Here is a 52638-nt window from a genome sequence, read left to right as displayed (position 1 = left end):
GCTTAATGTCGACCGCGAAGATGACACTGCTCCCGGCAAACGATGTCCCATCGCCAAGAAAGACCTTGCAGAACGACATGCGATTAGATGACGGTCTGGGTCGTTTGCGGCAAGAATCATCGTAGAGAGGAGTATTTACTGGCTTCGGTCATGTCGTGCCGTGTCGGGTCGCGACACGCTGCCAATCCTTCAGACGCTCGAAGATGAGCTCGCTGCGGTTGCGCCGCTTGTCGTATTTCACGGCTTTCTTGCTAGACTACCGTCCGGGGATACGGACACTTGTCCCCCTGATGGATTTTGTTAACCAATTAGCATCATGGCCTCTGTCAGCTAGAAGCCAGCCCGCTTTCGGCAGGCTGCCCAGCAGAGCCGCAGCGCCGGTATAATCGCTGACTCGGCCGACCGATATGTAAGACCCGGTCCGCTGCCCTTTGGCATCGGCAACAGCGTGCAGTTTGGTGTTTATGCCGCCCTCTCTCAGGGAAACACATCCCCAAACTGTTTCCTGATCCTCGAACTGCGTCCGATCTGGCGGCCGCGCCACACTTTTTGGCCCGCAGGCCGCAAGCCATGCGATGCGCCTTCAGATAGCTGTGTTCAGTCCCGGCATCTGGTTGATCGGGGTTGGGATTACTCTGTCTGGCTCGGATGTCCGGATCTTGCAGATGTATTTGTAGGGCGTGAGCCCTCCGAGGGTCTTGAGCCCGTGGGCGAAATTGTAGGCTGCCATGACGACCGCCAGGAGTGTGCGGAGCTGGTCGTGTTCGTCGTAATGGAAGCGTTTGACGGTCGCGTCCTTGATCGGGCGACGCGTCCGCTCGATCTGCCCATTCGTCCATGGGTGGTTTGGCTTGGTGAGGCGATTTTCGATCCCGGTGGCCTCGCGGATCATGTCAAAGCGCATGGGCCTGGAATAGATGCTGTTCCGGTTCCGAGGCTGCTCAGCGACCTGAATGCCCCTCGCCATCGGGCTTGAGCCGATGGCGCCGCAATGGCTCATCGCTGCAGGCACCGATGCAACGCCGAGCGCGTCGGATGTGGGATCGTCGGTGGCAGGGCATAGAGGCAGTCATCCAACGGCAGCGGCCAGTGCCGACGAAAAGCGACGACGGGCGCTTCCCCGGCCTCGGTCAGACTCGTCGATCGCGGTTCCTTTGGCCCGGTCTTGAGATCCTCGACCGTCTTACGCTTTCGCCACCGTCTTCTGACTGATGCCCATCTCCCGGCTCAGCGTCGCGGGCGAAGCTTGCGATCATTCGGGCCGGGCCCTCGGACCGATGGCGGGCCGGCCCTCATTATCGCGGCTCTGACGGCGCGCGTAGTCGTGGCGCTTCCATGGCGAACCTGGCCCACAATGCTTCCTTCCATTCCAGCGAAAGGATCGCACCATGAAACCTGGGATCAAACACTTAGTCGGCCTCCCAGCCATAGCTGCCGGGGCCCGACAGCGCGGTGCGTGCCGCCATGATGTCCTGCGGACGCAGATGAAGGGCTTGCGCAAAGCTCAGGATGCGATCATCGTCCTCCACCAGAAAATCCAGCAGGAACAGGGCTACCTCGGGTCGGGTGGCGATGTCGCGCAGGTCTTTGGGACGCAATCCGGCCTGGTCCATGAAGCGGGCCAGATCCTGCGGACGGTCGACCAGTTCGATCAGCACCCGTGTCGAAAGGTCGGCGGCCTGAGGGACGGAATACGCCATGTCTCTTGTCTTTTCCCGATTTCGTGAAGGCATGCTGCCCGGAAACTCTTTGTTAAGCATTTTAGACGAGATTGAAATGAAGATGTCAGGATTCTCTGGATAGATCGATGACAGCACGTATCATGGTTGCAGATGGGGTTTCGACGGTGCGGATCACGCTCAAGGTCCGGTTGGCTGCCGTGCGCTATGACGTGGTGGCGGTGGGGTCGGCCGCGCAGCTGATGTCGCAGCTGGACGCGGTCATCCCCGACCTGATTATCCTGGGCAGCGGGTTTCCCGACGGCTCGGCACTTGACGTCTGCGCGAGGCTGGCACGCGACCGACGCCTGTCAGAGGTTCCGGTGCTGATGCTGACGCGCTCGGACCAGCGCCTCGCCGCGCTGCAGGCTGGCGCGACCGCAACGCTGGAGCCCGATGTCGACGATCAGATGCTGATGGCGCGCATCCGCAACATCCTACGCCAATCCGACGCCTCTCAGGAGACGCAGATGGGCATGGCCGAGGCGCAGGCCGGGTTCGATCACGGCGACCGGCCCTTGATCGTGCTGATCGCGGACAATCCAGCCCGCGCGCAGCGGTGGCGGCAGATGCTGTCCGAACGGATGGCCTGCCGCTTTGCCATCCGCGACCCGGATGAGGCGCTTGGCGCCGCCTCGGCGGGGCGGACGGCCGATCTCTACCTGATCGCGGCGGATATCCGCGAACCGGGCGATGGGCTGCGGCTGCTGTCAGAGCTTCGTTCTCGGCCGGGGTCGCGCGATGCGGGCTTTGTCATGGCGATCGGTCCGGACCGGGCCGACCTGACGGCCATCGCCCTTGATCTGGGGGCGGGCGACGTGATGCCCGACAGCCTGGCCACGCCCTCGGCTGCGCAAGCCGCGGCCATGTCGCTGCAGATGCTGCTGTCGCGCAAGTCGCGCAGCGATCAGCGCCGCGCCGAGGTTCAGCGCCATATGCTGTGGGCGATGACCGATCCGCTGACCGGGCTGTACAACCGCCGCTATGCCCTGCCAAAGCTGGCCGAGATCGCCCGCGAGGCCGCCATGACCGATCGTGGATTTGCGGTTCTTGCCATCGACCTGGACCATTTCAAGGCGGTCAACGACAGCCACGGCCACACCGCCGGAGACGCCGTCCTGGCCGAGGTGGCCCACCGCCTGCGCGACGCCGTCGGCCCCGAGGGACTGGCCGCGCGCATGGGCGGTGAGGAATTTCTGGCCGTCGTGCCCGATTGCACCCCGACCCGCGCCGCGGATCTGGCCGAAACCCTGCGCCTGGCGGTGCAGGCACGCCCGATCGCCCTGCCCGGTCTGTCCGGTGGGGGCACCGTGGGGGTCACCGCGTCGGTGGGCATGGCTTTGGTGGTCCCGGTTCAGGACGTCTGGCCCGAACAGATGGCGCGCATCGCGCTGGAGCGGGCCGACCGCGCGTTGCTGGCCGCCAAGGCCGGGGGGCGCAATCGCGTCGTCTGCGCACAGCCCGAACGTGCGGCATAGGCGGCCCTTTCCAGCGGTCCCGCATGCGCCTAGAGTTGCGGGATACGCTGCCCGCAAAGGACCACGCCCATGACCCCTGCCACCCGGCACGACCCCGATCTGCCCGCCGAACGGCCCACCGGTCAGGCGATGCTGCGCGGCGCGCGCGGACGCTGCCCGGCCTGTGGCGAGGGGCGGCTGTTCACCCGCTATCTGAAGGTCGCGGATGATTGCCCGGATTGTCACCAGGCGCTGCACCATCAGCGGGCCGATGACGGGCCGGCCTATCTGACGATCCTGATCGTGTCGCATCTGGGTGCGCCGATCCTGCTGGCCTCGTTCATCGCGTGGCGGCCCAGTGCGATGACCATGATCCTGTCCTTCGGGCTGGGTGCCATTGTCCTGTCGCTGGCCATGCTGCCGGTGATCAAAGGGGGCATGGTCGGCCTGCAATGGGCCCGCCGGATGCACGGCTTCGGGGACGAAGGCGCGCACGCATGAGCGATGCCATCCGCGATGCCGCGACGGTATTGGTCCTGCGTCGCGATGCGGCAGGACCGTCGGTCCTGATGGGGATGCGGGGGGCGTCGGCGGCGTTCATGCCGTCGAAATACGTCTTTCCCGGCGGTGCGGTCGATGCGGCGGATGCCGATGTCGCGCTGGCGCGCCCCCTGGCGTCGCGCTGTCACGACCGCCTGATGGATGAGGGCGGCCCCACGCCCGACACCATCGCCGCCGCCGCCCTGCGCGAACTGGCCGAAGAGACCGGCCTGCTGATCGGCCGGCCCGGCGGTCCGCCCTGCCCCTGGCCGGGACACGCCGCGGCGGGGCTGACCCCCGACGCCGCGCCGCTGGTCTATCTGTTCCGGGCAATCACCCCGCCGGGACGACCCCGCCGGTTCGACGCGCATTTCTTTGTCGCCGATGCAGCCAGCATCGCGGGCGATCCCGACGATTTCAGTGCCGCCTGCGACGAGTTGTCCCATCTGCATTGGGTGCCCCTGGCCCAGGCCCGCGCGCTGGACCTGCCCTTCATCACCGAGGTTGTCCTGGCCGAACTGTCGGACCTGGTCCGCGATCTGCCGCCCGATCAGCCCCTGCCCACGCCCGCGACGGTGCCGTTCTTTGACAATCGCGGGCCTGCGCCGGTCTTTCGCCAGATCGCCTGACGCGGCCTAGCGCCCGGTAAAGACCGCCGGGCGTTTCTGCAGGAAGGCCGCGACCCCTTCGGCGAAATCGGCGCTGCGCCCGGCCTGACCCTGCAGCCGCGCCTCCAGCGCCAGCTGCGCGGTCATGTCATTCCCCGATGAGGCCGCCAGCGCCTCGCGGATCGCCAGAAAGGCGCCGGTCGGGCCCTTGGCCAATGCCTGCGCCCGGGCGGCGACGCCTGCGGCAAAGGCATCGTCCGGCAGCGCCTGCCAGATCAGCCCCCAGTCCGCCGCCTGCGCGGCGCTGACCGGCTCGGCGAACAGCATCATTCCCATGGCGCGCGCGGTCCCCACGGCGCGGGGCACGATCCAAGTGCCGCCCGCATCGGGGATCAAACCGATCCGGGTGAAGGCCTGGATAAAGCTTGCGCCCTCAGAGGCGATCACCACATCGGCGGCCAGTGCCAGGTTCGCGCCCGCCCCTGCCGCGACGCCATTCACGGCGGCGATCACCGGCACCGGACAGCGCGTGACGGCGGCCAGCATCGGCTCGTATTCGTCGCGCAGCGTGCGCTCCAGATCCAGCGCCGCGCCGGCATCGGTCAGATCCTGGCCCGAACAGAAGGCCCGGCCCGCGCCGGTCATCACCACGGCCCGCACGCTGGCATCCAGCGTGGTCAGGGCCTGCGTGATCTCGGCGCGCATGAGGCTGTTCAGTGCGTTCATCACCGCGGGACGGTTCAGGGTCAGCGTGGCGACCCCGTCATTGACCGCGAATAGGATGGTCTGGAAACTCATGCAATCCTCCCTTTTTCCGGGGATCATGCAGGAAAACACAGCTGGCGAAAGCGCGACCCCGCGTCAGGAGCGCATGATCTCGTCCAGGCGCTTGCGTTCGGCGGCGTCCAGGGCCCGGACCTCGGGCGCGGGGCGGTTGCGCCCGCGCAGAAAGCCCCAGGCCGTCAGCGCCGCGATCAGCGCCATCAGCGGGGCGGCGAACCACAGGATCAGGTTGGCGCCGGTCTGACGCGGCTCGAACAGGACGAACTCTCCGAAACGGTCGGCGACGGCGTCGATCACCTGATCGTTGCTGTCGCCCTCGACCAACCGCTCGCGCACATACAGGCGCAGATCGCGGCTGATGGGCGCGTTGGATTCGTCGATATTCTCGCCCTGACAGACCGGACAGCGCAGCTTTTGCGAGATCTCTCGCGCACGCGACTCCAGCGCGGCATCGGGCAACACCTCATCGGGCTGGACGGCCAGCGCGGGCGTCAGCGACAGGGCCAGGATCAGGATCAGGGCCAGGATCAGGGCCGCGCGCGATGCAACGCCCCTCATTCCGCAGGCACCGGGTCGCGCCGCGCCGGTCTGGCAGCACCCGCCGCCACGCGATAGCGCCGGTCGGTCAGGCTGATCAGCCCGCCAAGCGCCATCAGGATCGACCCGCCCCAGATCCAGTTGGCGAAAGGTTTGACATAGGTGCGCACCGCCCAGCCCCCGCCGGGCTGTTCGTCGCCCAGGACGACATAGAGGTCGCGCCAGAAGCCATAGTCGATCGCGGCCTCGGTCGTGGGCATGCCCTGCACGGGATAGACGCGCTTTTCCGGGCGCAGGGTGGCAACGGGGCGGCCATCGCGGCTGGCCTCGATCACCGCCTGCTGGGCGTAGAAATTCGGCCCGTCGGCCCGCACCACGTCGCGCAGCACCAGATCATAGCTGCCGACGCGGAAGGGCTGGTCGATCTCGGCCACGCGGACATCCTCGACCTGCCAGGCCTGGATCAGGGCCACGGCGATGAAGGTGATGCCCAGGCCCGCATGGGCCACCGCCTTGCCCCAATCGGCGCGCGGCAGGCGCAGCAGGCGCGCGGCGCCCGAATTTCCGGTCCGCTGCCACAGATCGGCCAGCGCGCCGAACACCAGCCACGACCCCAGTCCGGCTCCGATCACCGCCAGCGCCGAATGGCCGGTCGAGACGGCAAAGACCAGCGTCATGATCGCGCCCGTCAGGATCAGCGGGCCGCGCAGCGGTCGGAGGCTGCGCGCCATGCTGCCACGTTTCCACGGCATGATCGACCCGATGGGCAGCGCCAGCGCCAGCACCACCATGAACGGCGTGAAGGCCTGGTTAAAGAAGGGTGGGCCCACGGACAGCACCCGGCCCCAGACCATCTCCGCGATCAGCGGCCACATCGTGCCGATGAACACGACGAAGCAGGACACCGCCAGCAGCGCGTTGTTCAGCACCAGCGCCCCCTCGCGGGAGACGGGGGAAAAGACACCCTTGGCGATCATCGTGGGCGCCCGCACCGCGTAGAGAGTCAGCGCCCCGCCGGTAAAGAAGACCAGAATGCCCAGAATGAAGATGCCGCGTTCGGGGTCGTTGGCAAAGCTATGGACCGAGGTGATGAGGCCCGAGCGCACGATGAACGTCCCGATCAGCGAAAAGCCGAAGGCCATGATCGCCAGAAGGATCGTCCAGCTTTTCAGCGCCTCGCGTTTTTCGACGACGATAGCCGAGTGCAGCAGCGCCGCGGCCAGTAGCCAGGGCATGAAGCTGGCGTTTTCGACCGGGTCCCAGAACCAGAAGCCGCCCCAGCCCAGCTCGTAATAGGCCCACCAAGAGCCGAGCGCGATGCCGATGGTCAGGAACACCCAGGCCGCCAGGGTCCAGGGACGCACCCACCGCGCCCAGGCCGCGTCCACGCGGCCCTCGATCAGGGCGGCGACGGCAAAGCTGAACGCCATCGAGAGGCCGACATAGCCGAGGTACAGAAACGGCGGGTGAAACGCCAGGCCCGGGTCCTGCAGCAACGGGTTAAGGTCGCGCCCGTCAAAGGGCGGATTTCCCATGCGCCAGAAGGGGTTGGAGGTGAAGATGATGAAGGCGTAGAAGGCCACCGTGACCGAGGCCTGCACCCCCAGAACCCGCGCCCGCAGGCTGGGCGGCAGGTTGCCGCCGAACAGCGCCGCGGCCGCGCCGAACAGCGCCAGGATCAGCACCCAGAGCAGCATCGAGCCCTCATGGTTGCCCCAGACACCGCTGATCTTGTAGATCAGCGGCTTGGCGGTGTGAGAGTTCTCATAGACCAGCCGGACCGAGAAATCGGACGTGACAAAGGCCACGGTCAACGCGGCAAAGCTGATGGCCATCAGCACCAGTTGCGCCAGGGCTGCGGGGCGGGCGCTGTCCATCCAGCCGTGCCAGCCCTTGGCCGCGCCGATCATCGGCACCGTCATCTGATAGATCCCGACCATGAAGGCCAGGATCAGGGCGAAATGGCCTAGTTCAGCGATCATTTGCGGGCATCCTCTGTTGCCCACAGCATAGAGTCGGGACGAAGGCGGGAAAAGCCCCCCCTTCGTCCCGATCCATCAGTTTCCCGTGCAGGGCTGCGGCCTATTCGCGCAGCGACGCCAGCCAGTCGCGCAGCGCGGCGTTATCGGCAAAGTCGTCATCGGGCCGCGCGACTGGGGCGGCCACCGGCGCGGGGGTAGTGCCGGGGACGATGGTGGTCTCCTCGGTCACGCGGGCGGGCCAGACGCGGTGGCGGAAATGATGCGCCTCGCGGGCGCCGAAATAGAACCCCACGATGGCCCCCAGCAGCCACCACAGCGGCTCGGGGACGCGCTGCAGCCCGTCCATGCGCAGGGCAAAGCCCACCGGCTCTGCCATCGCATAGACGAACAGACCCATCGTCCCCAGGGCCAGCAGCGGCCGTGGCAGCCGGTTCAGGGCGTTCACAAAGCCGTCGAACCAGCCCTGGCGCGGCACCATGAACTCCTGCCCGTGCTGGCCGATGGCGCGGGCATAGGCCTCCTCGTCCAGCTCCATCCGGCGGGTGGCGTTCTGGGTGAAGACCTCGGCCATGCCGGTCGCGGCGCTGCCAAGCGCGGTGATGGAGGGCGCAACCCCCAGAAAGCGGTCGATCAGGCCCATTTCGACGTCCTCGTGCGGTGTTCGGCATCGGTCAGGTGATAGCGGGGGGCGATGAACTCCTCGGCGCGGGTGATCCAGCCGCCCTTGCCGCCCGATTTCGCGCGGGCGAACTTGCGGCTGGCGGGACGCTGATCGGCCAGCGCGTAATAGTAGTTGCGTCGCGCAATGCCATAGGCATCCGCCAGATGCTGCGGCGCGGCCTGAGCGGCATCCGTCACGGCGGCGATAGTGCGCGGACCCACGACGCCGTCATCGGTGGCGCGAAACCCCATGCGCGTCACCAGCCGCTGCAGGATCTTGACCGCATTGGCGCCCGCATTGACATACATGTCAAAGACGCTGGCCTGCAACGGGCCGGGCAGTTCAGCCAGGCGCGGCTTGCGGAAGTAATGCTCGACAAAAATCTGCTCGGCCTGGGCGCGGGTCAGGTCGCGGACGTCGGCGGCGTCGACGCGTCCGTCGCGGTTCAGGTCCATCCCCAGGGCGCGCATCGTGCCGATGGTCACGCCGTAATTCGTGGCCCCGCCCGGATCGTCCGGGTCGTTCACATAGCCGCCCTCGCGGGCGACGATCTCTCGGGCAATCTGTTCGACGCTTGGCATGGCATCCCCCTTTTCGTCGCGCGACCGGGGTCCGGCCGCATCGGGGGATGCTGGGGCGGGCGGGTTAACCTGTCGTTAACCCTGCGCGCGTTGCGTCAGGTGCCGGGCTCCTGATAGACGCCGGTGGCCTTGAGCGTCTCGACCACCTCGCGCGGCATGTAGGTCTCGTCGTGCTTGGCCAGGATCTCGCGCGCCTCGAAGCGGCCGTCGCGATACCAGCCCTTGGCGATGGTGCCCTGCCCCTCGCTGAACAGATCCGGGCGCGGAGAGCCGCCGACATAGGCCACGGGTATCTCGACCGCGCCATCGGTGATGACGAAGTCAAAGGCCACGCCCGTGCCGTTCACGATCGAGCCCTCCTTGACCAGCCCGCCCAGCTGAAAGAACTCATCGGGTTCCGGCGCCGCTTCGCTGACCTGGCTGGGCGAGCGATAGAGGTTGATCCCGTCGCTCATGGCGTAACCGATCAGCCCGGTGGCCACCGTCAACGTCACGGCGGCGGCCGCGATGATCTGGATGCGGCGCTGTTTCTTGAGGGATTTCATGCCGGCCATGGGGTTCTCCTGTCAGGCGGTCTGGAACGCTATCGCGCGGCGCAGGAACTGCGTGGCCTTGCCGCCGACCCGGACCGGATCGCCGGTGGTCAGATACTTCGTCTCGGTGCCGCTGCCCAGGAATTCGGGGCGGCGCGTCAGGTAGTCGGCCAAGCTCTCGGCGACCAGCCCCGCTTGGCTGAACACCTTGACCTGGGGGCCCAGGGCGCGCTGGAACGCGTCCTCCATCAGCGGATAATGGGTGCAGCCCAGCACCGCGGCCTCGGGGTGGGGCATGCGCCGCTTGAGGGCCTCGACATGGCTGGTGACCAGCGCCTCGGCCAGCTGCTCGTCGCCCATCTCGATGGCGTCGACGACACCCGCGCAGGGCTGGGCCTCGACATCGACGCCCACGGCGCGGAAGGCCAGCTCGCGCTGAAATGCCCGGCTGGCGACGGTCGCGGGGGTGGCGAACAGGGCCACGTTGTTCACGGCCACGCGGCGGGGCGGCGAATTGTCGCCCCAGTTCCGCTCGGTCAGCGCCTCGATCATCGGCACAAAGACGCCCAGGACCCGCTTGTCCGCAGGCAGCCAGGTCTCCTGCATGCGCTTCAAGGCGGCGGCGCTGGCGGTGTTGCAAGCCAAAATCACCAGATCGCAGCCCTCGGCCCACAGCCGCTCGACGCCCTGGCAGGTCAGATCAAAGATGTCGTCGGCGGTGCGTACGCCATAAGGCGCATGCGCATTGTCGCCCAGATAGACCAGCGGCAGGTCGGGCAGACGCGCGGCAATGGCGCGGTGGACGGTCAGACCGCCCAGTCCCGAATCAAACACCCCTACCGCCATGGTCAGACCTCCCGCTCCGCGTGGCGCCCTTCATAAGGGGCCAGGCGGGATTTGGAAATGATCCAGATCATTCAGCGGCTTCACGGATGGGTGCGTGACCGGCGCGCAGCTGGGCCCACAGCTCGGCCCGACGCTCGGCCGCCTGATCGGCCGCCTTGTCCTTAACCGGGCCATAGCCGCGCACGCCCAGGGGCAGCTCGGCCAGCTCGATCGCGACCGGCATCATCGCGTCGGTGACGGTCGCAAACAGCTGCGCCATGTCGGCCTCGTATTCCCGGATCATCGCCCGTTCGCGGCGGCGTTCGGCGCTGTAGCCAAAGGGGTCCAGCGGCGTTCCCCGCAGCCCCTTCATCGCGGCCAGCACCCGGAACGCGCGCAGCATCCAGGGGCCGAACTCGCGTTTGCGGGGACGGCCGTTGGCGTCCGTGCCGGTCAGCATCGGCGGCGCCAGATGCAGCGACAGGCGGACATCGCCCTCCCACCGGGCGGCGACCTGTTCGGCGGTGGTCAGATGCAGTCGCGCGACTTCGTATTCATCTTTATACGCCAACAGCTTGTAATAGCTTCTTGCGACGCTGTCGCGCAGGGCCGCGGGCGCCGCATCGACCAGCTTGCGATAGCGTTTGGCCAGCCGCCGGCCCTGATAGCCGACCAGCCGGTCGGCCCGATAGGCCACCGGATCGACCGGCAGCGCGGTGACCTCTGCCGGCTTGCGGACCTGATCGGGAAAGGCCACGGCCCACCGGCCGATCTGGAAGGCGCGCTGGTTCGCCTCGACGTGGGCGCCGTTCAGGCGGATCGCCTCCATGATCGCCTCAAGCGACAGCGGGATCAGCCCCTGCTGCCAGCACCCCCCCAGAACCAGCATGTTCGAATAGATCGAATCCCCCAGCAGCCGCAGCGCCAGATCATTCGCGTCCAGAAACGCCACGCGGTCGCCCAACCGCGCCTGCAGCGACAAGCGCAGCCGGTCGGACGGCACCTGGAAATCGCGAAAGCGGGTGAAATCGCCGGTGATGATCTCGTGGTCGTTCACCACGGCCCCGGTGCGGCCCTGCGTCATCAGGCCCACGGTCTTGGCCCCCGCCGTCACGACCAGATCGCCGCCGATGACGCAATCGGCCTCGCCTACGGCCACGCGGATGGCGCTGATGTCCTGGGGCCGTTCGGCCAAGCGCAGGTGGATGTGCACCGCGCCCCCCTTCTGGGCCAGACCCGCCATCTCCATCATGCCCGCGCCCTTGCCGTCCATATGCGCGGCCTGCGCCAGCACCGCGCCGATGGTCACGACGCCCGTGCCGCCGACCCCCGTGATGACGATGTTATGCGTTCCGTTGATCACCGGCAGCGCGGGCAGCGGCAGGTCGGGCAGATCGAACGCTTCGGCCTTGGGCTTGCGCAGCTTGCCGCCCTTGACCGAGACGAAGCTGGGGCAGAAGCCGTTCACGCAGCTGAAATCCTTGTTGCAGCTGGACTGGTCGATCTGGCGCTTGCGGCCCAGTTCCGTGTCCAGCGGCACGATCGACACGCAGTTCGACTGGACCGAACAGTCGCCGCAGCCCTCGCAGACCTCGGGGTTGATCCAGATGCGGCGGTCGGGGTCGGGGAACTGACCCTTCTTGCGCCGCCGCCGCTTCTCGGCCGCGCAGGTCTGCACATACAGGATCGCGCTGACGCCCGGCACCGTCTCCAGATCGCGCTGGACGGTCATCATCGCGGCCCGCTCCTCGAACCGCAGGCCCTTGGGGAACTGGGCCTGATCGACGTCCTCCTTTTCGTCGTGCACCACGACGACGGTACCAACGCCCATGGCGACCAGCTCGCGGGCGATCTGCGGGGCGGTCAGGCCGCCCTCGTTCGGCTGCCCGCCGGTCATCGCGACAGCGTCGTTATAGAGGATCTTGTAGGTGATGTTCGTGCCCGCAGCCAGTGCGGCCCGGATCGCCAGCAACCCAGAATGATTATAGGTTCCGTCGCCAAGGTTTTGAAAGACATGATTTCTGGTGCTGAACGGCGCCTCGCCAATCCAGTTGGCACCCTCTCCGCCCATATGGGTGACGCCCTCGGTCTCGCGGCCCATCCACTGCACCATGTAATGGCAGCCGATCCCGGCATAGGCGCGGCTGCCCTCAGGCAGCCTGGTCGAGCTGTTATGCGGACAGCCCGAACAGAACCACGGCGTGCGGGTCGCAATCTCGGGGGCGTTGTCGTTGCGGCGCACTGCGTTCAGACGATCCAGCCCGGCGCGCAGACGCTCGGTCCCGCGCCCTTCCTCGATCAGGATGCCGCCGATCTTCTGCGCGATCATCACCGGGTCAAGGGCATAGCGGACGGGGAAAAGCTCCTCTCCGGTGCGGTCATGCTTCCAGCCATGAACGCGGCGGCCGTGGCGGTTGTCAAAGATCGCCTCCTTCAACTGGACCTCGATCAGCTTGCGCTTTTCCTCGACGCAGATGATCAGCTCCAGATTCTCGGACCACTCCTGAATCGACTTCATGTCCATCGGCCAGGTCTGCCCGACCTTGTAGGTGGTCAGACCCAAACGCTCGACCTCGGCCTCGTCGATGCCCAGCAGGGACAGCGCATGGACCAGGTCCAGCCAGTTCTTGCCCGCCGCGACAAAGCCGATCCGCGCCCCCGTCTTGCCCCAGACCTTGCGGTCGATGCGGTTCGCGCGGCTGAACGCCTCGGCCGCCCACCGCTTGTGGTCGATCATCCTCGCCTCCTGCGCGACGGGCGTGTCGCCAAGACGGATGTTCAGCCCGCCCTCGGGCAGCACCCGGTCAGGCGTGACAAACTGAAGTCGGAACGGATCGCCGTCGACGACCGATGTCGCCTCGACCGTGTCCTTCATCGTCTTCAGACCGGTCCACACCCCCGCATAGCGTGACAGCGCAAAGCCATACAGGCCGTAATCCAGGATCTCCTGCACCCCGGCAGGCGACAGCACGGGGATATAGGCGTCGATCATCGCCCAGTCCGACTGATGCAGCACGGTCGAGCTTTCGCCCGTGTGATCGTCGCCCATCGCCATCACGACGCCGCCGTGGCGCGACGATCCGGCCATGTTGCCGTGCCGCATCACGTCGCCCGACCGGTCGACGCCCGGGCCCTTGCCATACCACAGCGCAAAGACGCCGTCATGGCGCCCCTCGCCGCGCAGCTCGGCCTGCTGGCTGCCCCAGATGGCGGTGGCGGCCAGATCCTCGTTCAGGCCGGGCTGGAACAGCACCTGCGCCGCGGCCAGCCGCTTGGCCTCGCGGGTCATCTGCAGATCGACGCTGCCCAAAGGCGATCCGCGATAGCCGGTGACAAGCCCCGCCGTATCCAGTCCCGCCGCTTTGTCGCGTGCCGATTGCATCAGCATCAGCCGCACCAATGCCTGCGTCCCGTTCAACAGCACGTGTTTCTTCGACAGATCGAACCGATCCGCCAATGAGAATTCTTGCTTGCTCATCACCCTCTCCTCCCATGCCCAAAGGCCTCCGCGGGTATTATAGGTCAGAATTACTGACCGACGAAGCGGAAATTCTTTCCTTGGCGTGACCTTGCCGGAATCGCAGGGGCAGGTTAGGTCTGCAAAAAGCGCATGGCTGTTATGACAGGATTGTAACCGGGATGGACTGGGACAAGCTCAGAATCTTTCACGCGGTGGCCGATGCCGGCAGCCTGACGCATGCGGGCGACACCCTGCATCTGTCGCAATCGGCCGTCAGCCGCCAGATCCGGGCGCTGGAGGAGGCGCTTGGGACGACGCTGTTCCATCGCCACGCCCGCGGCCTGATTCTGACCGAGCAGGGCGAATTGCTGTTCGAAGCGACGTCCTCCATGTCGCGCAAGCTGGACGGCGCCTCGGCCCGCATCCGCGACAGCGAGGAAAACGTCTTTGGCGAACTGAAGGTCACCGCCACCGTCGGTTTCGGCACGCTGTGGCTGGCCCCGCGCCTGGTCAAGCTGTACGAGAAATTCCCCGACCTGCGCATCGACCTGCTGCTGGAGGAGCGCGTCCTGGACCTGCCCATGCGCGAGGCCGACGTCGCCATCCGCATGAAGGAGCCCAGCCAGTCCGACCTGATCCGTCGGCGGCTGCTGAACATCCGCATGCGCCTCTATGCCAGCCCCGACTATATCGCGGCGCGCGGCAACCCGGCGACACTGGCCGAATTGTCCAACCACCGCCTGATCTGCCAGAAACCCGACCAGCCCCAGGTCGCCGCAGGCGCACGTCTGGTGCAGGAACTGATGGCACAGAATGTCGGATCGACGCTGACGGTGAACAACTATTTCGGCGTGCTGCAGGCGGTTCTGGCCAATCTGGGCATCGGCGTCCTGCCGGATTACCTGACGGCGGACCACCCGTCGCTGGTCCGCGTCTTTCCCGACGTCGAATCGGGCGAAGTGCCGGTGTTCCTGGCCTATCCTGAGGAACTGCGCCAGACCCGGCGGGTCGCGGTGTTCCGCGATTTCGTCTTGGACGAGATCCAGGCCTATCGCCGCCATCAAAGCGAGGCCGGACAGGCCTGACCTGCCCAAGACAAAGGCATTTCGCGACGCCGATTCGGCAAAATACAGCCTATGCGTGTAGCCATTACGCCACTGCATGGCCGCTATGCTGCATCTGCAGCCCCAAATGTCTTGAAGCGTTCACACTCTGCACATAGATCGGGCGAAGAAGGCGATGTTGAGCGTAATCGCTTATCACCTTCTACCTCCCTGTTGGACTTGAGCCGGGCCTCGTGCCCGGCTTTTTTTTGTCCCGGGCCCTGTCGCTGCGGCCTTTCCATGCGCGTCGCCAGCGCCTAAAAGGCGCGTGATTTCATGCGCAGGAAGGCTTGATCATGCTCGAACCCCAGGTCACCCCCGAACTGATCGCCGCGCACGGGCTCAAGCCCGACGAATACCAGCGCATCCTGGAGATCATCGGCCGCGAACCGACCTTCACCGAACTGGGCATCTTCAGCGCCATGTGGAACGAGCATTGCTCGTACAAGTCGTCCAAGAAATGGCTGCGCACCCTGCCCACCGAAGGCCCGCAGGTCATCTGCGGCCCCGGAGAGAACGCGGGCGTGGTCGATATCGGCGACGGCCAGGCCGTGGTCTTCAAGATGGAAAGCCACAACCACCCCAGCTATATCGAACCCCATCAAGGCGCCGCGACCGGCGTGGGCGGCATCCTGCGCGACGTGTTCACCATGGGCGCGCGCCCCATCGCCGCGATGGACGCGCTGTCCTTTGGCCGCACGGATCACCCCAAGACGCCGCATCTGGTCAAGGGCGTGGTCGAGGGCATCGGCGCCTATGGCAACGCCTTCGGCGTGCCCAATGTGGGCGGAGAGGTCCGTTTCCACCCCAGCTATGACGGCAACTGCCTGGTCAACGCCTTTGCGGCGGGTCTGGCCGATGCCGACAAGATCTTCTATTCCGCAGCCTCGGGCGTGGGGATGCCGGTCGTCTATCTGGGCGCCAAGACCGGGCGGGACGGCGTCGGCGGCGCCACCATGGCCAGCGCGGAATTCGACGACACGATCGAGGACAAGCGTCCCACAGTCCAGGTCGGCGATCCCTTCACCGAGAAATGCCTGCTGGAGGCCTGCCTGGAACTGATGGCCTCGGGCAGCGTCATCTCGATCCAGGACATGGGGGCTGCGGGCCTGACCTGTTCGGCGGTCGAGATGGGCGACAAGGGCGGTCTGGGGATCAAGCTGATCCTGGACCACGTGCCGCAGCGCGAAACCAACATGACCGCCTATGAGATGATGCTGTCGGAATCGCAGGAGCGGATGCTGATGGTGCTGAAGCCCGACATGGAATCCGTGGCCCGCGCGATCTTTGCGAAATGGGACCTGGATTTCGCCATCGTGGGCGAGACGATCCCCGAGGACCGGTTCCTGATCCTGCACGGCAACGCGGTCATGGCCGACCTGCCGCTGTCCAAGCTGTCCTCCAGCGCGCCGGAATACGACCGCCCCTGGGTCGCGACCCCGCCGGCCGCCCCTGCCCCGGCCCTGCCCGCCATTGCCCCCATCGCGGCCCTGCGCGCGTTGATCGGCAGCCCGAACCACGCTTACAAGGCCTGGGTCTGGGAGCAGTATGACACGCAGGTCGGCGCCGACACGATCCGCCGTCCCGGCATGGGCGCGGGCGTGGTCCGCGTGCACGGCACCCGCAAGGCGCTGGCCTTCACCAGCGACGTGAACCCCCGCTATGTCAAGGCGAACCCGGTTCAGGGCGGTCGTCAGGCCGTGGCCGAGGCCTGGCGCAACCTGACCGCCGTCGGCGCCCTGCCCCTGGCCACCACCGACAACCTGAACTTTGGCAACCCGGAAAAGCCCGAGATCATGGGCCAGCTGGTCGGTGCCATCCAAGGCATCGGAGAGGCCTGCCGCGCGCTGGATTTCCCCATCGTGTCGGGCAACGTGTCGCTGTACAACGAGACCGATGGCAAAGGCATCCTGCCCACCCCCACCATCGGCGGTGTCGGTCTGATCGCGGATCTGGACGACATCATCGCGGGCCTGCCGGCCGAGGGCGACCTGGCGTTGGTCATCGGCACCACGCAGGGCCATCTGGAGCAATCCGCACTGGCCTTCGACGCATTCGGCATCGAGGCGGGCGACGCGCCGCATGTCGATCTGGACGCCGAACGCAAGCATGGCGAATTCCTTCGCGCGCAGCGGGCGCATCTGTCCTCGGCCACCGACCTGTCGGATGGCGGACTGGCCCTGGCCGCCTTCGAGATGGCCGAGGCCGCGGGCCTGGGCGTCACGCTGGACAGCGCCGACATCGCCCAGCTGTTCGGAGAGGATCAGGCCCGCTATCTGGTCGCCTGCACCCCCGATGCGGCCGCGGCGCTGACCAAGGCCGCGCAGGCGGCGGGCGTGCCCATCGCCACCGTCGGCCGCTTTGGCGGCACGGCGGTCGATCTGGGCGGCGACAGCGCGCCCCTGACTGACCTGTCCACCCTATACCGGACGGCCTTTGCCGCGGCGATCAGGGGCGACATGCCCGACCACGCATGATCCGCGCCCCGCGCGGCTTTGCGGCGCTGATCACCGCCGCCGGGCGCGGCACGCGCGCGGGTGGCGGCACGCCGAAACAGTGGCGCGACCTGGCCGGGCAGCCGGTTCTGGACCGCACCCTAGCGGCCTTTGCCGGGTTCGACCGCGTGGTTCTGGTCGTGCATCCCGATGACATGGGCCAGGCCATCGACCGCTATGCCGGGGCCGTCACCATCGTTGCGGGCGCGCAGACCCGCGCCGCCAGCGTGCGCGCGGGCCTTGAGGCGCTGGAGGGTCAGGTCAGCCACGTCCTGATCCATGACGGCGCGCGCCCGCTGGTCCCCGATGCGGTGATCCGGGGGGTGATCGACGCACTGCAGGCGGGCGCGGATGCCGCGGCCCCCGCCTTGCCCGTCTCAGACGCGCTGTGGCGCGGCGCGGGGGGTCGCGTGACCGCCACCGCCCCACGCGACGGGCTGTTCCGGGCGCAGACGCCGCAGGGCTTTGCCCTGACCAGGATCCTTGCCGCGCATCGCCATCACCCGTCCGATGCCGCCGATGACGTGGAACTGGCCCTCAGCTCCGGGATGGAGGTTGCGATCACCCCCGGTTCCGAGGACAATCTGAAGATAACCTTCCCCGCCGATTTCGCGCGGGCCGAACGCAGTCTGGGGACCGACATGGATATCCGCCTTGGCAATGGCTATGACGTGCACGCCTTTGGGCCGGGCGACCATGTGACGCTGTGCGGCATCCGCGTGCCGCATGATGCGGGCCTGCTGGGCCATTCGGATGCCGATGTGGGCATGCACGCCCTGACCGACGCGATCTATGGCGCGCTGGCGCAGGGCGATATCGGGCGGCATTTCCCGCCCTCGGACCCGCAATGGAAGGGCGCGGACAGCGCGATTTTTCTGGCCCATGCGGCAAGCCTTGCCCGCGACAAGGGCTTCCGCATCGGCAATGCCGACGTCACCCTGATCTGCGAGGCGCCCAAGATCGGCCCCCACGCCCTGGACATGGCCCATCGCCTGGCCGAGATCATGGGCCTGGACGCCGCCCGCATCAGCGTCAAGGCCACGACCAGCGAACGTTTGGGCTTCACCGGGCGGCGCGAGGGCATCGCCGCCATCGCCACCGCTACCCTGATCAAGGAATGACCATGGACCGCCTGCTGGCCACCTGGTTCTATTCGGGCCTGCTGCGCCCCGCCCCCGGCACCTGGGGCTCGGCGGTCGCGGTCGCCATGGGGCTGATCATGCACCGCATCGGGCATTTCCCGCTGCTGGCGCTGGCCACGGGGCTGGTGATCCTGCTGGGGTTCTGGGTCGTGCCGCGATACACCGCCGGCATGGACGACCCCGACCGCAGCGAGATCGTCATCGACGAGGTCGCGGGCCAGTGGCTGGCGCTGATGGCGCCCTCCTTCGGGTTCTGGCATGCCGGTCTGCCCGCCGACAGCTTTCCCTGGCCGGGCTGGGTCGCGGCGTTCCTGTTCTTTCGCCTGTTCGATATCTGGAAGCCGTGGCTGGTCGGCCGGGCCGACCGTCGCCATGACGCGGCGGGGGTGATGCTGGACGATCTGTGGGCCGGGATCTTTGCCGCGATCGCCACGATGGCCGCCGCAGCCTTGGCGCATGGGGTGCTGATGTGACCGCCGCGGCAGAGGTACTGGCCGCCGCCCGCGCCCGCGGCATCCGCATCGCCACCGCCGAGAGTTGCACCGGCGGGCTGATCGCCGGCGCCCTGACCGAGGTGCCGGGCTCCTCCGACGCCTTCGACCGGGGCTTTGTGACCTATTCCAACGCGGCCAAGGTGCAGATGCTGGATATCCGCCCCGACACGCTGGAGGCGCATGGCGCGGTCAGCGAACAGATCGCCGCCCAGATGGCCGAGGGCGCGCTGCGCCATTCCGAGGCGGGCATTGCCGTATCGGTGACCGGCATCGCCGGGCCGGGCGGGTCGGAACACAAGCCCGAAGGCCGTGTCTGCTTTGGCATCAGCCAGCCCTTTGGCACGCGCACCCAGACCGTCGAATTCGGGGCGATCGGTCGCCACCGGGTGCGCGCCGCGACTGTGGAGCACGCCCTGCAACTGCTGGCGGACGCGCTGCGCGCCTAGCCGCGCAGGATCGCGGCCAGCCCCGCCACATCCGCATCGGGCGTATCCCAGGCACAGACCAGCCGCACGGGCACCGGGTCCAGACCTTCGGCGGATTTGTCGGGCCACAGATAATACAGCGCGCCCGCCGCCTGCGCGCGATCATGCGCCGCCTTGGGGATCGCGGCAAAGACGGCGTTCGACTGGACCGCCTGCAACAGCTGTCCGCCGCCCTCGGTCACGGCCTGCGCCAGCACCTGCGCCTTGGCATTGGCGCGCGCGGCCAGATCCAGCCACAGCCCATCCGTCGCAAGCGCCAGCATCTGCGCGGACAGATAGCGGTTCTTGGACAGCACATGGCCCGACTGCTTGCGGCGATAGTCAAAACCCTCAGCGCGGGCGGGGTCGAAAAACACCATCGCCTCGGCCCCCATCGCGCCGTTCTTGGTCCCGCCCAGGCACAGCGCGTCCACGCCCGCCCGCCAGGTCAGATCCGCCGCCGAACAGCCCAAGGTCGCCACCGCATTGGCAAACCGCGCGCCGTCCAGATGCAGCGGCAGGCCCGCGTCATGCGCCACCCGCGCCAGGTCCGCGACCTCATCGGGGGTATAGACGGTGCCCCATTCCGTGGCGTTGGTGATCGAGACCAGCGCGTTCAGACCGCCGTTAAGCCCCACGCCCGCGCCGACATGGACGGCCTGCGCCAGGGTGTCGGGGGTCAGCTTGCCGCCCTGCCCCGGCAGGGTGATCAGCTTGGCGCCATGGGAAAAGAACTCGGGCGCACCGCATTCGCTGGTCTCGATATGGGCGTCCTGATGGCAGTAGATGCGCCCCCAGGACGGCGCCAGCTGCGCGCAGACCAGCGCATTGGCCGCCGTGCCCGTGGCCACGAACCGCACCACGGCGTCGGGCGCCTCCAGCAGATCGCGGATCGCGGCCTCGGCGCGGGCGGTCACCGGGTCGGCGCCATAGCCCATCACCGCGCCGGAGTTGGCCTCTGACAGGGCGGCCAGAACGGCGGGATGGGCGGAATAGGCGTTGTCCGATGCAAAATTCACGACAGATCCTCGATGATGTGGTCTTCCCAATCGTCCTCGGTCACGGTCAGCTCGCTGATGGTCCAGCCGCGGACGCTGACCCCCGCCTGATGGACGGTCTCGGTCGAGCCCGAGATCAGGTGGTGCCAATCGTAAAGCGGCCGCCCCTCGTGGCGCAGCCGATAGGCGCAGGTCGCGGGCAGCCACCAGGCGACCTCGTTGATCTTGGCGGGGGTCAGCACGACGCAATCGGGTACATAGTCATGGCGGTTGTGATAGCTGCTGCAGCGGCAGGCATCGCCGTCCAGCAGCTTGCAGGCGACGCGGGTAAAGGCCAGCTCGTTCGTGTCCTCGAACTCGATCTTGTTCAGGCAGCACTTGCCGCAGCCGTCGCACAGCGCCTCCCACTCGTCGCGGGCCAGCTGAGGCAAAGGCAGCTCCCAGAACCGATCGCGCATCAGCGGCCCGACAGCAGGCGGCGCGCATCGGCGCCATCCTGCTCCATCTGCGCGATCAGCGCGGGCAGCCCGTCGAACCGCGCCTCATCGCGCAGGAAATCGACCAGCGCCACGGACAGGTGCTGACCGTACAGATCGCCAGAATAATCGAACAGGTTGACCTCCAGATTGGGCGTGTTGACCCCGAACATCGGACGCACCCCAAGGGATGCGACCCCTTGGCACGGCCCCCGGTCCGGCCCGGTCAGGATGTCGACCAGCACCGCATAGACCCCAAGCCGCGGCAGGTGCTGCCCGTCCATCGCCATGTTGGCGGTGGGCCAGCCCAGCTCGCGGCCCCGCTTTTCGCCGTGGATCACCTCGCCCTCGATGCGGTGCCAATGGCCCAGCATCCGCTGCGCGCCATGCGTGTCGCCCTGCGCCAGCGCCGCCCGGATCGCGGTCGAGCTGTATTCCCCCTCATCCGCGCCGACCAGCGGCACGATGGTCACGCCGAAGCCCAGGGCCTGGCCCAGTTCGGTCAGGGTCTGCGCGGTCCCGGCGCGGTTCTGGCCAAAGCAGAAATCGGCGCCGACGGTGACATGGGCGATGCCCAGACCCTCGGCCAGGACCTCGCGGGCAAAGGCCTCGGGCGTCAGCCCCGCCAGCACCGGGCCAAAGGGCAGCTCATAAAGCTGCTGCACGCCAAGACGCGCCAGGCGGTTCGCCCGCGCCTCGGAATTCATCAGCCGAAAGGGCGGCGCATCGAGGGCGAAATATTCGCGCGGATGCGGCTCAAAGGTCAGGATGCCCAAGGGCGCGTCGCAGGCCGCCCGGGCCGTCTCGATGACCGCCCGATGCCCTTTGTGGACGCCGTCGAAATTCCCCATGGCCACCGAGGCGCCACGCGCATCAGTCGGCAATCCGGTCCAGTCGCGATGGATCTGCACTGCGCCCCCAACGGGACGCGCCGGGCGCCCCTTCAGTCGAACTTGCGGCTTGGGGCCAGCACGACCGCCTCGCCTTTCAGAACGACCGTATCGCCGACGAGGCACCGGGTTGCAAGCGTGACCCGCCGTTTCGCGTGGTCGATATCCTGAACCGTGACCTCGGCGCGGACCCTGTCGCCGGGGCGCACGGGGGCCATGAACTTCAGCGTCTGACCCAGATAGACCGTGCCGTGGCCGGGCAGCTGTTCGCCGATCACGGCGGAAATCAGCCCGGCGGTCAGCATCCCATGGGCGATGCGTCCTTCAAAGATGGTGTCTTGGGCATAGGCCTCGTCCAGATGCACCGGATTGCGGTCGGTCGAGACCTCGGCGAACAGCTCGATATCGCGGTCGGTGACCTGTTTGTGCAGATGGCGGGTCATGCCGATCTCCAGATCCTCGATGACGATCGTGCCGCGCGCGAAATTGTCCAGCATGTCGGAGCCCATCCGTCCTACCGTTCCCTGTTCCATTGCTGCATAGCAGCATGGCATCGCCATGGCAATATTATTTCAACATTCCGCGATAAGATGATCTTTTATTCCGCCTCCCGAAAACGAAAAACACCCGCAGGCGGACCTGCGGGCGTGGGTTTCCGGCGATGCGCTGGCGTTCAGCGCAGGCGCCCGATGGCATAGGTCGGCACGCGCCCTTCGGCCATCAGCCAGTTGGACAGCGCCGGGGCCTCGGGGTTTTCGACATCCGCGCCGAACAGATCCGCCGCAAGGCCGCCTGTGACGAAGATGCTGTCGATGCCCTGCGCCTCGGCCCCGGCGATGTCGGTCGCGATCCCGTCGCCGACGGCCAGATAGCGGGCGTCCGGGCCCAGGCCCATCAGCGCCCGCGCACGGTCATAGATCGGCGCATGGGGCTTGCCGAAATACAGCGTCCGGCCGCCAAGCGTCTCATAGAACTGCGCCAGCGCGCCCGCGCAATAGATGCGGGTGTCGCCCATATCTACGACGATGTCCGGGTTCGCGCACAGCATGGTCAGGCCGCGCGCAATCGCGTCCTGAAACCGGTCACGGTAATCCTCAGGCGTCTCGTTGATCTCGTCGAAGGGACCGGAGGCGACGATGCCCTCGGCCTCGGCCAGATCGACGCGGGTGACGGGGTCGGCACCCTGATGAGCCTGGGGGATATCGGCAAAAAAGCCCAGATCCTTGTCCAGCCCGATATGCCACACGCGCCGCCCGACCACGCCCGCGAACATCGCATCCTGCGCGGCATCGCCCGAACTGACGACCAGATCCCAAGCATCGCGGGGCACGCCCATGCGGTCCAGCTGCGCCACGACATACTGGTTCGGCCGGGGCGCGTTGGTCATCAGGCAGACCTTGCCGCCCTGCGCCCGAAACGCCTGCAGCGCGGCAACGGCGGCGGTATAGGGCTGCCGGCCATTGTGCAGACAGCCCCACAGGTCGCAGAACAGCGCGTCATAGCTGGCCGAAACCTCGGCCAGCGAAGCGATGATGCGGGTCATCAGACGGCCAGGACCGGGATGATCTGCTTTTTGCGGCTCATGACGCCGGGCAGGACCACGGTGTCGCCGGTGACGGTCACGCCAAAGCTGCGCTCGGCCACGGACTTGACAAAGTCGTTGGGCACCAGAAGCGTCGCCTGCTCATTCAGGATGTCGACGATGAACAGCAGCACCTGATCGGCACCGTCGGCGGCGGCGACGCCGGGCATGGCGGCCATCAGCGCATCCTTGCGGTCCAGCAGGACCTGCGGCGCGGTCGTCTCAAGGACCGAGACGCGCAGCTGCTTGCCGCCCAGCTCGTATTCCTTGCTGTCCATGGTCAGCAGGGCCGCGTCGCTGAAGGCGCTGACATCGGATTTGGCGGCGAACATCTCGGCGGCAAAATCGGCGATGGTCACGCCCAGATCGGCGGCCAGCTTTTCGGCCACGGCGCGGTCATGCGGGGTCGTGGTCGGGCTGCGGAATTCCAGCGTGTCGGACAGGATGCAGGTCAGCATCGCGCCCTTGATGCCCTCGGGGGCGCGGGCGATGTCCTCGCCCATCAGGTCGTGCATGATGGTGGCGGTGCAGGCCAGCGGGCGGATGGTGATGTTGATCGGCGCGCGGGTCTTGATGCCGCCGGCCAGCAGGTGGTGGTCGATGATCTCGATCACCTCGGCCTGGTCCAGGCTGGCGGGCAGCTCGGCCGGGTTGTTGGTGTCGACGATGACGCAGCGGTCGTCGGCGGTCACGTCGGTGATGATGCGCGGCTTGGTCAGGCTCCAGCGGTCCAGCATCCACAGCGCCTCGGTGTTCGGCTCGCCCTGCAGGACGGCCTCGGCGGGGGTCTGGCGGATCTCGTTCAGATACCACGCCCAGATGATGGGAGAGCCGGTGGAATCCGTGTCCGGAGAGGTATGGCCGAAGACCTTGATCATGATGCGCCTCGAATGCTGCAATGGATGGGGCCTTATAGGCAGGCGGCCCGGCGTTGTCCACGTTCGGCATATCGGGGCGGGATGCGAAAAGGGGCGCCCCGCAGGACGCCCCCCCCTAGCCATGGCGATGGACCTGGATCAGGCCGCGCGGCTCATCAGCACGTCGCCCACGCGCTTTTGCGCACCGCCCTCGTCCAGGCCACCGACGGCGGCCACTTCGCGGGTCAGACGGTCCAGCGCGGCCTCATAGAGCTGACGCTCGGAATAGGACTGCTCGCGCTGGTCGTCGCAGCGGTGCAGGTCACGCACGACCTCGGCGATGGACAGCAGGTCGCCCGAATGGATCTTCTGTTCGTATTCCTGGGCCCGGCGCGACCACATCGCACGCTTGACGCGGGCCTTGCCCTTCAGCGTCTCCAGCGCGCGGTCGATCAGGTCGGGGGTGGACAGGCTGCGCATGCCGATCTCGCTGGCGCGGGCGGTGGGCACGCGCAGGGTCATCTTGTCCTTGTCGAAGGAGATCACGAACATCTCCAGCCGCAGTCCCGCGACCTCCTGTTCGTCGATCGAGACGATGCGACCGACGCCATGCGCCGGATAGACGACAAAATCATCGGGACGGAATTCGTTCTTCTTGGCTTTCGACATCTGGTTTCCTCTGACATGCGCCCGAAAGACGGACACAAAGGGCCGCAGGGGGGCCAGGCCACCCTCGGTCCATTTTCGATCATGTATGTCTGTTCCCGCCAGGCAGATGGCGAAAACGCGGCAGTCTGGGGCGCGTCAGGGCGGGCAAACGACCCGCAGCGGGACGCGCGACATAGCAGACTATAACACAAAAATGACACGGAAAAAAGCGATGGCTTTCCTCCGTGCATTTTTCCCGTCGGGCCGCCATATCAAGGGTTTGGCGCGTCAGGGACCGTCAGGCCGTCCGAATCAGTCGCCCGCCCCCGGCGCCTCCGAGAAATACTTGTCCAGCTTGTCCGGCTGACCGTCCATCTCAGTCGCGGTGGGCAGCGGGTCCTTCTTGCGGGTGATCACCGGCCACAGTTCCGAATACTTGCGGTTGAACTCGACCCAGGTCTCCATCGCGGGTTCGGTATCCGGGCGGATCGCGTCGGCGGGGCATTCCGGCTCGCAGACGCCGCAATCGATGCATTCGTCGGGATGGATGACCAGCGTGTTCTCACCCTCGTAGAAGCAGTCCACGGGGCACACCTCGACGCAATCGGTATATTTGCACATGATGCAGTTGTCAGTCACGACATAGGTCATCTGGGCGCTCTTGTCTGGGCTTGTCGACCTGTCACCTAGACAGTTCGGCCGGATCAATCAACCCGTCGCGATCTTCGTGATACAACAGCTGCGCCTCTGGTGCCGGGCCGCGGCGGTCCGTGAATTCCCGCACATGCAGCACCCGGACCTGACGGTTGGCCGAGACGGTCAGCACATCACCGACCCTGACCGCCCGCCCCGGCTTGCGGCAGGGCTGACCGTTCACGCGGATGCCGCCCGCCTCGACGCGGGCGGCAGCCAGGCCGCGGGTCTTGAAGATCCGCGCGTAAAACAGCCACTTGTCCAGCCGCAGCCCTTCGGCAGCGTCGGTCAACTCAGCTCTTGTCCTTCAGCTGCGCCAAGATCGCGAAGGGGCTGTCGGGATCGGCCTTCTTTTCGGGGCGCGACGAGAACGTCTTGGGGCCCTGATGGGCGGGCTTGCCGCCGGGCTTCTTGGGTCCACCGAACTTGCCGCCGGGCTTGCCCTGACGGTCGCGACGCTCTCCCTGCGGCGCATCGCCACGCGGGCGGTCGCCGGCGGGTGCCGCGCCATCACGGGTCTGACCCTCACGCGGGGCGTCACGGCGCGGGCCACGACGCTCGCCCTGGGGGCGGTCGCCTTGCGGACGCTCGCCCTGGGGGCGACGGTTACCGCGCGGCTTGGGCGCCCATTTGAAGGTGTAATAGACCTCGACCTCGGGGGCTGCGACCTCCTCGGGCTGCGCGGCCTCGTCGGGCTGCGCGACGGCCTCAGGCTCGGCCACCGGCTCTGCCGCACGCTTTTCGGCCTGCTCGGCCTCCCATTTCGCGCGGGTCTCGGCGGCCAGCACCGATTCCTCTTCGGTCAGGGGCGCGTCCGAGGGCTCGCCCTCGGGGGCCGGGACCACCGCGACCGGCTCGGAGGTCTTGACCTTGGGACGCTCGGCCCGCTCGGCCGAATAACCCAGGCCCTGCATCAGCCCCGAGAACTGCTCCAGCGTCATGCCGGTGATCGACAGCATGTCGGGATTGGCCTCAAAGCCGCCGCGCGTGTCCTGCGCGCGCAGCAGATCGGCCAGCCGCTCCAGCATGTCGATGCGGATCGCGCGGTCTCCGGCCGGGCGATAGCCCGACAGCGCATAGACCTGATCGGGCACGACCGGCAGATGCGGGATGGTGACCAGACCCGGCGGCGGGCTTTCGGGGAATTCCGACAGACCCTCGTGCAGCGACCACAGCACCAGACGCAGGCGCGTCGGCGCGGGTTTCAGCAGCGCGGGCAGGAAGATGGTGAACTGACCAAACCGCACGCCATGCTTGCGCAGTGCGCCACGTGCCTCCTGGTCCAGCTCCTTGACCTCGGAGGCGATGCCGTCACGCGACAGGATGCCAAGCGACTCGACCATGCGGAACGCGAAACCGCGTGCCAGACCGGTCAGCGCCTCGTCCTTCTGCAGCGTCAGCAGCGGCTCATACAGGGCGGCAATCTTGCGGTCGATGAAGTGCTGGGCGCGACGGCGGACCTTGTCGGCGATCTCGGTGCCGGCCTCCTCGTCGACGAACACCTCGACGCCGGGATGCAGCGCGTCAGGCCCCTTGACCAGCTTGCCCACCGCTTGGCTGCCCCACATCAGGCCGCCCTGCTCGGTATAGTCCATCTCGGTGTCGGGCGCGTTGTAAAAGCGGTCGGCGCGCAGATGGAATTCGGGTTTCAGCGCGTCATAGCTGGCGCGCGACAGCATCCGCGCCTCGTCCGCCGATGCGGTCTGGTCGGGGCGAAAGCGGAAGCCCTCCAGACGGCCGGCGAATTCGCCCTCGACCGTCACTTCGCCCTTGTCGTTCACTTCGGCCACGAGGCTCTCCTTCTGCTTGAGCCGGCGCAGCAGCACGGATGTGCGCCGGTCCACAAATCGTTGGGTCAGGGCCGCGTGCAGCGCGTCCGACAGGCGGTCTTCTACAGCGCGCGTCTCTCCGCGCCAATGCTTTTCGTCCGCCACCCAGCCCGTTCTTTGCGCGACATAGGTCCAGGTGCGGATATAGGCCAGCCGCTTGGAGATCGCGTCGATATCCCCCGCCGTCCGGTCGATGCGTTCTATGGCCCCCGCCAGCCAGTCCGCCGGGATGTGCCCATCCTGCAGGAAACCGAAGATCCGCGCCAGCAACGTCGCATGCTCCATCGCGGAAATGCCCCGGAAATCAGGCACCCGGCACACGTCCCACAGCAGGCGGACATCCTTGCCGCCCTGCACGCGGTCCTTGATCTCGGGCAGATCGCGCAGGATCTTCAGCGTCGCCACGTCATCCGCCTCGCGTCCGCGGATCAGCAATTCCTGGCCCGGGGCGGCCTCCAGGCTTTCGACCAGGCGGTCCATGCTGCCGAATTCCAGCCGACCGTTGCGCCAGACCAACCGGCTGATCGGCTGAAAGCGGTGGTTCTCCAGCGCGTCGATCAGGCCGGGGTCCAGCGGCTCGGCCTCTCCGGTGACGCCGAAGGTGCCGGATTCGGTGTGCCGCCCGGCCCGGCCCGCGATCTGGCCCATCTCATGCGGGAACAGCGAGCGGACGCGCTTACCGTCGAACTTGTGCGTGGCGCTGAAGGCCACATGCTTGATGTCCAGGTTCAGGCCCATGCCGATGGCGTCGGTGGCGACCAGATAGTCGACCTCGCCGTTCTGATACATCTCGACCTGGGCGTTGCGGGTGCGGGGCGACAGGGCGCCCATCACGACCGCGCAGCCGCCCTTCTGGCGCCGGATCAGCTCGGCCATGGCATAGACATCATCGACGCTGAAGCCCACGATGGCGCTGCGCGCAGGCATGCGCGACAGCTTTTTCGACCCCGCCCAGGTCAGGGTCGAGAACCGCTCGCGCCGCTCGAACTGGGTTTCGGGGACCAGAGCCGCGATGGCCGGGCGCATGGTGCCGCTGCCCAGAAACAGCGTCTCCAGCGTGCCGCGCATATGCAGCAGGCGGTCGGTGAAGACGTGGCCCCGCTGCGGATCGGCACAGAGCTGGATCTCGTCGATGGCGACGAAATCGGTGGCGATGTCGGGCATCGCCTCGGTGGTGGCGACCCAGTACTGGACGCGGTCGGGGATGATCCGCTCCTCTCCGGTGACCAGCGCCACGACAGAGGGGCCGCGTGCGGCGACGATCCGGTCATAGACCTCGCGCGCCAGCAGGCGCAGCGGCAGGCCGATGACGCCCGATCGGTGGTTCAGCATCCGCTGGATGGCAGTGTGGGTCTTGCCGGTATTGGTCGGCCCCAGAATGGCGGTGATCCGCCCGCGCGTGCTCATGGTCATGCCCTAGATATCGGTGCCGGTGCGCCTGCGTTCCAGACGGGCCTGCCCGTCGATCGCCTCTTGCTGGTGGGGGTGGATGGCCAGGCTGGCGCGATAGGCGGCCAGGGCGCGGTCATCCTCGCCCATCTCCTCCAGCATCGCGCCCAGTTGCGTCAGCGCCGCGAAATGGCGCGGCTCCAGCGCCAGCGTGCGGCGGATGTCCTCCAGCGCGGGGCCGAACTGTCCGTCCATCGCATAGGCCGCCGCCCGCGCCTGAAAGCCTGCCGCGAAATCGGGTGCGTGGTCGGTCAGCGCGGTCAGATGCCCGATGGCACCCGCCAGATCGCCCTGGTCCAGCGCGGTCTCTCCGCGGCGCAGCAGCAGGTCCATCGCCGGGGACCCCGACCGCGACCATTCGCGCAGGATGTCGCTTTCGGCGATGCGCCAGCCCTCGCCCTCGGGGTTGGCCAGGCGGGCGAAGGCGTCGTCCAGCCCCTGCCCTGCCGCGTGGCCCGGCATGACGCTTGCCAAAACGAGGAAAATCGTCAGAAGGTTGTGACGCAATGCCGTGACGGCAGAGTGGAAAATCAGGCGGATCGCGTTCATAGGGATGGTGTAACCCGGCCCGCCGGTCGGGCGCCAGACAAAGCGCATCAGGAGACGTGAAATGAGCGAAGTCGTGACCAAGGCCGTCGAGAAGCTGAGCGAGAAGATCGACAGCTTCGACAGCACCGCCAAATTCGTGATCAAGGACGAAGGCGCAATCATGATCGACGAATCCGGCGTGCGCGCCGGCGACGACGAGGCCGAAGTGACCCTGACCGCCAGCCGCGAGACCTTCGAGGGCATCATGAACGGCGACGTGAACCCCGCCACCGCCTTCATGATGGGCAAGCTGAAGATCGACGGCAACATGGGCGTGGCCATGCAGCTGGGTCAGAAACTGTCCTGAGCCGCATGCAGGAGGCCCCGTTCCATCAGCTGCCCGACGACCGGTCGCAGCCGGCCCGCGCCTTTTGGGCGCGGGCGGATGACGGGGTCCGCCTGCGCGTCGCGCATTGGTCGGCCGACGGCGGGCGCGGCAGCGTGCTGCTGTTCCCCGGCCGCACCGAATACATCGAGAAATACGCCCCCGTCGCCCATCGCCTGATGGCCGAGGGCTATGACGTGCTGTGCATCGACTGGCGCGGCCAGGGCCTGTCGGACCGGCTGCAGCCCAATCCGCGTCCCGGCCATATCCGCGAGTTTTCGGACTATCAGCGCGACGTGGTCGAGATGCTGGTCGCCGCCCGCGATCTGGACCTGCCCCGCCCCTGGCACCTGCTGGCCCATTCGATGGGTGGCTGCATCGGGCTAGCCGCACTGGAAGGCGGCCTGCCGGTCCAGAGCGCGGTGTTCTCGGCGCCGATGTGGGGTATCAACCTGCGCCGGGTGCAGCAGGGGTTGGCCATCGGCATCGCCTATCTGGCCGGACGCGTGGGGCGCGGCGGGTTCACCGCCCCCGGCAGCGGAGGCGCGGCCACGACCTATCCGCTGGACGAGAGCTTCAACGCCAACCTGCTGACGTGCAACGGTGACGAATGGGCGCGCCTGGTACGCGAGGCCGTGGCCTGGCCCGACCTGACCATCGGCGGCGCGACCTTCGACTGGGTCAGCCGCGCGCTGAACGAATGCGCGCGCCTGTCGCGCATCCCCTCGCCTGAGGTGCCGATGCTGGTGTCGCTCGGGTCCGAGGAAAGGGTCGTCTCGCCGCAGGCCATCCGCGACCGCGCCGCGCGCTGGCCGCAATCGGAACTGCTGGAGATCCCCGGAGCCCGCCACGAGATCCTGATGGAGACCGACCCCCTGAGGGAGCGGTTCTACGAGGCGATGCTGGCGCGTTTCGACGCCAGCTGACCGTCACGCGGCGTCGGTCTTGCGATCCGATGGCGTCGCGATGCTGGGCATGCGCAGGCGAATGCGCTTGAGCCGGCGCGGATCGGCATCGACCACCTCGAATTCGGCGCCCGACGGATGGGCGATCACCTCGCCGCGCAGCGGCACGCGCCCCGCCAGCATGAAGATCAACCCACCTAGCGTGTCGACATCCTCATCATCCTCGCCGGCCAGACGCAGGCCAGTCTCGGCCTCGACGGCATCGACGGGGGCGCGGGCCTGGACCAGCCATTGGCCGGTCTTTTCATGGACCCACAGGCCGCCCTCATCCTCGTCATGCTCGTCCTCGATCTCACCAATGACCTGCTCGATCAGGTCCTCGATGGTAACCAGCCCATCGACGCCGCCATATTCGTCGATGACCAGCGCCATGTGGATGCGCTTGGTCTGCATCTGCTGCAGCAGCACCCCGATGGGCATGGAGGGCGGCACATAGAGCAACGGACGCAGCATCGGGCGCAGCGTGAACTTGCCGCCCGCGCCGAAACCGTGCTTCAGCGCCAGATCCTTGAGGTGGATCAGCCCAAGCGGGCTGTCCAGCGTGCCGCGAAACACCGGCATGCGCGAAAATCCGTGTTCGCGGAACATCTCGACCAGATCCTCCAGCGACAGGTTCACCGGCGCGGCCACGATCTCGACCTTGGGGATGGCCACGTCATCGACGCGCATCCGGCGCAGGTTGCCCAGGCCGGGGGTGCCGACGACATGGCGGTCCTGACCGTCCTCGTCCGATCCTGCCTCCGACCCCGTCAGGGCCGACAGCACGCGACCGAAAAAGCCCTTTCCGTTGCCAGCCTCGCGGCCCTCTCCTCCGCCACCGTCCACGGCGATCGCGGGGGTCTCCTCGACATGAAGATCAGGGGCCGTGGCGGGTAATCGGCTGTCGGAATTCATCGGTCTTTCTCCTGGTAGGGGTCGGGAATGCCAAGGGCGGACAGGACGGTACGCTCGACCGCCTCCATCCGTTCGGCATCGGGATCGGTCTGGTGGTCATAGCCCAGCAGATGCAGCGTCGCGTGCACCAGCAGGTGCTGGACATGGTGATCCATCGGCTTGCCCTGGGCGCGGGCCTCGGCCAGGCAGGTGTCATAGGCTATGGCGATGTCGCCCAGCTCTTCCTCGTCGGGCAGCTCGGGCATGGCGCCGGGGGCGTGGGGCAGATGCTCGACCGACGGCCAGGACAGCACGTTGGTCGCGCGCGGCTTGCCCCGGAAATCGGCGTTCAGCGCGGCGATGCGCGCATCGTCGCAGCCCATGACGACGACCTCTCCGGTCAGGTCGTGATGGTTCAGCGCGGCCTGGACGGCGCGGGCCGCCAGGTCCTCAAGACCGGCGGCCTGCCATCGGTCATCCTCGATGACGCAATCGACGGTAATCTCGTCAGGCATCGTTTCTGAACGCGCGGCGCGGGACATACTGGCCGCGCGGCTCCTCTGTTTCACCGCGGGCAAGGGCGGCATTGTCCTCGATCTCATACGCCTTGATGATGCGCGCGACAAGCGGGTGGCGCACGACGTCATCGGCCGTGAAATAGCTGAAGCTGATGCCCTTGACGTCCTTGAGGATCTTTTCCGCGTCCATCAGCCCCGACATCATACCGCGCGGCAGGTCGATCTGGGTGCGGTCGCCGGTTATGACCATGCGCGAGCCTTCGCCAAGGCGGGTCAGGAACATCTTCATCTGCATGCTGGTGGCGTTCTGCGCCTCGTCCAGCACGACGAAGGCGCGGCTCAGCGTGCGTCCGCGCATGAAGGCCAGCGGCGCGATCTCGATGCGCTTTTCCTCCATCAGCTTCTGCATCTGCTTGCCGGGCAGGAAATCGTTCAGCGCATCATACAGCGGCTGCATGTAGGGATCGACCTTCTCCTTCATGTCGCCGGGCAAAAAGCCCAACCGCTCGCCCGCCTCGACCGCGGGGCGCGACAGGATGATCTTGTCGACATGCCCGCCGATCAGCATGGTCACGCCCACCGCCACCGCCAGATAGGTCTTGCCCGTGCCCGCAGGCCCGATGCCAAAGGCCAGCTCGTTCTGGAACAGCGCGCGGACATAGGCCTTTTGCGCGTCGGTGCGCGGCTCGACCGATTTCTTGCGGGTGCGCAGCTCGTAATTGCCCTGGGCGAACATCTCCAGCTGTTCGGCGGGGGTGACGTCGGCGGCGGGCTCGACCCCCATGCGCAGGGCAGCCTCGACCTCGTCGGGACCGACGGGGCGGTGCTGTTCTAGCCGCGCGTAAAGACCTTGCAGCAGGGTCGCGGCCTCGGCCTGGGCCTCGGGGCCGCCAACCACGGCGATCTGGTTGCCACGGCGCAGGATATGAACGCCAAGCGCCTCCTCGATCCGGGCCAGATGGCGGTCGTTGGGACCGCACAGGTCGATCAGCAACCGGTTGTCGGGAAATTCCAGCAGGGTTTCGGCCGAAGGTGCGGTGACGGGTGGCGTCGGGGTCAGGCCCAAATGTCTCTCCTGGTCAGAGGGGTATGATCATGGTGGCAAGCGCGTCGGATTCGCACAAGTTGATGTTGGTCAGCTTTCGGGCGGAACTGCCCCTGTTTGTGGCAGAACGACGGCACCGGCGCAAAGGTTGCATCACGACGCGGCATCCGTGCCCCCTTGCACGGGCGCCCTGCCCAGAAAAGCGGCCAAGGCGGGCGCGCGATCCATGTCGCGGACCAGCCCGTCATGCGCGATCCGCCCCTGCGCCAGCAGCGCCACGCGGTCGCCGATGATGCGGCAGCTGTCCATGTCATGGGTGATGGTGATGGCGGTGGCCCCGGTCTCGGTCACGATGCCGCGGATCAGCGCGTCGATGGCCCGCGCGCGGATCGGGTCCAGCCCCGTGGTGGGCTCGTCGAAGAAAATCACCGCCGGATCATCGGCGATGGCGCGGGCCAGGCCCACGCGTTTCGCCATGCCGCCCGACAGCTGGGCGGGCATCAGGTCGGAAACCTCGGGGCCCAGGCCCACGCGCGCCAGCTTGTCCAGCGCGATGGCGCGGGCGCGGCGGTCGTCCATCCGCTGGCGCAGCCGGAACGCCACGTTCTGCCAGACCGACAGGCTGTCGAACAGCGCGGCGCCCTGAAACAGCATGCCGAACTGCGCCATGAAGCGGCGCCGGTCCAGCGGTGCGCCCTGCCACAGCACCTGGCCCGCATCGGGCGCCTCCAGCCCCAGGATGCAGCGCAGCAGCACCGATTTGCCGGTGCCCGACTGGCCGATGACGCACAGGCTCTCTCCCTGAGCGACGCTGAGGTCGATGCCGTCCAGGACGGGCTTGTCGCCAAAGGACTTGGTCAGGCCGCGCAGCGTGATCATTCGAAGAACAACCCCGTCAGCACGAAATTGGCCGCCAGGATCCCCACGGCGGCGGCGACGACCGCATTGGTTACCGCACGGCCCACGCCCGCCGCGCCACGCCCCGCGCGCATCCCGAACCAGCAGCCCGAGAGCGTCACCACCAACCCGAAGACCGCGCCCTTGATCAGCCCCGAGGTCACGTCCCAGGGTTCAAGATAGGCCCAGCTGTTGGCAATGTAGCTGGCCGAGTTGAACCCGAGCGAGGTCGTCCCCACCAGCCAGCCGCCCATGATGCCGATGATGTCGCCCACCGCGACCAGCACGGGCACGCACAGCATCCCCGCCCACAGGCGCGGCGTGACCAGCCAGCGCATCGGATCGGCCGACAGGGTGACCAGCGCGTCGATCTGTTCGGTAACGCGCATGGTGCCGATCTCGGCCGCGATGGCGCTGGCGACGCGCGCCGCGACCATCAGCCCGCCCAGCACCGGGCCCAGTTCGCGGACCATGCCGATGGCCACGATGGCGGGGACCACGTCGCTGGCCTGGAACCGCGCCCCGCCCGAATGGATCTGCAGCGCCAGCGCCGCGCCGGTGAACAGCGCCGTCAACCCGACGACCGGCAGCGACAGCCAGCCGATCTGGATCAACTGGCGCGCGATGGCCGCCCCGCTGCCCGGCCCCAGCCCCGCCAGACCGCGTGCCGCGAACAGCGCGACCGCCCCGATGGCGCGGGTCGCAGCAAGGGCGGGCCGTCCGATCGCGCGGATGGCGGTCACAGATAGGTCCGCTCGTAGCGCAGCCCCAGAGAGGTCAGCACCTCGTATCCGATGGTTCCGGCGATATCGGCCAGCCGGTCGATGGGCTGATGCGCGCCGATCAGCGTCAGCCGGTCGGGAACCGTCGCCAGCGCGGTCACGTCCACGGTGATCAGATCCATCGACACGCGCCCGACGATGGGACAGGCCGTGTCGCCCGCGAACAGATGCGCACCCTTGCCCGACAGCGACCGCAGGATGCCGTCGGCATAGCCCGCATCGACCGTGGCAATGCGGCAGTCGCGGGGCGCGTGCCAGCTGGCGCCATAGCCGACCATCTCTCCGGCGCGGACGTCGCGGGTCTGGATGACGCGCAGCGACAGCGTGACCACCCCCCGCGCATCGGCAAAGGGCATCCCGCCATAGAGGCCCACGCCCGGGCGCACGATGTCGAAATGGTAATCCGGCCCCAGCAGGATGCCCCCCGTCGCCGCCAGCGATCGCGGCACGCCGCAGCCATCGGTCATCGCGCGGAACGTGGCCAGCTGCGCGGTATTGGCGGGGTGGTCAGGTTCATCGGCGCAGGCCAGGTGCGACATGATGAAGGCGGGACCGGCGGCCAGCGCCTCGGCGCGGATGGCGGCCCATTCGGCGGCCTCCATGCCAAGGCGGTTCATGCCGCTGTCCAGCTGAATCGCAAAGGGCTGGCCGGGGCGCATGGCGCGGTCGCGAAAGAACTGCTCGGGGCTGTTCAGGACCGGGGTCAGGCCGGTCAGGTCAGCACCCGCCATATGCCCGGAAAGCACGTTGATGCGCGCATCGGGCGGCAGCAGCGGACGGATGGCCCGCCCCTCCTGCGCCAGGGCCACGAAGAAGTCGCGAACGCCCGCGCGGTACAGCGCCGGGGCGACGGTGGCGGCGCCCAGGCCATAGGCGTCCGCCTTGACCACGGCTGCCGCACGGGCGGTCGGGGCATGGGCGGCCAGCGCCGCGTGATTGGCCAGGATGGCCGCGATGTCGATCTGCAATCCCATCCGCGTGGCTTGCCCCCGCTTTGGCCCGCCGTCAAGGGGCCGCTGCAGGACGGAATTTGCAAGGTTGCAGTTCGCAACGCGCGACGTCCGCATTCTTTGCAAATTTACCCGAATCTGCTTTGCCGCGCGGCCCGGTCGATCTACCGTCCGGCAAAGCGACAGGGAGGCCCGCCATGAAGGATATTCTGCAACAGCTGGAGGAACGGCGACAGCAGGCCCGGCTTGGCGGGGGGCAGCGGCGCATCGACGCGCAGCACGCCCGCGGCAAGCTGACCGCCCGCGAGCGGGTCGAATTGCTGCTGGACGAGGACAGCTTCGAGGAATTCGACATGTTCGTCGCCCATCGCAGCACCGATTTCGGGATGCAGGATGACCGCCCCTATGGCGATGGCGTGGTGACGGGCTGGGGCACGATCAACGGGCGCATGGTCTATGTGTTCAGCCAGGACTTTACCGTCTTCGGCGGGTCGCTGTCGGAAACCCACGCCCAGAAGATCTGCAAGATCATGGATATGGCCATGCAGAACGGCGCCCCCGTGATCGGGCTGAACGATTCGGGCGGCGCGCGCATCCAGGAGGGCGTGGCCAGCCTTGCGGGCTATGCCGACGTGTTCCAGCGCAACATCATGGCATCCGGCGTGGTGCCGCAGATCAGCGTGATCATGGGCCCCTGCGCGGGCGGCGCGGTCTATTCGCCGGCGATGACCGATTTCATCTTCATGGTGCGCGACACCTCCTACATGTTTGTGACCGGTCCGGACGTGGTCAAGACCGTCACCAACGAGGTCGTGACCGCAGAACAGCTGGGCGGTGCGTCCACGCATACCAAAAAATCGTCGGTGGCCGACGGTGCGTTCCAGGACGATGTCGAGGCGCTGTCGGAAATTCGCCGCCTGTTCGATTTCCTGCCGCTGAACAACCGCGAAAAAGCGCCGACGCGGCCCTTCTTCGACGATCCGGCGCGGATCGAGCCCAGTCTCGACACGCTGATCCCCGACAACCCGAACCAGCCCTATGACATGAAGGAGCTGATCGCCAAGGTCGCGGACGAGGGTGATTTCTACGAGATCCAGAAGGATTTCGCGGGCAACATCATCATCGGCTTCATCCGGATCGAGGGGCAGACCGTCGGCGTGGTGGCCAACCAGCCGATGGTGCTGGCGGGGTGCCTGGACATCGACAGCTCGCGTAAGGCGGCGCGCTTCGTGCGGTTCTGCGACGCGTTCGAGATCCCGATCCTGACCCTGGTCGATGTTCCCGGTTTCCTGCCCGGCACCGGCCAGGAATATGGCGGCGTCATCAAGCATGGCGCGAAACTGCTGTTCGCCTATGGCGAGGCGACGGTGCCCAAGGTCACGGTCATCACCCGCAAGGCCTATGGCGGGGCCTATGACGTGATGGCGTCCAAGCATCTGCGCGGCGATTTCAACTATGCCTGGCCCACCGCCGAAATCGCGGTGATGGGCGCCAAAGGCGCGGTCGAGATCCTGTATCGCAACGAATTGGACGACGCGGACAAGATCGCGGCGCGCACCAAGGACTATGAGGACCGCTTTGCCAACCCCTTCGTGGCTGCCGAAAAGGGCTTCATCGACGAGGTGATCCAGCCGCGCAGCACGCGCCGCCGGGTGGCGCGGGCCTTTGCGTCGCTGCGTGGCAAGCGCCTGACGAACCCGTGGAAAAAACACGACAACATTCCGCTGTGACGGACAGGGACGGGCGCAGGGTGCACAAGATCGTGAATGATGCAGCAGGGCCACAGGGGGGCGGCGCTTTGGCGTCCGCGACCGCGCGTCCCTGTCTGATCGGGCGACCTGCGGCTATCATCGCGCGCAGGCCGGCCACCCAACAAGCCGACCACACCCCGAGCAGCCGGGCCCATTGCCGCCCGCCCTACAGGAGACTGTCCTCATGTCGAAAAAGATCATCCTCGGCCTCGTCCTGGTTTCGGCTTTCGCCGCCTGCCAGCGCCAGCAGCCCAACGACGTGTTCGTGCCGACCGCGCCCGCCGGCGCCATGGCCAACCCCGTCACGACCGAACCGGTCTATCGCGGCAAGTTCTGATCCACATCTTGTGATCATCGCGCGCGGGCGGGCCGCCTGCCCGCGCGCAGCGGTCCGTCCCGCGCGCCCCAGCACAGGGGCTACGCCATGCTAAAGCATCGCGGCTTTCCCGGGCGCCTGCCCGGCACCGATTTCCAATTCGTGATCCGTCGCGAGAATCGCAAGAAGGGCGCCACGCCCATCACGCGACGCGAACGGTTCAAGGACCGCCGGCCCGCCGACAAGCGCGCCGATGCGGGTTTCCTGTCCGCGCTGATCGCGAATTTCGGCGACGAACCCTTTCCGCGCGGCAACCTTGACGCTGGACGCCTGTCCTGGCTGATCGGCCGCGAGGTCGTGGCGGTGGGCGAATTCGATCCCGCCGATTACGACCAGATGCTGCGCGTCGACATGACCGCAGCCGAGGCTGCCTTCCCCGAACTGTTCGTGACCGATGCCGCCCCCGCCTTTGACTGGGACGACACGGATGCGTGGGACGACGACGAGGCGGATGACGACTGATGGGCGATTTGGCGCTGAACCCCTTGATGTCACACGCATGTCAGTTTGACGCGGGGTGCGGCCGTGCGATAACCCGTCACCACCACCAACCGGCCCGCAGCGGGCCCATCAATACAGGCTTCATATCATGCAGAACCTCTTCACCCTCCGCGTCGCCGGTCTGGCATTCGTCGCAGCCGGTCTGGCTGCCTGCGCACCCGGCTATCAGGGCGGCGGGATCACGCCTGACGCGCAGCGCGCCGCAGGCGGTGCGGTTGCCGGTGCGGTCATCGCACGCGCCCTCAACGAAGACATCGCGACCGGTGCGGCCATCGGTGCCGTCGGCGGCGCGCTGTGCGACGACGCGGGCGTCTGCCAGCGCCGCTGATCGGCGCCTCGGCGACCGACGTGAAACGATCCGGCAGGATGCGCGTTGCGCTCCTGCCACCATAACCAGGGAACTCTCATCATGCCGAAATTCTTTGCCGTCGCAGCCCTTGTCGGCGCAACCGCCGTTGCAGGCTGCACCCAGGGCATCAACCCCACCGACACCGACCGCGCGCTCATCGGCGCAGGCGTCGGCGCGACCGCAGCCTCGGTCAGCGGTGGCAACGTCATCCGCGGCGCGGCCATCGGTGGTGCTGCCGGTGCGCTGTGCAACGACTTCCAGCTGTGCCAGTAACAGCCTGATCGGCGCGCCCGTCGCGCCATCACTCTGCCAGGCCGTCCCGAGCGTCATGCTCCGGGCGGCCTTTTCACATGCCGTCCTGGGGGGGAGCCCATGTTCAAGAAAATCCTGATCGCCAACCGGGGCGAGATCGCCTGCCGTGTCATCAAGACCGCGCGCCGCATGGGCATTGCGACGGTCGCCGTCTATTCCGACGCCGACCGCAACGCGCTGCATGTCAAGATGGCGGATGAGGCGGTCCATATCGGCCCCTCTCCGGCGAACCAGTCCTATATCGTGATCGACCGCATCATGGACGCCATCCGCCAGACCGGCGCCGAGGCCGTCCATCCCGGCTATGGCTTCCTGTCCGAGAACCGGCTGTTCGCGCAGGCGCTGGAGGCCGAGGGCGTCGTCTTCATCGGCCCCCCCTCGGGCGCGATCGAGGCGATGGGCGACAAGATCACCTCCAAGAAGCTGGCGCAGGAGGCAGGCGTCAGCACCGTGCCCGGCCATATGGGCCTGATTGCGGATGCCGATGAGGCAGCGGCCATCAGCGCCCAGATCGGCTATCCGGTGATGATCAAGGCCAGCGCGGGCGGCGGCGGCAAGGGCATGCGGATCGCCTGGAACGACGACGAGGCGCGCGAGGGGTTCGAATCGTCGAAATCCGAAGCCGCCAACAGCTTTGGCGACGACCGGATCTTTATCGAGAAATTCGTGACCCAGCCCCGCCATATCGAGATCCAGGTGCTGGCCGACCAGCATGGCGGCGCGGTCTATCTGCACGAGCGTGAATGCTCGATCCAGCGCCGCAACCAGAAGGTCATCGAGGAGGCCCCCTCGCCCTTCCTGGACGAGGCCACGCGCGCCGCGATGGGCAGCCAGGCCGTGGCCCTGGCCAAGGCCGTCGGCTATACCAGCGCGGGCACGGTCGAATTCATCGTGGACGGACGGCGCAACTTCTATTTCCTTGAGATGAACACCCGCCTGCAGGTCGAGCATCCGGTGACCGAGCTGATCACCGGCGTCGATCTGGTCGAACAGATGATCCGCGTCGCCGCCGGAGAGCCGCTGCCCTTTGCGCAGGAGGATCTGAAGATCACCGGTTGGGCGATGGAAAGCCGGCTTTACGCCGAGGACCCCTATCGCGGCTTCCTGCCGTCGATCGGGCGGCTGACCCGCTATCGTCCCCCGGTCGAGGTGGCGGCGGGGCCGATGCTGTCGGGAGGCAAGTGGCTGGCCCATGGCGCGCCCACCGGCGCGGCGGCGGTCAGGAACGATACCGGCGTCTACGAGGGCGGCGAGATCAGCATGTTCTATGACCCGATGATCGCGAAACTGTGCACCTGGGCGCCCACGCGCGCTGAGGCGATCGAGGCGATGCGCACCGCGCTGGACGGGTTCGAGGTCGAGGGGATCGGCCACAACCTGCCCTTCCTGTCGGCGGTGATGGACCATCCGAAGTTCGTCGCGGGCGACATCACCACCGCCTTCATCGCCGAGGAATATCCCGACGGCTTCCAGGGCGCGACCCTGCTCGAGGATGACCTGCTGCGCCTGGCCGCCGCTGCCGCCGCCATGCACCGCGTGGCCGAGATCCGCCGCGCCCGGATCAGCGGTCGCCTGGACAATCACGAGCGCCATGTCGGCGAGGATTGGGTGGTCTTTGCCGGCGGCCATGACTGGCCCGTGCAGATCAGCGCCGATCGCGACGGCGCCGATGTCGCCATCGCCGGGCGTACCCTGCGGGTCGAGGGCGACTGGCGCCCCGGACAGTCGCTGGCCCGGCTGGAGGTCGACGGCCGCCCGCTGGTTCTCAAGGTCGACAAGATCCCGGCGGGCCTGCGGCTGCGGATGCGCGGCGCCGACCTGAAGGTGCATGTGCGCCGCCCGCGCGCGGCGGAGCTGGCGCGGCTGATGCCCGAAAAGCTTCCGCCTGACACGTCGAAATTCCTGCTGTGTCCGATGCCCGGCCTGATCGTCAAGGTCAACGTGGCGGAGGGCGACGAGGTGCAGGAGGGTCAGGCCCTGGCCACGGTCGAGGCCATGAAGATGGAGAACATCCTGCGCGCCGAACGTCGCGGCGTGGTCAAATCCGTCAACGCGGCGGCGGGCGAAAGCCTCAAGGTCGATGACGTGATCATGGAGTTCGAATGATCCGCACCCTGCCCGCCTGGCTGCTGGCCGCCCTGATCGCCCTGACCGGGGCGGCGGGCGTGCTGGCGGTGGCGGGCGGGACGACCGTTCCCCTGGGCGGGACAGACCTGCCGCTGGCCTATGTCCTGCCGCCGCTGGTGGGGCTGGCGCTGTTCCAGCTGGTGTTCGGCACGCTGGCCGGGCGCTGGCGGGGCCTTCGGTACTGGCTGATCGCGCTGCCGCTGTCGGCGGTGATCTGGGGCGGGGCGCTGGTGCTGCTGCTGGACGATCGCCTGACGGTGGGTCAGGCGCTGGCCGCGGCGGTGGCGGGGCATCTGGCGGCGGGGCTTGCGGCGCTGACCGCCGGGTCGCGGCGATGACCGGGGTTCAGTTTGCCTCGCGGCGGCGCATCGGCATGCTGTCGATCAGCGCGATGATCCGGTCGGCGGTGACGGGGTCGGACTGGTCCAGCTTGACCCCGCCATCCTTGCCGATCAGCAGCACCCGGAACCCCGCACCCGCGTCCAGCGCGTCGGCGCCCGGGCCATCGGTCAGCAACACCACGTCACGGTCGGCCAGGGCCGCAGCCTGCGCCTGCAACACGGCGATCTGGTCCCGGACCTGCACCTGCGGGCCCAGCACCAGAACCGGGCGCGCCTGCCAGCGCAGCGCGCGCAGCGTGTCGCCCTCCACCGGTGTCACGGTCAGCGCTGCCCCTCCACGCGCGGTATCGGCGGGGGCCATCACGGGCCACAGGGCCATCACGGCAGTCAGGCACAGGCGGGTCATCGGCGATCTCCTTGTCATGACAGGACGCGCGGGTCGCACGGCAGGTTCCCATGGCCCCGCTTGACGCCCATCTCAGCCCGCAATTGCAGCAGGCGGTCGTCACCGGCCTGTTCGTCGCCATCGGCTGGATCGTGGTCGCGGCCCAGACCCGCCGTCGCGACGCCGCCCTGCGCCGCGCGCGCGAGACGGACCTGCAGCGCGCCCTGCTGGCCGAGATCCGCGCCCATGTCTTTGCGCTGGAACAGCAGACCCCGACACCAGAGGACGCGGCCCTGCTGATCGCACGCATGGCCACGGGCGATTTCGTCCCCACCCTGCCCCAGCATGCGAATGACCGCATCTTTGGTGCGGTGATCGCCGATATCCATATCCTGCCCGCACCGATCATCGACCCGATCGTGCTGTATTACCGGCTGCTATCGATCATGGGCGCGCTGGCCACGGACCTGCGCCGCATTGCGCGCAACGATCCGCCGCGCGCCGCGCAGATGATGGCCGATTACCTGTCGCTGATGGAGGAAACCCGCGATACCGGCATCCAGGCCATTCGCGTGCTGACCGAAAGCCTGCAGGGCGGCGCCGAGGCGGTGAACCGGATGCTGGATGCGGATGAGGCGGCGTCCGTTGCACAGATGGCGCAGCGCCTGCCTGCGGAACTGGCCCAGATGCGCGACCGGCTGGCCGCGCGCGATGTCAGTAGCCGATCTTCGGACCGGAGAGACCGGTGATGGGACGCAATCCGATCGCGCGCACGATCTCGTTGGCGCGGCTGACGGCGGTGGGCTTTGGCTTGGCCTCGGGGCGGGCTGCACCGATATCGGCGCGGCGCGGGGCTGCCGGGGAATGGGATGGCGCTGCGGATGCGGCGCTGCGGTCTGTACGCGATTTGGCCATGATCCTGTCCTCTCAAGCACCGGACACCCTGCCCGATGCTGTCCATGATATAGGGAACGCGCCGCAAATCCACAAGTTTCGCGCCCCGGCGGCCTATCGCAGCAGGCTTCCGCGCCCGACCTCCTGGCGTCGCAGCGGCAGCCGGTCGATGGCGCGCCCGATCTCGCGCACGTCCCAGGGGCTGGGGCGGCGGATCTTGACCTGCCCGTCCTTGTCGATCACCAACAGCGAAAAGCCCTGGGGCCGCAGCTGCTGTCGCCACAGGCTGTTCGCGGCAGGATCGCTGTCGATCACCACGACCACGTCGCGCCCCGCCAGGGCCGCCGCACCGCTGCGCAGGGATTCGACCTGGCGCAGGAAGGACGGATCGTCGGGCGTGTCGGCAAAGACCACCACCGGCCGCTGCGTCCACAGGAACGCATCCGGCCGCACCTCGGCCGCGTCCAGGATCTGCATCGCGGCGCCGGGACGCGCCGCGTCAGTTTCTGGTTGGTCGGGAGCGGGTTGCTGGCTCTGGACCGGTGGCAGGCGGGCGGAACTGCCCTGCGACCGGGTGTCGCGCACTTCCTCTGCGTCGGGTGCGGGCGCGTCACGCGCCGGGCCCATGGCGGCAAGCGCCATCACGAAAATCATAAATTTCAACTTCATCGGCACCTCGTCATGCTTTGAATATAGGGCAGGACGGGCCGCAGGAAAGGATGGATCATGACAAAACCCACACTGCAGGATTGGCGCAAGCTGGCCGAGACGGAGCTGAAGGGCCGTGACCCCGACAGCCTGACCTGGGACACGCTGGAGGGTATCGCGGTCAAGCCGCTCTATACCGCCGCCGATCTGGAGGGCATGGCGCATCTGGACGGCCTGCCCGGCATCGCGCCCTTCACCCGCGGCCCGCGCGCCACGATGTATGCGGGCCGCCCCTGGACGATCCGGCAATATGCGGGCTTTTCCACGGCCGAGGCGTCGAACGCCTTTTACCGCAAGGCGCTGGATGCGGGCCAGCAGGGCGTGTCGGTGGCCTTCGATCTGGCGACCCATCGCGGCTATGACAGCGACCATCCCCGCGTCGAGGGAGATGTCGGCAAGGCAGGCGTGGCCATCGATTCGGTCGAGGACATGAAGATCCTGTTCGACGGCATCCCCCTGGACCGCGTGTCGGTGTCGATGACCATGAACGGCGCGGTCATCCCGATTCTGGCGAATTTCATCGTGACCGGAGAGGAGCAGGGCCATTCCCGCAAGGTGCTGTCCGGGACCATCCAGAACGACATCCTCAAGGAGTTCATGGTCCGCAACACCTATATCTATCCGCCCGAACCCAGCATGCGGATCATCGCGGACATCATCCAGTATACCTCGGACGAGATGCCCAAGTTCAACTCGATCTCGATCTCGGGCTATCACATGCAGGAGGCGGGCGCGAACCTGGTGCAGGAGCTGGCCTATACGCTGGCCGACGGGCGCGAATACGTGCGCGCCGCCATCGCCGCCGGGATGGACGTGGACGCCTTTGCGGGGCGGCTGTCGTTCTTTTTCGCCATCGGCATGAACTTCTTCATGGAGATCGCGAAACTGCGCGCCGCCCGCCTGCTGTGGCACCGGATCATGACCGAATTCGCGCCGAAAAAGGCGGGCAGCCTGATGCTGCGCACGCATTGCCAGACCTCGGGCGTGTCGTTGCAGGAGCAGGACCCCTACAACAACGTCATCCGCACGGCATATGAGGCGATGTCGGCGGCCCTGGGCGGCACGCAATCGCTGCACACGAACGCGCTGGACGAGGCGATCGCCCTGCCCACGGAATTCAGCGCCCGCATCGCCAGGAACACCCAGCTGATCCTGCAGGAGGAGACGGGCATCACCAACGTGATCGACCCGCTGGCCGGCAGTTATTACATCGAGAGCCTGACGGCCGAGCTGGCCGACAAGGCCTGGGCGCTGATCGAGGAGGTCGAGGAGATGGGCGGCATGACCAAGGCCGTGGCCTCGGGCATGCCCAAGCTGCGCATCGAGGAGACGGCGGCGCGCCGCCAGGCCCTGATCGACCGGGGCGAGGACGTGATCGTCGGTGTGAACAAGTACCGCAAGGAGACCGAGGACCCGATCGACATCCTGGACATCGACAACGTCGCCGTTCGCAAGAGCCAGATCGAGCGGCTGGAGCGCATCCGCAGCCAGCGCGACGAGGCGGTCGTGACCGCCACCCTGGCCGAGATCACCCGGCGCGCCCGCGAGGGCGGCAACCTGCTGGAGGCCGCGGTCGAAGCCGCGCGCGCCCGCGCATCCGTCGGAGAGATCAGCACCGCGATGGAGGAGGTGTTCGGCCGCCACCGCGCCGAGGTCCGCACCCTGGCCGGGGTCTATGGTGCGGCCTATGAGGGCGACGAGGGGTTCGCGCAGATCCAGCGAGACGTCGAGGCCTTTGCCGAGGAGGAGGGCCGCCGTCCCCGCATGCTGGTCGTCAAGATGGGTCAGGACGGCCATGACCGCGGCGCCAAGGTGATCGCCACGGCCTTCGCCGATATCGGGTTCGACGTCGATGTGGGCCCGCTGTTCCAGACCCCCGAGGAGGCCGCGCAGGACGCGGTGGACAACGATGTCCACGTGATCGGCATCTCCAGCCAGGCGGCGGGGCACAAAACACTGGCGCCCAAGCTGATCGAGGCGCTGAAGGCGGCGGGCGCGGGTGACATCCTGGTCATCTGCGGCGGGGTCATTCCCCAGCAGGACTACGATTTCCTGCGCCGCGCCGGGGTCAAGGCGATCTTTGGCCCGGGCACCAACATCCCTTCGGCCGCAGCGGACATCCTGGCCCTGATCCGCGCCACGCGCCCCTGAGGATTGCGTCCCGCGACGGCGGGGGGCCAGCCCCCCGCACCCCCCGCCGTCAGCGCCCGTCGCAGGCCGGTCTTGCCCCGCAGCGCGGGCTGTGAAACGCTGCGCGCAAAGCGGATGGGAACAGCGATGAACGACGGGCGCAACGGATCGATCAAGCAGATCATCTGCATCAAGTGGGGCACCAAGTTCGGGCCGGAATACGTCAACCGCCTGCATGCGATGGTCGCCCGCAACATCACGCCGCCCTTTCGTCTGTATTGCTTTACCGATGACGGCACCGGGCTGCATCCTGACGTAGGGGTCCGGCCCCTGCCCGATTTCGTCTATCAGGCGCCGGTCAACACGCGCGGCAAATGGCCGAAATCGCGGCTGTGGGGCGATCTGGGGGACGTGACGGGGGTCGTGTTGTTCCTGGATCTGGACGTCATCGTCACCGGCGATCTGGACGCATTTTTCGCGCATGGCGACCCGGACGACACCATCCTGGGGCTGAACCCCAACACGCCTTTCGAGAAGATGGGCCAGACCTCGGTCTATCGGATGCGGGTGGGCAAGCTGGCGCCGCTGCAGCAGATCTTTGCCGCCGATCCGCAGAGGGTGGCAGATACCTACAAATACGAACAGCGGTTCGTCACCCGCAATGCGCCCGGCGGGGTCCGGTTCTGGCCGCGCGGCTGGCTGGCGCATTTCCGTTTCCACTGCGTGCCGACCTTTCCGACGAACTACTGGCGCGATCCGCGCATTCCGGTGGGCACGCGCATCGTGATGTTCCCCGGGAGCCTCAACCCGCCCGACGCCATCCTGGGGCGGTGGGATGAGGTCGATCAGGCCCGCCCGCCGCTGGCCCATCTGCGCGCGGCCTTTACCGGCGACCGCCGCGAAGGCTTCCTGAAGCATCTGCGCCATTACGTCCGCCCTACGCCCTGGGTCGCGGATCTGTGGCGCGAATGAGGCCCGGATGCGCCTGACACCGGATCTGCCGCCCGTCTGGCTGGCAGGTTTTACGGGCGTGGCCTGGCTGACGGGCCGGGTGCTGCCGCCGCTGTCCCTGCCCGCCTGGCCGGGATGGGTGCTGGTGGGCGCAGGCCTGCTGCTGGCGGGCTGGGCGGCGCTGAGCATGGCGCGGGCGCGCACGACCGTTGACCCACACGGCCAACCGGCAGCCCTGGTGACGCACGGACCCTTCGCATGGTCGCGCAACCCGATCTATCTGGCCGACCTGCTGATCCTGCTGGGCCTGTGCCTGATGTGGAACGCTTGGCCCGCGGCCCTGCCGCTGGCCTGGGCCTTTGCGCGCGTCATCGCGACCCGGTTTATTGCGCCCGAGGAACGCCGCCTGGCCGCCCTGTTTCCAGCCGAGTACCCCGCCTACGCCGCCCGCACGCGCCGCTGGATCTAGACGCGACCGCATCGCGCGTTGCAACAGGCGGCCCGGCGCGCTAACACCCGCGAAATCAAGGATGAGAGGCACTCATGTCGTCCCCCCTCCGCCTCGGCATTGCCGGGCTTGGCACCGTCGGGATCGGTGTCGTCAAGATCGTGCAGAAACACGCCGACCTGCTGGCCATGCGCTCGGGTCGGCCCGTGGCGATCACCGCGGTCAGCGCCCGCGACCGCATGAAGAACCGCGATGCGGACCTGTCGGGCTATCGGTGGGAAACCGACCCGATGGCCGTCGCCACTGCCGATGACGTCGACCTGTTCATCGAGCTGGTCGGCGGCGACGCAGGCATCGCCCGCGACAGCATCGAGGCCGCGCTGCGCTCGGGCAAGGATGTCGTGACCGCCAACAAGGCCCTGCTGGCCATGCACGGTCAGGACCTTGCGCAGCTGGCCGAAAGCCTGGGCCGCGTGATCCGCTTCGAGGCCGCCGTGGCGGGCGGCATTCCGGTCATCAAGTCGATGACCGAATCGCTGGCCGGCAACCGCATCACCCGGGTGATGGGCGTCATGAACGGCACCTGCAACTACATCCTGACCCGGATGGAAAGCGCGGGCCTGCCCTATGACGCCGTCTTCGAGGAGGCGCGCCAGCTGGGCTATCTGGAGGCGGACCCGACCCTGGACGTGGGCGGCATCGACGCGGGCCACAAGCTGGCGATCCTCTCCTCGATCGCCTTCGGCACGCAGGTCAATTTCGACGCCGTCGAGATCGAGGGGATCGAGCGCGTCAGCATCGACGACATCCACCGCGCCCGCGACATGGGCTATCGCATCAAGCTGCTGGGCGTGGCGCAGATGACCGCCCGCGGGCTGGAACAGCGCATGTCCCCCTGCCTCGTGCCCGCGGACAGCCCCCTGGGGCAGCTGGTGGGCGGCACCAACATGGTGGTGATCGAGGGCGACAGCGTCGGTCAGATCGTCCTGCGCGGCGCCGGTGCCGGCGAAGGCCCCACCGCCAGCGCCGTCATGTCCGACATCGTGGAAATTGCCCGCGGCGTGCGCCTGCCGGTCTTCGGGCAGCCCGCCGATACGCTGACCGTGGCCCAGCCCGCCCGGACGGCCGTCCCCGCCGCCTATTACATCCGCCTGGAGCTGCAGGACAAACCCGGCGCCTTGGCCAAGGTCGCGACGGTCCTGGGCGATGCCGGCATCTCGATCGACCGGATGCGCCAATACGGCCAGCACAGCCCCGCCAGCGTCCCGGTCCTGGTCGTCACCCACAAGACCACCCCCGAGGCCATCGATTTCGCCATCGAGGCCCTGCCCCGCACCGGCGTCCTGGTCAGCGACCCGGTCGAGCTGCGCATCGAAGAGGTTTGAAAGAGGGGGCCGAAAGGCCCCCGTCCCGCGCCGTCAGGCGCTTGATGGCGCCGCGCCCCCTTGGGGGCGCGTCCGCTGGATCGCTCAGGTGGCCCCGGATCAGGCAGCCTCCGATCAGGCACCCTTGTAGATGTCGACCAGCTTGCCCAGCATCTCCAGTGCATCCTCACGCGACCGCTGAAAGCTGTTCCGCCCGATGATCGAGCCGTTGCCGCCCCCCTCGCGGATCGCACGCGCGTCGTCGAACACCGCATCGACCCCCTTGGCCGCACCGCCCGAAAACACCACGATACGCCGCCCGCCAAAGCTGGCCTGCATGCAATGCGCGACCCGCTTGGCCTGGCTGGACACGTCGATGCCCTTCTCCTCATAGACCTTCTTGGCCTCGGGCAGCATCAGGTGGTCGGTGGACAGCTTGATCTTGATGATATGCGCGCCGATCAGCGCCGCGATCTGGGCGGCATAGGCCGCCACGTCGATGGCCGTCTCTCCGTCCTTGGTCACGGCCTCGCCGCGCGGATAGGACCAGATGACTGTGGCCACGCCCTTGGCGGCGGCCTCGCGGCGCATCTCGACGATCTCCTCGAACATGTCCAGCGCCATGTCCGAGCCGGGATAGATGGTGAATCCCACCGCCGCGCAACCCAGACGCAGGGCATCGTCCACCGAAGCGGTGATCGCCTGGTTCTTGCCCGCCGTGTCCGACATCAGGCTGTTGGCGCTGTTGACCTTCAGGATGGTCGGGATCTGGCCCGCGAACGTATCCGCGCCCGCCTCGATCATGCCCAGGGGCGCGGCATAAGCGTTCAGCCCCGCGTCAATGGCCAGCTGATAATGATAATGCGGGTCGTATCCGGCCGGGTTGGCCGCAAAGGACCGTGCGGGGCCATGCTCGAACCCCTGGTCGACGGGCAGGATGATCATCTTGCCTGTACCGGCCAGCTTGCCGGTCATCAGCATGCGCGCCAACTGCGCCTTCACGCCCGGCGTCTCGCCTTCGTAATTGGCCAGGATGCGGCGCACCGTGTCGGTCATCTGCATGGGACTCTCCTCTATTTCGGCTGCTGGATAGCATGCAGACCACCCGCGGCAATGCTGGTTACGCTAACAAATACAGGGGGATTTGCGAACGCCGCCGGCCCGCGCACGTTATCGCTAAAACCTTAACGACAGTTGAATCGAGTTTCAGACGAATTTTCGGCATATCATGGGGTCAGGCCCGTGCCCGAAAGGAGAAGCCATGTTCATGACCACGACCCTGGCGCATTACCAGGTGCCGATCTTCGGCATCGGGTCCAGCGCCCTGGAGACCCGGATCGGCGCCGATCAGCGCGCGATCTGGATGCGCCCGATCTCATCCGGCGCCACCCAGACCGAGATGCTGCCCGCCCTGACGGTGCAGAGCCCCGAACGCGTCACCCCGCCCCTGGCCTATTTCCAATGGCTCAAGATGCTGTCGGACTATGAGTCGCAGGCCCGGGGCCTGCCCCCGGCTGCCGGCCCCGAAGGGCCGACCGGGGTGCCGGGCGATGCAGGCCAGCCCGCATCGCCCTAGGGGTCAGCGGCGCGCGGCCTCCAGGGCTGCGACGCCTGGCAGGGTCTTGCCTTCCATCCACTCCAGGAACGCACCGCCCGCGGTGGAGATGAAGGTAAAGCCCTCTGCCGCCCCGGCCTTGTTCAGCGCCGCCACGGTATCGCCACCCCCGGCGACCGAGACCAGCGCGCCCTGCGCGGTCAGCTCCGCCGCCGCACGGGCCGCCGCGTTGGTGGCGGCATCGAATGGCTCGATCTCGAAGGCGCCCAGCGGGCCGTTCCAGATCAGCGTCTTGCAGGCCGTCATGGCCTGACGCAGCGCCTCGACCGTGTCAGGACCGGCATCCAGGATCATCGCATCCGCCGGGCACTGATCGACCGGCAGAGTCTGCGACTCGGCACCCGCCTTGAATTCGCGCGCGACCACGATGTCCACGGGCAGGTGGATCTTGCACCCCGTCGCCTCGGCCTTCTTCAGGATGGCGCGGGCGGTATCCGCCATGTCGCGCTCGGCCAGCGATTTGCCGACCTCAACTCCCTTGGCCACCAGGAAAGTGTTGGCCATGCCGCCGCCGATCACCAGATGATCGACCTTTTCCACCAGGTTCGTCAGCAGCTCCAGCTTGGTCGAGACCTTGGCGCCCCCCACGACCGCCATCACTGGCCGCTGCGGATCGCCCAGGGCTGCGTCCAGCGCCTTCAGTTCGGCCTCCATCAGGCGGCCTGCACCGGCGTTCAGCAGCCGCGCCAACGCCTCGGTCGAGGCATGCGCCCGGTGCGCGGCCGAGAACGCGTCATTCACATAGGCCCCGCCCAGCGCCGCGAGCGATGCCGCAAAGGTGGCGTCATTGGCCTCCTCTCCGGCATGGAACCGCGTGTTCTCCATCAGCGCGATCTGGCCAAGCTTCAGGGCCGCCACGACCCGCTTGGCCGGTCCGCCGATGCAGTCGTCGGCAAAGACAACCTCCTGGCCCAGCGCTTTCTCCAGCGCGGGGACGATCTGGCGCAGGCTCATGCTGTCCACGCGCTGTCCCTTGGGACGGTCGAAATGCGCCAGCAGCACCGGGATGCCGCCCTTGGCCTGGATGGCCTTAACGGTGGGGACGATCTTTTCGATCCGGGTGGCGTCCGTGACCTGCCCGTTCTCGACCGGCACGTTCACGTCGACGCGGGTCAGCACGACCTTTCCGGCAAGATCCATGTCGTCGATGGTATTGAACTTGGCCATGTCGCATCCTTCGGTGTCGCAATGTCGCGAACTTGTCCCGCATGGCGGTCGCGCCGTCAACCGCAGCCGTTCGGCAAAGCCTTGCCGGGACCACCCGCGGCGGGCCTGTTCCGCGCGCCGTCACGGTTTCGCGCGTTGCCCTTCGGCGCATCAATCCCTAGATCAGGGGACGAACACGGCAAAAGGAGGCCCGCATGGCCGAGATCAAGGATCCCGAGAACACCATCGTCATCACGCTGAAGGACGGTCCCGTCGTCATCGAGCTGCTGTCGGATGTTGCCCCCAAGCACACCGCGCGCATGAAGGAGCTGGCCCGCGCCGGTGCCTATGACAACGTGGCCTTTCACCGGGTGATCGACGGCTTCATGGCACAGACGGGCGATGTCGCGAATGCCAACATGGAAAAGAACTACAATCCGGGCCGCGCCGGCACGGGTGGTTCCGACATGCCGGATCTGCCGGCAGAGTTCTCCAAGCTGCCGCATGACCGGGGCACCATCGGCGCCGCACGGTCGCAGAACCCCAACAGCGCGAACAGCCAGTTCTTCATCAACTTTGGCGACAACCATTTCCTGAACGGTCAGTACACGGTCTATGGCCGCGTGATCGAGGGCATGGAGCATGTCGACAAGATCGCGCGCGGCGAACCCCCGGTGAACCCCGACCGCATGATCAGCGTCAAGGTGGCCGCCGATGCGTAAAATCGCCCTGATCCCCGCCCTGCTGATGCTGGGCACCGCCGCCACCGCCCAAGGCACCAACCCGGCCGTCGAGGATACCGATGGCCCGAACATGGTGATCGAGGTCGCCGATGCCGAGGGCAATTCCAAGGGCACGATGGTTCTGGATCTGCGCGAGGACCTGGCCCCCAACCACGTCGCCCGCCTGGTCGAGCTTGCGCAGTCGGGTGCCTATGACGGCGTCGTTTTCCATCGCGTGATCGACGGCTTCATGGCGCAGACCGGCGACGTGCAGAACGGCCGCCAGGATGGCGACACCGCCATGGCCGGCATGGGCGGCAGCGACCTGCCCGATCTGGAGGCCGAGTTCAGCGACGCCACCTTCGATCGCGGCACCGTCGGCATGGCCCGCGCGATGGACCCCAACAGCGCGAACAGCCAGTTCTTCATCGACCTGGCCCCCGCGCCCTTCCTGGACGGCGAATACACCGTCGTCGGTCAGCTGATCGAGGGCTGGGACGTGCTGGACAGCATCAAGAAGGGCAACTCCGCCGCCAATGGCGCGGTCGAGGAACCCGACTACATGCTGTCGGTCACCATTGCAGATGGCGACATTCCGGCGGAGGAGACCCCCGCCGAAGAGACCGAAGCCGAGGGCTGAGGCCCCGCGACACAAAGGATCAGGGGGCTTCGGCCCCCTTTATGGATGGCCCGCCCCTCCCGCCGATCTCCGTGTAGGATGTCGGTGTTCAATGGAGGAAGGAGCGGACCATGAGCATTGTGATCGTTGG

The 52638-nt window shown here is 67.4% G+C and carries 56 protein-coding genes and 2 pseudogenes; 25 read left to right on the top strand and 33 right to left on the bottom strand.

From position 1 onward, the window contains the following. Nucleotides 1–160: 160 nt before the first annotated feature. From ABS73_RS07005 to ABS73_RS06995, 3 genes and pseudogenes are all read right to left on the bottom strand, one after another. Nucleotides 161–593, bottom strand: a pseudogene (locus ABS73_RS07005) (transposase); the annotation flags it as partial. Beyond that, nucleotides 584–1353: pseudogene (locus ABS73_RS07000) on the bottom strand (integrase core domain-containing protein). The pseudogenes ABS73_RS07000 and ABS73_RS07005, both read right to left, overlap by 10 nt. A 56-nt stretch (nucleotides 1354–1409) precedes the next feature. Continuing rightward, nucleotides 1410–1817 (bottom strand): DUF3572 domain-containing protein, encoded by a 408-nt coding sequence (locus ABS73_RS06995; RefSeq protein WP_277018118.1) that lies wholly within the window; start codon nucleotides 1815–1817, stop codon nucleotides 1410–1412. Between ABS73_RS06995 and ABS73_RS06990 the strand changes: the two genes are divergently transcribed. The 3 genes from ABS73_RS06990 to ABS73_RS06980 all read left to right on the top strand — a co-directional run bounded on the left by ABS73_RS06990 (nucleotide 1808) and on the right by ABS73_RS06980 (nucleotide 4344). Continuing rightward, nucleotides 1808–3196, top strand: a complete 1389-nt coding sequence (locus tag ABS73_RS06990) for a diguanylate cyclase (protein ID WP_277018117.1) — start codon at nucleotides 1808–1810, stop codon at nucleotides 3194–3196. The two genes, ABS73_RS06995 and ABS73_RS06990, sit on opposite strands and share 10 nt — an antisense overlap. Before the next feature lie 69 nt (nucleotides 3197–3265). Continuing rightward, nucleotides 3266–3676 (top strand): DUF983 domain-containing protein, encoded by a 411-nt coding sequence (locus tag ABS73_RS06985; RefSeq protein ID WP_277018116.1) that lies wholly within the window; start codon nucleotides 3266–3268, stop codon nucleotides 3674–3676. After that, nucleotides 3673–4344: an NUDIX hydrolase gene (locus ABS73_RS06980; protein ID WP_277018114.1), complete on the top strand. Its 672-nt coding sequence runs from the start codon at nucleotides 3673–3675 to the stop codon at nucleotides 4342–4344. The genes ABS73_RS06985 and ABS73_RS06980 overlap by 4 nt, the downstream gene beginning before the upstream one ends. A gap of 6 nt (nucleotides 4345–4350) precedes the next feature. Here ABS73_RS06980 and ABS73_RS06975 read toward each other — a convergent pair whose 3' ends face one another. The 8 genes from ABS73_RS06975 to ABS73_RS06940 all read right to left on the bottom strand — a co-directional run bounded on the left by ABS73_RS06975 (nucleotide 4351) and on the right by ABS73_RS06940 (nucleotide 13703). Further along, nucleotides 4351–5121 carry an enoyl-CoA hydratase-related protein gene (locus ABS73_RS06975; RefSeq protein WP_277018112.1) on the bottom strand — a complete coding sequence of 257 codons (771 nt, stop codon included), beginning with the start codon at nucleotides 5119–5121 and terminating at the stop codon, nucleotides 4351–4353. Between the two features lie 63 nt (nucleotides 5122–5184). Beyond that, nucleotides 5185–5664, bottom strand: coding sequence for a cytochrome c-type biogenesis protein (locus tag ABS73_RS06970; RefSeq protein ID WP_277018109.1), 480 nt, complete (start codon nucleotides 5662–5664; stop codon nucleotides 5185–5187). Continuing rightward, on the bottom strand, nucleotides 5661–7625 hold the full coding sequence (locus ABS73_RS06965; RefSeq protein ID WP_277018107.1) for a heme lyase CcmF/NrfE family subunit: 1965 nt from the start codon (nucleotides 7623–7625) through the stop codon (nucleotides 5661–5663). The genes ABS73_RS06970 and ABS73_RS06965 overlap by 4 nt, the downstream gene beginning before the upstream one ends. 100 nt (nucleotides 7626–7725) lie before the next feature. Further along, nucleotides 7726–8265 carry a holin family protein gene (locus ABS73_RS06960; protein ID WP_277018106.1) on the bottom strand — a complete coding sequence of 180 codons (540 nt, stop codon included), beginning with the start codon at nucleotides 8263–8265 and terminating at the stop codon, nucleotides 7726–7728. Beyond that, nucleotides 8256–8867, bottom strand: coding sequence for a holin-associated N-acetylmuramidase (locus ABS73_RS06955; protein WP_277018104.1), 612 nt, complete (start codon nucleotides 8865–8867; stop codon nucleotides 8256–8258). Before ABS73_RS06955 ends, ABS73_RS06960 begins: the two co-directional genes overlap by 10 nt. Before the next feature lie 95 nt (nucleotides 8868–8962). Beyond that, the gene (gene ccmE, locus ABS73_RS06950) at nucleotides 8963–9412 is read right to left on the bottom strand and encodes a cytochrome c maturation protein CcmE (protein WP_136855271.1); all 450 of its coding nucleotides are present in this window, start codon (nucleotides 9410–9412) and stop codon (nucleotides 8963–8965) included. Between the two features lie 21 nt (nucleotides 9413–9433). Continuing rightward, nucleotides 9434–10246 (bottom strand): glutamate racemase, encoded by an 813-nt coding sequence (locus tag ABS73_RS06945; RefSeq protein ID WP_277018101.1) that lies wholly within the window; start codon nucleotides 10244–10246, stop codon nucleotides 9434–9436. Nucleotides 10247–10313: 67 nt separating this feature from the next. Continuing rightward, nucleotides 10314–13703, bottom strand: coding sequence for an indolepyruvate ferredoxin oxidoreductase family protein (locus tag ABS73_RS06940; protein ID WP_277018099.1), 3390 nt, complete (start codon nucleotides 13701–13703; stop codon nucleotides 10314–10316). 161 nt (nucleotides 13704–13864) lie between these two features. Between ABS73_RS06940 and ABS73_RS06935 the strand changes: the two genes are divergently transcribed. From ABS73_RS06935 to ABS73_RS06915, 5 genes are all read left to right on the top strand, one after another. Beyond that, nucleotides 13865–14770 (top strand): LysR family transcriptional regulator, encoded by a 906-nt coding sequence (locus ABS73_RS06935; RefSeq protein WP_277018098.1) that lies wholly within the window; start codon nucleotides 13865–13867, stop codon nucleotides 14768–14770. A 314-nt stretch (nucleotides 14771–15084) separates the two neighbouring features. After that, nucleotides 15085–17265 (top strand): phosphoribosylformylglycinamidine synthase subunit PurL, encoded by a 2181-nt coding sequence (gene purL, locus ABS73_RS06930; RefSeq protein WP_277018097.1) that lies wholly within the window; start codon nucleotides 15085–15087, stop codon nucleotides 17263–17265. Further along, nucleotides 17262–18404, top strand: coding sequence for a bifunctional 2-C-methyl-D-erythritol 4-phosphate cytidylyltransferase/2-C-methyl-D-erythritol 2,4-cyclodiphosphate synthase (locus ABS73_RS06925; RefSeq protein ID WP_277018096.1), 1143 nt, complete (start codon nucleotides 17262–17264; stop codon nucleotides 18402–18404). Before purL ends, ABS73_RS06925 begins: the two co-directional genes overlap by 4 nt. Next, a complete protein-coding gene (locus ABS73_RS06920) occupies nucleotides 18401–18898 on the top strand; it encodes a phosphatidylglycerophosphatase A family protein (RefSeq protein ID WP_277018093.1) in 498 nt (165 codons plus the stop codon). The genes ABS73_RS06925 and ABS73_RS06920 overlap by 4 nt, the downstream gene beginning before the upstream one ends. Next, entirely contained in the window at nucleotides 18895–19365 is a 471-nt protein-coding gene (locus ABS73_RS06915; protein WP_136855167.1) for a CinA family protein, read from the top strand. Before ABS73_RS06920 ends, ABS73_RS06915 begins: the two co-directional genes overlap by 4 nt. Here the strand turns inward: ABS73_RS06915 and ABS73_RS06910 are convergent. From ABS73_RS06910 to ABS73_RS06860, 11 genes are all read right to left on the bottom strand, one after another. Next, nucleotides 19362–20402: a threonine aldolase family protein gene (locus ABS73_RS06910; RefSeq protein ID WP_277018090.1), complete on the bottom strand. Its 1041-nt coding sequence runs from the start codon at nucleotides 20400–20402 to the stop codon at nucleotides 19362–19364. The two genes, ABS73_RS06915 and ABS73_RS06910, sit on opposite strands and share 4 nt — an antisense overlap. Continuing rightward, complete coding sequence (locus tag ABS73_RS06905) at nucleotides 20399–20839, bottom strand: YcgN family cysteine cluster protein (protein WP_277018087.1); 441 nt, start codon at nucleotides 20837–20839, stop codon at nucleotides 20399–20401. The genes ABS73_RS06910 and ABS73_RS06905 overlap by 4 nt, the downstream gene beginning before the upstream one ends. After that, on the bottom strand, nucleotides 20839–21768 hold the full coding sequence (locus tag ABS73_RS06900; protein WP_277018084.1) for a bifunctional riboflavin kinase/FAD synthetase: 930 nt from the start codon (nucleotides 21766–21768) through the stop codon (nucleotides 20839–20841). The genes ABS73_RS06905 and ABS73_RS06900 overlap by 1 nt, the downstream gene beginning before the upstream one ends. Before the next feature lie 32 nt (nucleotides 21769–21800). After that, nucleotides 21801–22244, bottom strand: a complete 444-nt coding sequence (locus ABS73_RS06895; RefSeq protein WP_277018121.1) for a MaoC family dehydratase — start codon at nucleotides 22242–22244, stop codon at nucleotides 21801–21803. Between the two features lie 176 nt (nucleotides 22245–22420). Continuing rightward, complete coding sequence (locus tag ABS73_RS06890) at nucleotides 22421–23290, bottom strand: TIGR01459 family HAD-type hydrolase (protein ID WP_277018082.1); 870 nt, start codon at nucleotides 23288–23290, stop codon at nucleotides 22421–22423. Further along, nucleotides 23290–24207, bottom strand: coding sequence for a manganese-dependent inorganic pyrophosphatase (locus ABS73_RS06885; protein ID WP_277018080.1), 918 nt, complete (start codon nucleotides 24205–24207; stop codon nucleotides 23290–23292). The genes ABS73_RS06890 and ABS73_RS06885 overlap by 1 nt, the downstream gene beginning before the upstream one ends. Before the next feature lie 138 nt (nucleotides 24208–24345). Continuing rightward, nucleotides 24346–24855: a CarD family transcriptional regulator gene (locus tag ABS73_RS06880; RefSeq protein WP_136855160.1), complete on the bottom strand. Its 510-nt coding sequence runs from the start codon at nucleotides 24853–24855 to the stop codon at nucleotides 24346–24348. Nucleotides 24856–25146: 291 nt separating this feature from the next. Continuing rightward, nucleotides 25147–25485 carry a ferredoxin FdxA gene (gene fdxA / locus ABS73_RS06875; RefSeq protein ID WP_277018077.1) on the bottom strand — a complete coding sequence of 113 codons (339 nt, stop codon included), beginning with the start codon at nucleotides 25483–25485 and terminating at the stop codon, nucleotides 25147–25149. Between the two features lie 31 nt (nucleotides 25486–25516). After that, the gene (locus tag ABS73_RS06870) at nucleotides 25517–25819 is read right to left on the bottom strand and encodes an RNA-binding S4 domain-containing protein (protein WP_277018075.1); all 303 of its coding nucleotides are present in this window, start codon (nucleotides 25817–25819) and stop codon (nucleotides 25517–25519) included. Nucleotide 25820: 1 nt separating this feature from the next. Further along, nucleotides 25821–28763: a helicase-related protein gene (locus tag ABS73_RS06865; RefSeq protein ID WP_277018120.1), complete on the bottom strand. Its 2943-nt coding sequence runs from the start codon at nucleotides 28761–28763 to the stop codon at nucleotides 25821–25823. A gap of 9 nt (nucleotides 28764–28772) precedes the next feature. Beyond that, complete coding sequence (locus tag ABS73_RS06860) at nucleotides 28773–29267, bottom strand: hypothetical protein (RefSeq protein ID WP_277018073.1); 495 nt, start codon at nucleotides 29265–29267, stop codon at nucleotides 28773–28775. A gap of 148 nt (nucleotides 29268–29415) precedes the next feature. Between ABS73_RS06860 and ABS73_RS06855 the strand changes: the two genes are divergently transcribed. Next, nucleotides 29416–29700, top strand: coding sequence for an SCP2 sterol-binding domain-containing protein (locus ABS73_RS06855; RefSeq protein ID WP_136855157.1), 285 nt, complete (start codon nucleotides 29416–29418; stop codon nucleotides 29698–29700). 5 nt (nucleotides 29701–29705) lie between these two features. After that, a complete protein-coding gene (locus tag ABS73_RS06850) occupies nucleotides 29706–30644 on the top strand; it encodes an alpha/beta fold hydrolase (protein ID WP_277018070.1) in 939 nt (312 codons plus the stop codon). A 3-nt stretch (nucleotides 30645–30647) separates the two neighbouring features. On the opposite strand, the gene ABS73_RS06845 is transcribed toward ABS73_RS06850, so the two are convergent. The 6 genes from ABS73_RS06845 to alr all read right to left on the bottom strand — a co-directional run bounded on the left by ABS73_RS06845 (nucleotide 30648) and on the right by alr (nucleotide 35772). Continuing rightward, nucleotides 30648–31577 (bottom strand): CBS domain-containing protein, encoded by a 930-nt coding sequence (locus tag ABS73_RS06845; protein ID WP_277018068.1) that lies wholly within the window; start codon nucleotides 31575–31577, stop codon nucleotides 30648–30650. After that, nucleotides 31574–32071: an rRNA maturation RNase YbeY gene (ybeY, locus tag ABS73_RS06840; protein WP_277018066.1), complete on the bottom strand. Its 498-nt coding sequence runs from the start codon at nucleotides 32069–32071 to the stop codon at nucleotides 31574–31576. The genes ABS73_RS06845 and ybeY overlap by 4 nt, the downstream gene beginning before the upstream one ends. After that, nucleotides 32064–33140, bottom strand: a complete 1077-nt coding sequence (locus ABS73_RS06835; protein ID WP_277018064.1) for a PhoH family protein — start codon at nucleotides 33138–33140, stop codon at nucleotides 32064–32066. Before ABS73_RS06835 ends, ybeY begins: the two co-directional genes overlap by 8 nt. Nucleotides 33141–33272: 132 nt before the next feature. Next, nucleotides 33273–33998: an ABC transporter ATP-binding protein gene (locus ABS73_RS06830; RefSeq protein WP_277018061.1), complete on the bottom strand. Its 726-nt coding sequence runs from the start codon at nucleotides 33996–33998 to the stop codon at nucleotides 33273–33275. Then, on the bottom strand, nucleotides 33995–34759 hold the full coding sequence (locus ABS73_RS06825; protein ID WP_277018059.1) for an MlaE family ABC transporter permease: 765 nt from the start codon (nucleotides 34757–34759) through the stop codon (nucleotides 33995–33997). The genes ABS73_RS06830 and ABS73_RS06825 overlap by 4 nt, the downstream gene beginning before the upstream one ends. Further along, nucleotides 34756–35772, bottom strand: coding sequence for an alanine racemase (alr, locus tag ABS73_RS06820; protein ID WP_277018057.1), 1017 nt, complete (start codon nucleotides 35770–35772; stop codon nucleotides 34756–34758). Before alr ends, ABS73_RS06825 begins: the two co-directional genes overlap by 4 nt. A gap of 173 nt (nucleotides 35773–35945) precedes the next feature. Here alr and ABS73_RS06815 point away from each other — a divergent pair, with 173 nt between their 5' ends. From ABS73_RS06815 to ABS73_RS06785, 7 genes are all read left to right on the top strand, one after another. Next, nucleotides 35946–37478 (top strand): acyl-CoA carboxylase subunit beta, encoded by a 1533-nt coding sequence (locus ABS73_RS06815; RefSeq protein ID WP_277018054.1) that lies wholly within the window; start codon nucleotides 35946–35948, stop codon nucleotides 37476–37478. 205 nt (nucleotides 37479–37683) lie between these two features. After that, nucleotides 37684–37836, top strand: a complete 153-nt coding sequence (locus tag ABS73_RS06810) for a hypothetical protein (protein ID WP_169306194.1) — start codon at nucleotides 37684–37686, stop codon at nucleotides 37834–37836. A gap of 87 nt (nucleotides 37837–37923) precedes the next feature. Continuing rightward, nucleotides 37924–38337: a hypothetical protein gene (locus ABS73_RS06805; protein ID WP_277018053.1), complete on the top strand. Its 414-nt coding sequence runs from the start codon at nucleotides 37924–37926 to the stop codon at nucleotides 38335–38337. 127 nt (nucleotides 38338–38464) lie between these two features. After that, nucleotides 38465–38704, top strand: a complete 240-nt coding sequence (locus ABS73_RS06800; RefSeq protein WP_277018051.1) for a hypothetical protein — start codon at nucleotides 38465–38467, stop codon at nucleotides 38702–38704. 81 nt (nucleotides 38705–38785) lie between these two features. Next, a complete protein-coding gene (locus ABS73_RS06795) occupies nucleotides 38786–38998 on the top strand; it encodes a YMGG-like glycine zipper-containing protein (protein WP_136855147.1) in 213 nt (70 codons plus the stop codon). 99 nt (nucleotides 38999–39097) lie between these two features. Beyond that, nucleotides 39098–41143 (top strand): acetyl-CoA carboxylase biotin carboxylase subunit, encoded by a 2046-nt coding sequence (locus ABS73_RS06790; RefSeq protein WP_277018049.1) that lies wholly within the window; start codon nucleotides 39098–39100, stop codon nucleotides 41141–41143. Continuing rightward, on the top strand, nucleotides 41140–41502 hold the full coding sequence (locus ABS73_RS06785) for a hypothetical protein (protein WP_277018047.1): 363 nt from the start codon (nucleotides 41140–41142) through the stop codon (nucleotides 41500–41502). Before ABS73_RS06790 ends, ABS73_RS06785 begins: the two co-directional genes overlap by 4 nt. 7 nt (nucleotides 41503–41509) lie before the next feature. Here the strand turns inward: ABS73_RS06785 and ABS73_RS06780 are convergent, their stop codons facing one another. After that, complete coding sequence (locus ABS73_RS06780; protein ID WP_277018044.1) at nucleotides 41510–41911, bottom strand: DUF4174 domain-containing protein; 402 nt, start codon at nucleotides 41909–41911, stop codon at nucleotides 41510–41512. 50 nt (nucleotides 41912–41961) lie between these two features. On the opposite strand from ABS73_RS06780, the gene ABS73_RS06775 reads away from it, so the two are divergent. Next, nucleotides 41962–42639, top strand: a complete 678-nt coding sequence (locus ABS73_RS06775; RefSeq protein ID WP_277018041.1) for a hypothetical protein — start codon at nucleotides 41962–41964, stop codon at nucleotides 42637–42639. On the opposite strand, the gene ABS73_RS06770 is transcribed toward ABS73_RS06775, so the two are convergent. Together ABS73_RS06770 and ABS73_RS06765 are read right to left on the bottom strand one after the other, a co-directional pair. Continuing rightward, nucleotides 42605–42805: a hypothetical protein gene (locus ABS73_RS06770; protein WP_277018039.1), complete on the bottom strand. Its 201-nt coding sequence runs from the start codon at nucleotides 42803–42805 to the stop codon at nucleotides 42605–42607. The genes ABS73_RS06775 and ABS73_RS06770 overlap by 35 nt on opposite strands. Nucleotides 42806–42898: 93 nt before the next feature. Further along, nucleotides 42899–43453, bottom strand: coding sequence for a DUF4174 domain-containing protein (locus ABS73_RS06765; RefSeq protein ID WP_277018037.1), 555 nt, complete (start codon nucleotides 43451–43453; stop codon nucleotides 42899–42901). A gap of 57 nt (nucleotides 43454–43510) precedes the next feature. Between ABS73_RS06765 and scpA the strand changes: the two genes are divergently transcribed. From scpA to ABS73_RS06745, 4 genes are all read left to right on the top strand, one after another. Then, nucleotides 43511–45643: a methylmalonyl-CoA mutase gene (scpA, locus tag ABS73_RS06760; RefSeq protein ID WP_277018035.1), complete on the top strand. Its 2133-nt coding sequence runs from the start codon at nucleotides 43511–43513 to the stop codon at nucleotides 45641–45643. A 126-nt stretch (nucleotides 45644–45769) separates the two neighbouring features. Further along, entirely contained in the window at nucleotides 45770–46594 is an 825-nt protein-coding gene (locus ABS73_RS06755; protein WP_277018033.1) for a glycosyl transferase, read from the top strand. 7 nt (nucleotides 46595–46601) lie between these two features. Next, entirely contained in the window at nucleotides 46602–47042 is a 441-nt protein-coding gene (locus ABS73_RS06750; RefSeq protein ID WP_277018032.1) for a methyltransferase family protein, read from the top strand. Between the two features lie 74 nt (nucleotides 47043–47116). After that, complete coding sequence (locus ABS73_RS06745; RefSeq protein WP_136855138.1) at nucleotides 47117–48406, top strand: homoserine dehydrogenase; 1290 nt, start codon at nucleotides 47117–47119, stop codon at nucleotides 48404–48406. Between the two features lie 114 nt (nucleotides 48407–48520). Here ABS73_RS06745 and ABS73_RS06740 read toward each other — a convergent pair whose 3' ends face one another. Next, a complete protein-coding gene (locus ABS73_RS06740) occupies nucleotides 48521–49447 on the bottom strand; it encodes a class I fructose-bisphosphate aldolase (RefSeq protein WP_277018029.1) in 927 nt (308 codons plus the stop codon). A gap of 199 nt (nucleotides 49448–49646) precedes the next feature. Between ABS73_RS06740 and ABS73_RS06735 the strand changes: the two genes are divergently transcribed. After that, nucleotides 49647–49961 (top strand): hypothetical protein, encoded by a 315-nt coding sequence (locus ABS73_RS06735; protein WP_277018028.1) that lies wholly within the window; start codon nucleotides 49647–49649, stop codon nucleotides 49959–49961. 3 nt (nucleotides 49962–49964) lie between these two features. Here the strand turns inward: ABS73_RS06735 and ABS73_RS06730 are convergent, their stop codons facing one another. After that, on the bottom strand, nucleotides 49965–51167 hold the full coding sequence (locus ABS73_RS06730) for a phosphoglycerate kinase (protein WP_277018026.1): 1203 nt from the start codon (nucleotides 51165–51167) through the stop codon (nucleotides 49965–49967). A gap of 194 nt (nucleotides 51168–51361) precedes the next feature. On the opposite strand from ABS73_RS06730, the gene ABS73_RS06725 reads away from it, so the two are divergent. Next, entirely contained in the window at nucleotides 51362–51868 is a 507-nt protein-coding gene (locus ABS73_RS06725; protein WP_136855134.1) for a peptidylprolyl isomerase, read from the top strand. Next, complete coding sequence (locus ABS73_RS06720) at nucleotides 51861–52508, top strand: peptidylprolyl isomerase (protein ID WP_277018024.1); 648 nt, start codon at nucleotides 51861–51863, stop codon at nucleotides 52506–52508. The genes ABS73_RS06725 and ABS73_RS06720 overlap by 8 nt, the downstream gene beginning before the upstream one ends. Nucleotides 52509–52638: the final 130 nt, after the last annotated feature.

The sequence above is a fragment of the Paracoccus sp. SCN 68-21 genome (assembly GCF_001724535.1).
Classification (GTDB): domain Bacteria; phylum Pseudomonadota; class Alphaproteobacteria; order Rhodobacterales; family Rhodobacteraceae; genus Paracoccus; species Paracoccus hibiscisoli.
This window is presented reverse-complemented; position numbering and strand designations above follow the sequence as displayed.

Excerpts from the sequence above, each read along its gene's own strand:
- ABS73_RS06990 (WP_277018117.1), top strand. The coding sequence starts at position 1,808 with ATGACAGCACGTATCATGGTTGCAGATGGGGTTTCGACGGTGCGGATC.
- ABS73_RS06985 (WP_277018116.1), top strand. The coding sequence starts at position 3,266 with ATGACCCCTGCCACCCGGCACGACCCCGATCTGCCCGCCGAACGGCCC.
- ABS73_RS06980 (WP_277018114.1), top strand. The coding sequence starts at position 3,673 with ATGAGCGATGCCATCCGCGATGCCGCGACGGTATTGGTCCTGCGTCGC.
- ABS73_RS06975 (WP_277018112.1), bottom strand. The coding sequence starts at position 5,121 with ATGAGTTTCCAGACCATCCTATTCGCGGTCAATGACGGGGTCGCCACG.
- ABS73_RS06970 (WP_277018109.1), bottom strand. The coding sequence starts at position 5,664 with ATGAGGGGCGTTGCATCGCGCGCGGCCCTGATCCTGGCCCTGATCCTG.
- ABS73_RS06965 (WP_277018107.1), bottom strand. The coding sequence starts at position 7,625 with ATGATCGCTGAACTAGGCCATTTCGCCCTGATCCTGGCCTTCATGGTC.
- ABS73_RS06960 (WP_277018106.1), bottom strand. The coding sequence starts at position 8,265 with ATGGGCCTGATCGACCGCTTTCTGGGGGTTGCGCCCTCCATCACCGCG.
- ABS73_RS06955 (WP_277018104.1), bottom strand. The coding sequence starts at position 8,867 with ATGCCAAGCGTCGAACAGATTGCCCGAGAGATCGTCGCCCGCGAGGGC.
- ccmE (WP_136855271.1), bottom strand. The coding sequence starts at position 9,412 with ATGAAATCCCTCAAGAAACAGCGCCGCATCCAGATCATCGCGGCCGCC.
- ABS73_RS06945 (WP_277018101.1), bottom strand. The coding sequence starts at position 10,246 with ATGGCGGTAGGGGTGTTTGATTCGGGACTGGGCGGTCTGACCGTCCAC.
- ABS73_RS06940 (WP_277018099.1), bottom strand. The coding sequence starts at position 13,703 with ATGAGCAAGCAAGAATTCTCATTGGCGGATCGGTTCGATCTGTCGAAG.
- ABS73_RS06935 (WP_277018098.1), top strand. The coding sequence starts at position 13,865 with ATGGACTGGGACAAGCTCAGAATCTTTCACGCGGTGGCCGATGCCGGC.
- purL (WP_277018097.1), top strand. The coding sequence starts at position 15,085 with ATGCTCGAACCCCAGGTCACCCCCGAACTGATCGCCGCGCACGGGCTC.
- ABS73_RS06925 (WP_277018096.1), top strand. The coding sequence starts at position 17,262 with ATGATCCGCGCCCCGCGCGGCTTTGCGGCGCTGATCACCGCCGCCGGG.
- ABS73_RS06920 (WP_277018093.1), top strand. The coding sequence starts at position 18,401 with ATGACCATGGACCGCCTGCTGGCCACCTGGTTCTATTCGGGCCTGCTG.
- ABS73_RS06905 (WP_277018087.1), bottom strand. The coding sequence starts at position 20,839 with ATGCGCGATCGGTTCTGGGAGCTGCCTTTGCCTCAGCTGGCCCGCGAC.
- ABS73_RS06895 (WP_277018121.1), bottom strand. The coding sequence starts at position 22,244 with ATGCTGGACAATTTCGCGCGCGGCACGATCGTCATCGAGGATCTGGAG.
- ABS73_RS06890 (WP_277018082.1), bottom strand. The coding sequence starts at position 23,290 with ATGACCCGCATCATCGCTTCGCTGGCCGAGGTTTCGGCCAGCTATGAC.
- ABS73_RS06885 (WP_277018080.1), bottom strand. The coding sequence starts at position 24,207 with ATGATCAAGGTCTTCGGCCATACCTCTCCGGACACGGATTCCACCGGC.
- ABS73_RS06880 (WP_136855160.1), bottom strand. The coding sequence starts at position 24,855 with ATGTCGAAAGCCAAGAAGAACGAATTCCGTCCCGATGATTTTGTCGTC.
- fdxA (WP_277018077.1), bottom strand. The coding sequence starts at position 25,485 with ATGACCTATGTCGTGACTGACAACTGCATCATGTGCAAATATACCGAT.
- ABS73_RS06865 (WP_277018120.1), bottom strand. The coding sequence starts at position 28,763 with ATGAGCACGCGCGGGCGGATCACCGCCATTCTGGGGCCGACCAATACC.
- ABS73_RS06860 (WP_277018073.1), bottom strand. The coding sequence starts at position 29,267 with ATGCCGGGCCACGCGGCAGGGCAGGGGCTGGACGACGCCTTCGCCCGC.
- ABS73_RS06855 (WP_136855157.1), top strand. The coding sequence starts at position 29,416 with ATGAGCGAAGTCGTGACCAAGGCCGTCGAGAAGCTGAGCGAGAAGATC.
- ABS73_RS06850 (WP_277018070.1), top strand. The coding sequence starts at position 29,706 with ATGCAGGAGGCCCCGTTCCATCAGCTGCCCGACGACCGGTCGCAGCCG.
- ABS73_RS06845 (WP_277018068.1), bottom strand. The coding sequence starts at position 31,577 with ATGAATTCCGACAGCCGATTACCCGCCACGGCCCCTGATCTTCATGTC.
- ybeY (WP_277018066.1), bottom strand. The coding sequence starts at position 32,071 with ATGCCTGACGAGATTACCGTCGATTGCGTCATCGAGGATGACCGATGG.
- ABS73_RS06830 (WP_277018061.1), bottom strand. The coding sequence starts at position 33,998 with ATGATCACGCTGCGCGGCCTGACCAAGTCCTTTGGCGACAAGCCCGTC.
- alr (WP_277018057.1), bottom strand. The coding sequence starts at position 35,772 with ATGGGATTGCAGATCGACATCGCGGCCATCCTGGCCAATCACGCGGCG.
- ABS73_RS06815 (WP_277018054.1), top strand. The coding sequence starts at position 35,946 with ATGAAGGATATTCTGCAACAGCTGGAGGAACGGCGACAGCAGGCCCGG.
- ABS73_RS06810 (WP_169306194.1), top strand. The coding sequence starts at position 37,684 with ATGTCGAAAAAGATCATCCTCGGCCTCGTCCTGGTTTCGGCTTTCGCC.
- ABS73_RS06805 (WP_277018053.1), top strand. The coding sequence starts at position 37,924 with ATGCTAAAGCATCGCGGCTTTCCCGGGCGCCTGCCCGGCACCGATTTC.
- ABS73_RS06800 (WP_277018051.1), top strand. The coding sequence starts at position 38,465 with ATGCAGAACCTCTTCACCCTCCGCGTCGCCGGTCTGGCATTCGTCGCA.
- ABS73_RS06795 (WP_136855147.1), top strand. The coding sequence starts at position 38,786 with ATGCCGAAATTCTTTGCCGTCGCAGCCCTTGTCGGCGCAACCGCCGTT.
- ABS73_RS06790 (WP_277018049.1), top strand. The coding sequence starts at position 39,098 with ATGTTCAAGAAAATCCTGATCGCCAACCGGGGCGAGATCGCCTGCCGT.
- ABS73_RS06785 (WP_277018047.1), top strand. The coding sequence starts at position 41,140 with ATGATCCGCACCCTGCCCGCCTGGCTGCTGGCCGCCCTGATCGCCCTG.
- ABS73_RS06780 (WP_277018044.1), bottom strand. The coding sequence starts at position 41,911 with ATGACCCGCCTGTGCCTGACTGCCGTGATGGCCCTGTGGCCCGTGATG.
- ABS73_RS06775 (WP_277018041.1), top strand. The coding sequence starts at position 41,962 with ATGGCCCCGCTTGACGCCCATCTCAGCCCGCAATTGCAGCAGGCGGTC.
- ABS73_RS06770 (WP_277018039.1), bottom strand. The coding sequence starts at position 42,805 with ATGGCCAAATCGCGTACAGACCGCAGCGCCGCATCCGCAGCGCCATCC.
- ABS73_RS06765 (WP_277018037.1), bottom strand. The coding sequence starts at position 43,453 with ATGAAGTTGAAATTTATGATTTTCGTGATGGCGCTTGCCGCCATGGGC.
- scpA (WP_277018035.1), top strand. The coding sequence starts at position 43,511 with ATGACAAAACCCACACTGCAGGATTGGCGCAAGCTGGCCGAGACGGAG.
- ABS73_RS06755 (WP_277018033.1), top strand. The coding sequence starts at position 45,770 with ATGAACGACGGGCGCAACGGATCGATCAAGCAGATCATCTGCATCAAG.
- ABS73_RS06750 (WP_277018032.1), top strand. The coding sequence starts at position 46,602 with ATGCGCCTGACACCGGATCTGCCGCCCGTCTGGCTGGCAGGTTTTACG.
- ABS73_RS06745 (WP_136855138.1), top strand. The coding sequence starts at position 47,117 with ATGTCGTCCCCCCTCCGCCTCGGCATTGCCGGGCTTGGCACCGTCGGG.
- ABS73_RS06740 (WP_277018029.1), bottom strand. The coding sequence starts at position 49,447 with ATGCAGATGACCGACACGGTGCGCCGCATCCTGGCCAATTACGAAGGC.
- ABS73_RS06735 (WP_277018028.1), top strand. The coding sequence starts at position 49,647 with ATGTTCATGACCACGACCCTGGCGCATTACCAGGTGCCGATCTTCGGC.
- ABS73_RS06730 (WP_277018026.1), bottom strand. The coding sequence starts at position 51,167 with ATGGCCAAGTTCAATACCATCGACGACATGGATCTTGCCGGAAAGGTC.
- ABS73_RS06725 (WP_136855134.1), top strand. The coding sequence starts at position 51,362 with ATGGCCGAGATCAAGGATCCCGAGAACACCATCGTCATCACGCTGAAG.
- ABS73_RS06720 (WP_277018024.1), top strand. The coding sequence starts at position 51,861 with ATGCGTAAAATCGCCCTGATCCCCGCCCTGCTGATGCTGGGCACCGCC.